Origin of the sequence: Halomonas profundus, assembly GCF_020865425.1 — a bacterium.
Taxonomy (GTDB): Bacteria; Pseudomonadota; Gammaproteobacteria; order Pseudomonadales; family Halomonadaceae; genus Vreelandella; species Vreelandella titanicae.
The window spans coordinates 5,106,119-5,162,786 of record NZ_CP086344.1 but is presented as its reverse complement, the minus strand read 5'-3'; the positions used below and the strand labels follow the sequence as shown (position 1 = coordinate 5,162,786).

The 56,668-nt window shown below is 55.5% G+C and carries 55 protein-coding genes; 34 read left to right on the top strand and 21 right to left on the bottom strand.

All coding sequences use genetic code 11. The annotated features are described in order from the left end of the window. Positions 1–83: 83 nt before the first annotated feature. Complete coding sequence (locus tag LMS44_RS23530) at positions 84–1,274, bottom strand: NAD(P)/FAD-dependent oxidoreductase (RefSeq protein WP_089691100.1); 1,191 nt, start codon at positions 1,272–1,274, stop codon at positions 84–86. Between the two features lie 137 nt (positions 1,275–1,411). Between LMS44_RS23530 and LMS44_RS23525 the strand changes: the two genes are divergently transcribed. The 7 genes from LMS44_RS23525 (at position 1,412) to LMS44_RS23495 (ending at position 7,425) form a co-directional block, all read left to right on the top strand. Next, positions 1,412–1,987 carry a chorismate--pyruvate lyase family protein gene (locus LMS44_RS23525; RefSeq protein WP_167522527.1) on the top strand — a complete coding sequence of 192 codons (576 nt, stop codon included), beginning with the start codon at positions 1,412–1,414 and terminating at the stop codon, positions 1,985–1,987. Positions 1,988–2,022: 35 nt separating this feature from the next. Further along, on the top strand, positions 2,023–2,913 hold the full coding sequence (gene ubiA / locus LMS44_RS23520) for a 4-hydroxybenzoate octaprenyltransferase (RefSeq protein ID WP_009286298.1): 891 nt from the start codon (positions 2,023–2,025) through the stop codon (positions 2,911–2,913). 125 nt (positions 2,914–3,038) lie between these two features. Further along, the gene (phoB, locus tag LMS44_RS23515) at positions 3,039–3,728 is read left to right on the top strand and encodes a phosphate regulon transcriptional regulator PhoB (protein WP_009286297.1); all 690 of its coding nucleotides are present in this window, start codon (positions 3,039–3,041) and stop codon (positions 3,726–3,728) included. 2 nt (positions 3,729–3,730) lie between these two features. Further along, positions 3,731–5,017: a phosphate regulon sensor histidine kinase PhoR gene (gene phoR / locus LMS44_RS23510; protein WP_089691093.1), complete on the top strand. Its 1,287-nt coding sequence runs from the start codon at positions 3,731–3,733 to the stop codon at positions 5,015–5,017. Positions 5,018–5,328: 311 nt separating this feature from the next. Further along, positions 5,329–5,643, top strand: a complete 315-nt coding sequence (locus tag LMS44_RS23505) for a hypothetical protein (RefSeq protein ID WP_022521110.1) — start codon at positions 5,329–5,331, stop codon at positions 5,641–5,643. A gap of 651 nt (positions 5,644–6,294) precedes the next feature. Next, positions 6,295–6,597 carry a hypothetical protein gene (locus LMS44_RS23500; RefSeq protein WP_089691091.1) on the top strand — a complete coding sequence of 101 codons (303 nt, stop codon included), beginning with the start codon at positions 6,295–6,297 and terminating at the stop codon, positions 6,595–6,597. 477 nt (positions 6,598–7,074) lie between these two features. Then, entirely contained in the window at positions 7,075–7,425 is a 351-nt protein-coding gene (locus LMS44_RS23495; RefSeq protein WP_022521112.1) for a hypothetical protein, read from the top strand. 92 nt (positions 7,426–7,517) lie between these two features. Here LMS44_RS23495 and LMS44_RS23490 read toward each other — a convergent pair whose 3' ends face one another. The 7 genes from LMS44_RS23490 to LMS44_RS23460 form a co-directional block, all read right to left on the bottom strand. After that, entirely contained in the window at positions 7,518–8,012 is a 495-nt protein-coding gene (locus LMS44_RS23490) for a copper chaperone PCu(A)C (RefSeq protein WP_230804275.1), read from the bottom strand. Positions 8,013–8,099: 87 nt separating this feature from the next. Next, positions 8,100–8,855, bottom strand: coding sequence for a sulfate transporter CysZ (cysZ, locus tag LMS44_RS23485; RefSeq protein WP_009286295.1), 756 nt, complete (start codon positions 8,853–8,855; stop codon positions 8,100–8,102). Positions 8,856–8,933: 78 nt separating this feature from the next. Continuing rightward, positions 8,934–9,659 (bottom strand): phosphate signaling complex protein PhoU, encoded by a 726-nt coding sequence (phoU, locus tag LMS44_RS23480; protein ID WP_009286294.1) that lies wholly within the window; start codon positions 9,657–9,659, stop codon positions 8,934–8,936. A 31-nt stretch (positions 9,660–9,690) separates the two neighbouring features. Continuing rightward, the gene (gene pstB, locus LMS44_RS23475; RefSeq protein ID WP_009286293.1) at positions 9,691–10,506 is read right to left on the bottom strand and encodes a phosphate ABC transporter ATP-binding protein PstB; all 816 of its coding nucleotides are present in this window, start codon (positions 10,504–10,506) and stop codon (positions 9,691–9,693) included. Further along, positions 10,500–11,924 (bottom strand): phosphate ABC transporter permease PstA, encoded by a 1,425-nt coding sequence (gene pstA / locus LMS44_RS23470; protein WP_041157422.1) that lies wholly within the window; start codon positions 11,922–11,924, stop codon positions 10,500–10,502. Before pstA ends, pstB begins: the two co-directional genes overlap by 7 nt. Continuing rightward, complete coding sequence (locus LMS44_RS23465; RefSeq protein WP_009286291.1) at positions 11,921–13,036, bottom strand: ABC transporter permease subunit; 1,116 nt, start codon at positions 13,034–13,036, stop codon at positions 11,921–11,923. The genes pstA and LMS44_RS23465 overlap by 4 nt, the downstream gene beginning before the upstream one ends. A gap of 134 nt (positions 13,037–13,170) precedes the next feature. Further along, entirely contained in the window at positions 13,171–14,058 is an 888-nt protein-coding gene (locus LMS44_RS23460) for a PstS family phosphate ABC transporter substrate-binding protein (protein ID WP_258955962.1), read from the bottom strand. A gap of 208 nt (positions 14,059–14,266) precedes the next feature. Here LMS44_RS23460 and LMS44_RS23455 point away from each other — a divergent pair, with 208 nt between their 5' ends. Further along, the gene (locus LMS44_RS23455) at positions 14,267–14,683 is read left to right on the top strand and encodes an acyl-CoA thioesterase (protein ID WP_022521117.1); all 417 of its coding nucleotides are present in this window, start codon (positions 14,267–14,269) and stop codon (positions 14,681–14,683) included. Between the two features lie 79 nt (positions 14,684–14,762). On the opposite strand, the gene LMS44_RS23450 is transcribed toward LMS44_RS23455, so the two are convergent. The 3 genes from LMS44_RS23450 to hexR all read right to left on the bottom strand — a co-directional run bounded on the left by LMS44_RS23450 (position 14,763) and on the right by hexR (position 19,119). Then, entirely contained in the window at positions 14,763–15,857 is a 1,095-nt protein-coding gene (locus LMS44_RS23450; RefSeq protein WP_022521118.1) for a TRAP transporter substrate-binding protein, read from the bottom strand. A 131-nt stretch (positions 15,858–15,988) separates the two neighbouring features. Next, positions 15,989–18,187 (bottom strand): DNA helicase II, encoded by a 2,199-nt coding sequence (uvrD, locus tag LMS44_RS23445; protein WP_089691087.1) that lies wholly within the window; start codon positions 18,185–18,187, stop codon positions 15,989–15,991. Between the two features lie 77 nt (positions 18,188–18,264). Further along, positions 18,265–19,119 carry a transcriptional regulator HexR gene (hexR, locus tag LMS44_RS23440; RefSeq protein WP_022521119.1) on the bottom strand — a complete coding sequence of 285 codons (855 nt, stop codon included), beginning with the start codon at positions 19,117–19,119 and terminating at the stop codon, positions 18,265–18,267. Positions 19,120–19,444: 325 nt separating this feature from the next. Between hexR and LMS44_RS23435 the strand changes: the two genes are divergently transcribed. Further along, on the top strand, positions 19,445–19,660 hold the full coding sequence (locus LMS44_RS23435; RefSeq protein WP_022521120.1) for a PA3496 family putative envelope integrity protein: 216 nt from the start codon (positions 19,445–19,447) through the stop codon (positions 19,658–19,660). An 89-nt stretch (positions 19,661–19,749) separates the two neighbouring features. Here LMS44_RS23435 and LMS44_RS23430 read toward each other — a convergent pair whose 3' ends face one another. Further along, positions 19,750–21,093 (bottom strand): sodium-dependent transporter, encoded by a 1,344-nt coding sequence (locus tag LMS44_RS23430; RefSeq protein WP_022521121.1) that lies wholly within the window; start codon positions 21,091–21,093, stop codon positions 19,750–19,752. 155 nt (positions 21,094–21,248) lie between these two features. Beyond that, positions 21,249–22,103 carry a DUF72 domain-containing protein gene (locus tag LMS44_RS23425; RefSeq protein ID WP_027958715.1) on the bottom strand — a complete coding sequence of 285 codons (855 nt, stop codon included), beginning with the start codon at positions 22,101–22,103 and terminating at the stop codon, positions 21,249–21,251. 210 nt (positions 22,104–22,313) lie between these two features. Between LMS44_RS23425 and hglS the strand changes: the two genes are divergently transcribed. Both hglS and aroQ read left to right on the top strand, forming a co-directional pair. Beyond that, the gene (gene hglS / locus LMS44_RS23420; RefSeq protein WP_041157419.1) at positions 22,314–23,675 is read left to right on the top strand and encodes a 2-oxoadipate dioxygenase/decarboxylase HglS; all 1,362 of its coding nucleotides are present in this window, start codon (positions 22,314–22,316) and stop codon (positions 23,673–23,675) included. A gap of 58 nt (positions 23,676–23,733) precedes the next feature. After that, positions 23,734–24,177 carry a type II 3-dehydroquinate dehydratase gene (aroQ, locus tag LMS44_RS23415; RefSeq protein WP_089691085.1) on the top strand — a complete coding sequence of 148 codons (444 nt, stop codon included), beginning with the start codon at positions 23,734–23,736 and terminating at the stop codon, positions 24,175–24,177. On the opposite strand, the gene LMS44_RS23410 is transcribed toward aroQ, so the two are convergent. Next, positions 24,170–24,949, bottom strand: a complete 780-nt coding sequence (locus LMS44_RS23410; RefSeq protein ID WP_009286285.1) for an IclR family transcriptional regulator domain-containing protein — start codon at positions 24,947–24,949, stop codon at positions 24,170–24,172. The genes aroQ and LMS44_RS23410 overlap by 8 nt on opposite strands. A gap of 230 nt (positions 24,950–25,179) precedes the next feature. On the opposite strand from LMS44_RS23410, the gene LMS44_RS23405 reads away from it, so the two are divergent. The 3 genes from LMS44_RS23405 (at position 25,180) to LMS44_RS23395 (ending at position 28,282) form a co-directional block, all read left to right on the top strand. Continuing rightward, positions 25,180–26,166 (top strand): Bug family tripartite tricarboxylate transporter substrate binding protein, encoded by a 987-nt coding sequence (locus LMS44_RS23405; protein WP_009286284.1) that lies wholly within the window; start codon positions 25,180–25,182, stop codon positions 26,164–26,166. Positions 26,167–26,242: 76 nt separating this feature from the next. Continuing rightward, positions 26,243–26,749, top strand: coding sequence for a tripartite tricarboxylate transporter TctB family protein (locus LMS44_RS23400; protein ID WP_039857776.1), 507 nt, complete (start codon positions 26,243–26,245; stop codon positions 26,747–26,749). A 27-nt stretch (positions 26,750–26,776) separates the two neighbouring features. Then, positions 26,777–28,282, top strand: a complete 1,506-nt coding sequence (locus LMS44_RS23395) for a tripartite tricarboxylate transporter permease (RefSeq protein WP_009286283.1) — start codon at positions 26,777–26,779, stop codon at positions 28,280–28,282. A gap of 1 nt (position 28,283) precedes the next feature. Here LMS44_RS23395 and LMS44_RS23390 read toward each other — a convergent pair whose 3' ends face one another. The 7 genes from LMS44_RS23390 to LMS44_RS23360 all read right to left on the bottom strand — a co-directional run bounded on the left by LMS44_RS23390 (position 28,284) and on the right by LMS44_RS23360 (position 35,774). Then, on the bottom strand, positions 28,284–29,027 hold the full coding sequence (locus LMS44_RS23390; protein ID WP_039857773.1) for an SDR family NAD(P)-dependent oxidoreductase: 744 nt from the start codon (positions 29,025–29,027) through the stop codon (positions 28,284–28,286). Between the two features lie 43 nt (positions 29,028–29,070). After that, positions 29,071–30,021, bottom strand: a complete 951-nt coding sequence (locus LMS44_RS23385; RefSeq protein WP_009286282.1) for an AEC family transporter — start codon at positions 30,019–30,021, stop codon at positions 29,071–29,073. 74 nt (positions 30,022–30,095) lie between these two features. Then, a complete protein-coding gene (locus LMS44_RS23380) occupies positions 30,096–30,974 on the bottom strand; it encodes a shikimate dehydrogenase family protein (protein WP_089691082.1) in 879 nt (292 codons plus the stop codon). Further along, positions 30,971–32,857: a bifunctional sugar phosphate isomerase/epimerase/4-hydroxyphenylpyruvate dioxygenase family protein gene (locus tag LMS44_RS23375; RefSeq protein WP_089691081.1), complete on the bottom strand. Its 1,887-nt coding sequence runs from the start codon at positions 32,855–32,857 to the stop codon at positions 30,971–30,973. Before LMS44_RS23375 ends, LMS44_RS23380 begins: the two co-directional genes overlap by 4 nt. Positions 32,858–32,885: 28 nt before the next feature. Further along, a complete protein-coding gene (locus LMS44_RS23370; RefSeq protein ID WP_089691078.1) occupies positions 32,886–34,151 on the bottom strand; it encodes a TRAP transporter large permease in 1,266 nt (421 codons plus the stop codon). Beyond that, positions 34,148–34,645 carry a TRAP transporter small permease gene (locus LMS44_RS23365; RefSeq protein ID WP_089691077.1) on the bottom strand — a complete coding sequence of 166 codons (498 nt, stop codon included), beginning with the start codon at positions 34,643–34,645 and terminating at the stop codon, positions 34,148–34,150. The genes LMS44_RS23370 and LMS44_RS23365 overlap by 4 nt, the downstream gene beginning before the upstream one ends. A gap of 88 nt (positions 34,646–34,733) precedes the next feature. After that, positions 34,734–35,774 (bottom strand): DctP family TRAP transporter solute-binding subunit, encoded by a 1,041-nt coding sequence (locus tag LMS44_RS23360; protein WP_220388301.1) that lies wholly within the window; start codon positions 35,772–35,774, stop codon positions 34,734–34,736. Between the two features lie 168 nt (positions 35,775–35,942). Here LMS44_RS23360 and LMS44_RS23355 point away from each other — a divergent pair, with 168 nt between their 5' ends. From LMS44_RS23355 to LMS44_RS23260, 20 genes are all read left to right on the top strand, one after another. Further along, on the top strand, positions 35,943–36,608 hold the full coding sequence (locus tag LMS44_RS23355; protein ID WP_089691076.1) for a TetR/AcrR family transcriptional regulator: 666 nt from the start codon (positions 35,943–35,945) through the stop codon (positions 36,606–36,608). A gap of 227 nt (positions 36,609–36,835) precedes the next feature. Next, on the top strand, positions 36,836–38,134 hold the full coding sequence (locus tag LMS44_RS23350; protein WP_258955961.1) for a class-II fumarase/aspartase family protein: 1,299 nt from the start codon (positions 36,836–36,838) through the stop codon (positions 38,132–38,134). A gap of 174 nt (positions 38,135–38,308) precedes the next feature. Continuing rightward, on the top strand, positions 38,309–39,142 hold the full coding sequence (locus LMS44_RS23345; protein ID WP_089691073.1) for a CoA transferase subunit A: 834 nt from the start codon (positions 38,309–38,311) through the stop codon (positions 39,140–39,142). Further along, a complete protein-coding gene (locus LMS44_RS23340) occupies positions 39,142–39,915 on the top strand; it encodes a CoA-transferase subunit beta (protein ID WP_089691070.1) in 774 nt (257 codons plus the stop codon). Before LMS44_RS23345 ends, LMS44_RS23340 begins: the two co-directional genes overlap by 1 nt. A gap of 26 nt (positions 39,916–39,941) precedes the next feature. Continuing rightward, positions 39,942–41,144, top strand: coding sequence for a 3-oxoadipyl-CoA thiolase (gene pcaF, locus LMS44_RS23335; RefSeq protein ID WP_089691136.1), 1,203 nt, complete (start codon positions 39,942–39,944; stop codon positions 41,142–41,144). An 11-nt stretch (positions 41,145–41,155) separates the two neighbouring features. Further along, complete coding sequence (locus LMS44_RS23330; RefSeq protein ID WP_089691068.1) at positions 41,156–42,325, top strand: alpha/beta fold hydrolase; 1,170 nt, start codon at positions 41,156–41,158, stop codon at positions 42,323–42,325. Between the two features lie 32 nt (positions 42,326–42,357). Further along, the gene (gene pcaH, locus LMS44_RS23325) at positions 42,358–43,089 is read left to right on the top strand and encodes a protocatechuate 3,4-dioxygenase subunit beta (RefSeq protein WP_089691066.1); all 732 of its coding nucleotides are present in this window, start codon (positions 42,358–42,360) and stop codon (positions 43,087–43,089) included. 11 nt (positions 43,090–43,100) lie between these two features. Next, positions 43,101–43,733, top strand: coding sequence for a protocatechuate 3,4-dioxygenase subunit alpha (pcaG, locus tag LMS44_RS23320; RefSeq protein WP_170834125.1), 633 nt, complete (start codon positions 43,101–43,103; stop codon positions 43,731–43,733). Between the two features lie 525 nt (positions 43,734–44,258). Further along, complete coding sequence (gene ltrA / locus LMS44_RS23315; RefSeq protein ID WP_022521957.1) at positions 44,259–45,647, top strand: group II intron reverse transcriptase/maturase; 1,389 nt, start codon at positions 44,259–44,261, stop codon at positions 45,645–45,647. A gap of 404 nt (positions 45,648–46,051) precedes the next feature. Then, a complete protein-coding gene (locus LMS44_RS23310) occupies positions 46,052–48,016 on the top strand; it encodes a type VI secretion system Vgr family protein (protein WP_089691299.1) in 1,965 nt (654 codons plus the stop codon). A gap of 3 nt (positions 48,017–48,019) precedes the next feature. Then, positions 48,020–49,384 carry a DUF4123 domain-containing protein gene (locus LMS44_RS23305; RefSeq protein ID WP_141224436.1) on the top strand — a complete coding sequence of 455 codons (1,365 nt, stop codon included), beginning with the start codon at positions 48,020–48,022 and terminating at the stop codon, positions 49,382–49,384. Continuing rightward, a complete protein-coding gene (locus tag LMS44_RS23300; RefSeq protein ID WP_089691302.1) occupies positions 49,381–51,297 on the top strand; it encodes a hypothetical protein in 1,917 nt (638 codons plus the stop codon). Before LMS44_RS23305 ends, LMS44_RS23300 begins: the two co-directional genes overlap by 4 nt. Next, positions 51,248–52,342 carry a hypothetical protein gene (locus tag LMS44_RS23295; protein ID WP_141224437.1) on the top strand — a complete coding sequence of 365 codons (1,095 nt, stop codon included), beginning with the start codon at positions 51,248–51,250 and terminating at the stop codon, positions 52,340–52,342. The genes LMS44_RS23300 and LMS44_RS23295 overlap by 50 nt, the downstream gene beginning before the upstream one ends. After that, on the top strand, positions 52,339–52,602 hold the full coding sequence (locus tag LMS44_RS23290) for a PAAR domain-containing protein (protein ID WP_278369736.1): 264 nt from the start codon (positions 52,339–52,341) through the stop codon (positions 52,600–52,602). The genes LMS44_RS23295 and LMS44_RS23290 overlap by 4 nt, the downstream gene beginning before the upstream one ends. 38 nt (positions 52,603–52,640) lie before the next feature. Beyond that, positions 52,641–53,741, top strand: a complete 1,101-nt coding sequence (locus LMS44_RS23285; protein WP_278369737.1) for a hypothetical protein — start codon at positions 52,641–52,643, stop codon at positions 53,739–53,741. Further along, the gene (locus tag LMS44_RS23280) at positions 53,738–54,001 is read left to right on the top strand and encodes a PAAR domain-containing protein (RefSeq protein ID WP_089691308.1); all 264 of its coding nucleotides are present in this window, start codon (positions 53,738–53,740) and stop codon (positions 53,999–54,001) included. Before LMS44_RS23285 ends, LMS44_RS23280 begins: the two co-directional genes overlap by 4 nt. Before the next feature lie 38 nt (positions 54,002–54,039). Then, positions 54,040–55,137 carry a hypothetical protein gene (locus LMS44_RS23275; RefSeq protein WP_141224439.1) on the top strand — a complete coding sequence of 366 codons (1,098 nt, stop codon included), beginning with the start codon at positions 54,040–54,042 and terminating at the stop codon, positions 55,135–55,137. Then, positions 55,134–55,397 carry a PAAR domain-containing protein gene (locus tag LMS44_RS23270; protein ID WP_089691313.1) on the top strand — a complete coding sequence of 88 codons (264 nt, stop codon included), beginning with the start codon at positions 55,134–55,136 and terminating at the stop codon, positions 55,395–55,397. The genes LMS44_RS23275 and LMS44_RS23270 overlap by 4 nt, the downstream gene beginning before the upstream one ends. Positions 55,398–55,413: 16 nt before the next feature. After that, positions 55,414–56,349, top strand: coding sequence for a hypothetical protein (locus LMS44_RS23265; RefSeq protein WP_258955980.1), 936 nt, complete (start codon positions 55,414–55,416; stop codon positions 56,347–56,349). Next, a complete protein-coding gene (locus LMS44_RS23260; protein WP_089691315.1) occupies positions 56,346–56,609 on the top strand; it encodes a PAAR domain-containing protein in 264 nt (87 codons plus the stop codon). The genes LMS44_RS23265 and LMS44_RS23260 overlap by 4 nt, the downstream gene beginning before the upstream one ends. The last annotated feature ends 59 nt before the right edge of the window (positions 56,610–56,668 follow it).

The following is a 56,668-nucleotide window of genomic DNA, read 5'->3' as shown; positions in this document are numbered from 1 at the left end:
ATCAAACATCAAACAAATGCATGTTGTTGGGTGCGTAGCCGATTAGGTTAACTTCTCTAGCCTAGTCGTGAACGCGACGAAAATCAGCCTAGCAGTGCAGGTGCTGCTCTGGAAAGCTCCACTTTCCTTCTCACGCAGCCGCCTGTCAACGCAAAACCAATCAAACGACCGTCTTTATTTTCAGCCAAGGCACTGATATCACCGCCTTCGCCTTCAATTCGCCAGTGCTCAGGCGTGTTCGTTGGCGGGTAGGCCACCACTGGTAGCAGCGGCGTTTTAACCACTACCGGCCAAGCACCGAAGCTAACCGGCGTGGGCGCGCCTGAAAGGGTTGCCGCCAGCGCCTTAACGCTGGCTTGTAGTGGCTGCACGTACATGGCATTAACACCGTCTACGCAGGCTGCATCGCCTAGGGCGTAGATATTGGGGTGCGATGTACGCAACTGGCGGTCAACGACTATACCGCCAGGTGATACGTTTAAACCAGCCGATTCGGCAAGTGCTGTGCGAGGTGCAAGGCCGGTTGCCATCAACACGAGATCGGCGCTGACAGCGTCGCCGTTATCCAGACGTAATACGATATCTTCGCCGCTTTCGGCCGCTATCGAATCAATCGAACGTGCAAGGTGAAGATGGATACCTGCTTCGCTAAAGGCATCGCCTAGGGCGTTCCCTAAGGGCGGTGGCAGCAAGCGAGGAAGTAGGGTTCCTTCTGGGGCAATGAGGCTGACACGATGGCCGCCAGCGTGGAGGTCGTTGGCAAATTCACAGCCGACCAGCCCCGCGCCAACAATCGCCACCCGTGCAGGGCCCTGGCCTAGCGCCGTGTGAAAGCGGCGGTAGTCATCCAGGTCGTTAATGGTAAAGCAGCGTGGGGCTACGCTGGGTTCAATGCTGAAGGGCACCCGTGGTGCAGCGCCAGTGGCCAGTACCAGTGTGTCGTAGCCGAGCACCATGCCGCCTTCGAGCAGAATTGTTTGGTTATCCACATCCAGTGCGGTTACCTGGGTGTGGATAACCATTTGGGCATTTAGCTCTTCGCCCAGGTCAGTAGCGCTGCGCTGGGCTAATTGTTCGGGCACCAGGCCCTTGGCGAAGCCGGTGGAGAGCAACGGCTTGCTGTAATCATCGCCGCTGTCGGCGCTCACCAGCGTTATTGAGCGTTGGTCGCCCAATCGGCGCAACGCCCGGGCAAGGCCAACCCCTGCCATTCCAGTGCCAATAATCACCAGCGCAGAGTGCGAAGAGGTTTTCTGTGTTTGGGTGGCGGGCATGCAGACACCAAAAAAGTTGCTAAATAAGGTTGCGAAAAAAGAAGCGCTAAACCGAGTCGTTAAAAAAGTCGCTGAAACAAAAGCCTTTCAGTGCTCATGTTACACTAGCCAACCCGTTAATTGCCCTGGAGAACTCGGTGACGGCTGCTGCTTTTCGGCAAACTCCTCTATTTTCCCGCTGGCGCCCGATTGATGCGGCGCGCCCGGCGATGAGTGCTTCCTGGTGGCAGTGGGTTGCCTCCACCGACTCGTTAACCGCCCACTTAATGGTCGCAGGTGGCGAGAAGCCGTTTCGAGTACGACTGTTGCGCCAGGGGGTTGGTTGGCCGCGCCAGGATGAGGCTCAGGCGCTGGGCATTGGTGCCAAGCGTTACGCCTGGCTGCGGGAAGTGGCGCTGTGCTTAGATGGAACGCCATGGGTGGTGGCGCGCTCGGTCGCCCCGCTTTCACAGGTAAAGGGCCAACGGCTAGAGTGCCTGGGCGAGCGCTCGCTAGGTAGTTGGCTATTTCGCCAGCCGGGTTTAGTGCGTGGGCCATTGGAAGTAACGACGCATTCCCCCCAGTTTGCTAGCGTCAACGGCATACAGGAAGGCTGTGCCTGGGGAAGGCGCTCTGTTTTTTATCACGGCTGTAAGCACGGCAGTCTGTCGTTATTAGTGCAAGAGTATTTTTTGACGGCGATGGCGGATGATCTTGGCCTGCCTTCGCGCTAGGCTAGCGCCTGCATCTTATTCTTCGTGAGGTAAGCATGGATCGTTCACTGTTGCGGCCGAAGGGATGGGCTCGCGTGGCAGATTTTTTACAGCTGATGCGCTTGAATCGGCCGATAGGCACATGGCTTTTGATGTGGCCGACGCTGTGGGCATTATGGGTGGCTGCGGAAGGTGTACCAGGGCGAAATGTGCTGCTGATTTTTGTGGCCGGCGTTTATGTGATGCGCGCTGCGGGCTGCGTGGTCAATGACTATGCGGATCGCCACTTCGATGGGCATGTGAAACGCACAAAACAACGTCCGCTAGCGACGGGCCGTATCAGCGAAACCGAAGCTCAACTGCTGTTTATCGCCCTGGTGGCCGCTGCGTTTATTCTGGTATTACTGACCAACTGGTTTACGGTGCTGCTCTCGCTGGGCGGGGTGCTGCTGGCGATTATTTATCCGTTTATGAAGCGCTATACCCACTTTCCTCAGGTGGTGCTGGGCGCGGCTTTTTCCTGGGCAATTCCGATGGCTTTTGGCGCCGTGCTCGGCCACGTGCCGCTGGAAGCATGGCTGCTATTCTGCGCTAATGTGTGCTGGACAGTGGCCTACGATACCCAGTACGCCATGGTCGATCGCGACGACGATTTAAAAATTGGCATTAAATCGACGGCCGTGCTGTTTGGAAATGCGGATCGTTTGATTATCGGCTTACTCCAGCTAGCCACCCTGGGGTTGCTGGCTTGGGTAGGCTGGTGGGTTGGTTTAGGTGGTTTCTTCTGGTTAGGGCTAGCGGCAATGGCAGCGACTTTTCTGCATCAGCAGCGCTTAATTCGCGACCAGGAGCGGGATGCCTGCTTCCAGGCGTTTCTCAATAATCACTGGTCGGGACTGCTGATTTTTGCCGGTATCGCGCTAAGTTGGTGGCCTGCGGCTGGCTGATCGCGGCGGTTGTCATGTAATTGTCATCAAGTCATGGTGTTATCGTCACTGACATGTCATTGATCTGTTTATCTTTGAACTGTTTTTCTTTGAACTAGTTTCTTTGAACACCGTGAGGCTCTGGTATGACCGCCAAGACCGTTCTGATTGTCGATGATGAGGCGTCGATTCGCGAGATGATCGCGGTAGCGCTGGAAATGGCTGACTATCGCGTGCTCGAAGCGGATAACGCCCAGGATGCTCATGCCATGGTGGTCGACCACCAACCCGATTTACTGCTGCTGGACTGGATGATGCCCGGCACTAGCGGTATTGAGCTGGCGAGACGCCTAAAACGTGAAGAAACCACCGCTGAAATCCCGATTATTATGCTCACCGCGAAAGGCGAAGAGGATAATAAAATTCAAGGGCTTGAAGCCGGTGCCGATGACTATATCACCAAGCCTTTTTCACCCCGGGAATTGGTGGCACGGCTAAAAGCGGTGCTGCGCCGTGCGACGCCACGTGGCGTTGAAGACCCGATTGAGATTAACGGCCTGCTGCTTGATCCGGTGAGCCACCGGGTAAGTGCCCACGGCAAAGCGCTGGAAATGGGCCCCACCGAGTACCGTTTGCTGCAGTTTTTTATGACTCACCAAGAGCGCGCTTACACACGTAGCCAGCTGCTTGACCAAGTGTGGGGCGGCAATGTTTACGTTGAAGAGCGCACGGTCGATGTGCATATCCGCCGCTTGCGTAAAGCGCTGGGCGACGTGCATCAAAACCTGATCCAAACGGTTCGGGGTACCGGTTACCGTTTCTCTGCACGGGTGTAAATGTGCGTTTATGGAGTCGTGAGCTGTGGCGAATAGCGTGGCTGGCCACGCTGGGCACTTGCTTGGGCTGGCTGTTGGGCTCGGCTGGGCTGGGGCTTGCAGCAGGGCTTGCGGGATGCTTGTTTTACCACTTACGACAGTTACGCGAACTCTATTTGTGGCTCACCCTCCACCCTAACGATGAACCGCCTGCCGCTCGCGGGATGTGGGGCGAGCTATTCGATCGTTTATACCGCTATCAAAAAAGTCAGCGCATCACCCAAAGCCGTCTGCGGGCTACTTTGGCACGTATTCAAGAGTCGTCTGAAGCAATGCGTGATAGCGTGGTCATGCTTGATCGCCACGGTGATTTGGAGTGGTGGAACAGCGCCGCCACCGCCATGCTGGGGCTACAAACCGTCCATGATCGTGGTCAACACATTACCAACCTGCTGCGCGACCCGGGCTTTATCAGCTATTTTAATTCGCGTAACTACAGTGAGCCGTTAACGCTCACCTCACCGATTGATGAACGGCGAATCCTGCAGTATCAAATTACCCTCTACGGTGACGACGAACGCTTAGTGATGGCTCGCGATATCACCCGCTTGCATCGTCTTGAGCAGATGCGGCGCGACTTTGTCGCCAACGTTTCCCATGAGTTACGTACGCCGCTGACCGTTCTCTCCGGCTATTTGGAAACCTACAGTGATATCTCCGACCAGCTTCCGCCGCGCTTGGGACGTAGTATTCAGCAAATGCAGGAACAGACCCAGCGGATGCAGAATCTGGTTAACGATTTATTGCTGCTCTCGCGTTTGGAAATTGACCAGGGCGGCCAAGATCATCATCCACTGTCACTCGAGCCTTTACTGCAAAGCGTTTGTGATGATGCGCTGGCCCTATCGCATCAACGTCATACCATCACCGTCGCCCTTGAGAGCGATGCCCGACTGTTAGGCAGTGAACAGGAGATTCGCAGCGCCGTCTCTAACCTTGCCTTTAATGCGGTTCGCTACACGCCTGCTGGCAGCCAAATCACCCTGCGCTGGAAAGCTAGCGCTACTGGTGGCGGCTATATCGATGTGGAAGATAACGGTGAAGGGATTGATCCCGTTCATATTCCCCGACTAACAGAACGCTTTTACCGTGTTGATAAGGGGCGCAGCACTGCGACTGGCGGCACAGGTTTAGGCTTGGCGATCGTTAAGCACGTGCTGTTGCGCCACGATGCGCAACTACAAATTGAGTCCCTTCCCGGCAAGGGTGCGTTGTTTCGCTGCACCTTCCCCCCCTCGCGTCTTGTTTAATTTAGCAAGTCATCCCATTGCATAATATTTGTAGCAATGTGCAATATTGGCATGCAAGGTTGGCAAAGCTTTACCCATGTGCCATTTTTACACAGCTTAAAGCGTTGTGTCGTGACTCAGTCGATGCCTTTTTGGCATAACTTATTTTTAATTAAGAGACTGATTTTGTTGTTTTTATTTATATGCTTAAGTTTTTTGGCATGCCTTCTGCAGAGTACAGATTGAAGGAAGATGACCGCAGGAATTGCTGGCTTCTCAGTAAGCCTTTCTTTCTTCATTAAGCGGTACTAAACAGCGATCGGAGGTAGGATATGACGTCCAAGGATTTTCTCAAGAAAGCTGGCATTTTAGGTGTATCTTTTGGTCTGATGGCAAGCCCATTAGCTTTTGCACAAACCGATGAAAATTCGGCGATTGACGAAAACCAAGGTATTACCGCTGACGAGCAACCGATGGATTCCCAAGGTACCGGTAGTTCAACTGGCAGTGATACAACAGACATGACTGACGATTTAACCCATGACGAAGGTGATGGTGCCAGCGACATGGATCCGCAATCAAGCAGTCACTCAGACGATGCTGAGTATGACAAGGATGAGCTTGTAGAAGAAAATGGCGGTAGCTAATTATCAATGACCTTTTAGATATCATTAAAAGCTTTTTCAGAGAATGAATAAGCGATTAACAGGATGTTACAAAAGCAAGAATGCTTTTAAGATTCACGGATGAATCAGTAGGCAATCAGAACACTAGTCAGGGTTAATTCCAAGGTTGGAGCCCCGCACAAGGAGTGGAAGCTAGCGTTAGTTATTACCTATAGCCAATTCTGATATCGGGCCCCGCAATGCGGGGCCTAATTTTTGCTGCCTACTTTTTATCTCGCTTATCCCCCCGCTACTTTCTCCCCTATCTTTTCCGCCGATCTTTCTTTGCGCCTCTCTATCCAATGCCATGTCTTGTTTTTTATGAATTGATGCCGTAGCGCTTTGTTGGCATCGAGCCTTTTATTTTGCTGAGTGTGTCATAAAGGCACAGACAGTTTTGCGCATGTGTCATTAGTGCACATGTAATTAGCGTGCTTTTGTTTTTAGCGGTGTATAATTGTGCGCAATGTATTTATTTTAAATTATTGATTTATATGGTTATTTTATTTTTATAAGAGAGTTGGCATTACATATGCTTTCTAGAGGTAGTGAAGCTAGCCGCAGTGAGATCTGGCCAGAGAGCCCTTCTCACTTCACTTCAGCGGTATCAAACGGTTACCAGGAGTAAATAGTATGTTTAACGATTTTGTTAAAAAAGCAGCCGTCGTAGGTCTCTCTTTTGGTTTGCTGGCAAGCCCGCTTGCCTTTGCCCATATGTCCATCGAAGCCAATCAAGACTTCACGGTTGATGACGAGCCCATCCAGGCGCAGTCTCATCACACATCCGGCCAAGCAGATTTTAGCCCATCTGATCTAATGTACGACGAAGGCGACCGTCCTAATGTCATTAAGGCAGATTCTCATCGCACTAGTAGTCAAGTGGACTACACCGCTAAAGATTTGACCCAAGACGTAGGTGATGGAAACGTTTGGTAACAAAAATTTGCAATTCTGAAGAAATATATTACGATTAACACGTGAGCTAAACACGCGAAAGCGTGTCACACCGATACGGATGCATATCGATTCAAGGAATGAATCAAACGACAATCAGAGCGTTGGTCAGGGTTAAATTCCAAGGTTGGAGCAGCCCCGCAAAAGGAAAGGAAGCTAGCGCTAGTCATTGTCAAAGTCTTGTGTCCTTAGACCCTGCTGATGCGGGGTCTGATTTTTTGTGGCATCCAACACCTCTCCCACACTATTCTTGTTTTAGTTTAAGGTACGGCTTTCTAGCGGAGCCTAATTTCATTGCGTCGCTATTTATACACTGCCCATCATCAGCCTGCCGGTGGGTTATGTCTCAGGCATCCGGTCTCACAATCATTTTGACCGTAAAGGGTGAGCTAACTTTTTTGACGCCTAATATGCAACGCAAAGCGTAATAGCCGTTCTAATCATCGATGAACGGAATCCATGGATAATGAGGAGAACATCTTGCTGTTAAAAGAAATGAGCCAAAAAGTCGCCATAGTAGGTATTGCTTTTGGTTTGGTCGCGAGCCCCATGGCGATGGCGCACTCATCTATTGAACTGAACCAAGACCGCACCGCTGGTCAGGATGTCATTAACAAACCTGAGTCGCATGCAGCTTCCAAACCATCTCATGTCTCTGCGGGCGACTTGAACCGTGACGAAGCTGATAGCTTGGACTTTTCGCCTTCCAGTAGCCGTCCTTCTACGGCTGAAAAAGGGCCTACTTCTCGCCAAGAGGGTTACACTCCTGGAGAACTCAACCGGGATGAAGGTGATAGCACCGACTGGTAAATAATAGGATAAGTGTAACTGCTAATGTAAGCGTTACTCGCTAAAAACCCCGCTTCGGTGGGGTTTTTGCTATGTGTTAAAAGCCAACGACATCAGTGGTGATGCCCATCAGCAGCTTCGCTACCGTCTTGGGCGCTCTGTATCCAGACCTCGATGTCTACGTCACCTTGTTCAGCGAAGGTGAGCGTGAGGGGAAACCGCTCACCCTCCTTCAGCGGCTCGGTTAAGCCAATCAGCATTAAGTGAAAGCCGCCACCAGGGCGCATGGTATAAGTCTCCCCTGCCTCGACACGAATCTCGTCCACATGCCGCATCTGCATCATATCGCCGTCCATTTGCATATCGTGCAGCTCAACGTTGCTGCTCGCAGGACTGCTCGCGCCAACCAGAGTGACGGGGCCTGAAACGGCGGTGATATCAAGGTAGGCGGCACCGTTTACCGCACCCGGTGGGGTTGGGGTAGCGAAGGGGTGCGCAATGCGAAGAGTCTCTGTTTTTACGTCGTGGGCTAACGCCATAGATGTCATCGAAATAGACATAGCGCCAATCAAGAGTACGCCACCCAGCCAAGCCATCGGTTTTATCATGCGGTGATTCCTTTGTTGTTGATTGAGCCCAGGATAGACGAACAAAACATAAAGGTAGCAAAGTGACGTAGCCTGGGTAATAGGCGCCTACTGCGGTGTAATGCCACGTGCATCGCCACGTTTGTCGCTACGTACGTCTCTATAATGGTCATCCCACAGCAGTACGGCACCCGCAACGGCGCCGGGAATCAAAAACAGGTTGGCCAGCGGAATCCAGGTAATTAAGGTCACTAACCCCCCAAAGGTGAGGCTTTGCCACCAGCGCTTAGAGAGCCGTTGGCGCATATCGGCAAACGTTACTTTGTTGTTATCCATTGGGTAGTCTAGATAAGTGATTGCCATCACCCAGGCAGAAAACAGTGCCCAGAGTAGCGGAGCAACTATATTGACGCCTGGAATCCAGCTAAGCACAAATAGGCCTGCGGCACGAGGCAGAATATAGGCGAGCTTAACAAACTCGCGTCCCACAGCATCGATGGCTGTTTTGGTCAGGTTTCGGTCATCAATGGGTTCGCGGCCAGTGGCTTGGATTTCAACTTTGGCGGCTAAAAAGCCGTAAAAAGGGGCTGCAATCAAGCTGGTAACCAGCGTGAAGGTAAAAAACACCACCACCAACAGGCTAATCACAAACAGGGGCCAGATAAGCCAGGATAACCAGTCAAGCCAAGCGGGTACCATGCCCATCCAATGGGCGAGCCAGCCATCAAAACGGTTGAGCACAAAGCTGAACATGCTCACGTAGACAATCAGGTTGACCAGAATAGGCAGAAAAACATAGCGGCGCATACCCGGTTGATACACACAGCGTGTACCTCGGCTAAGCGCAGTGACAGCATCCAGCATTTAGGTGAGCTCCTCGTGATTCCAACGTCCAGGCTGCGTGGCAGCCTGGACGTATTGCAGGAGGAAAGCCCCATCAGGTCAAGACTTTTTTGGCACCTGTGGTTCCAGTTCATCGGTGTCGCTATGGCGAATATCCAAACCTTTGACGAGATAGACCACGTACTCAGCAAGGTTATCGGCGTGGTCGCCTACCCGCTCTAGCGCGCGCAGTACCCACATGATGCTGAGTACTGACGTAATAGAGCGTGAGTCTTCCATCATAAAGGTCATTAATGAGCGCATAGCGCTGCTGTACTCGTCATCCACCAGTTCGTCTTCGCGTACGACCTGCATAGCCAGGTCGGTATCAAAGCGGGCAAAGGCGGTGAGCGCATCGCGCAGCATTTTACGTACGTGCTCGCTAATGTGACGCACCTCCACCAGGCCACGAATGGTGCTAGAACTTTCGCTCAGGAGCAGGGCGTTGCGGGCGATTTTACTGGCTTCATCACCAATGCGCTCTAAGTCTGAGGTGGCGCGGATGACGGCCAGCACCAGACGCAAATCGGAAGCAGCAGGCTGGCGGCGCGCCAGTACGCGGGTGCATTCGTCGTCGATTTGCAGCTGCAGGTCGTTGACTTGGCGGTCATTGTCACGCACCTGCTCGGCTAATCGGGTGTCTCCTTCCAGTAGGGCAAAGACAGCGTCCTGCACTTGTTTTTCCACCAGACCGCCCATGGCCATCAGGTGGGTTTTCAGCTCTTCCAGCTCCTGGTTGAACTGGCGAGAGATATGCTGGCTGTGAGAGTCGCTAGTAATATCCATGGAGCACTCCTGACGGTTCAGTTGCTAAGGCCTAGGTGATACGGCCGGTGATGTAGTTTTCAGTGCGTTGCAAACGGGGGTTGGTGAAGACCTGATCGGTAGGGCCGTATTCAACCAGCTCCCCTTGATGCAAAAAGGCGGTGTAATCCGATACGCGCGCCGCTTGTTGCATATTGTGGGTGACCAGGATCAGCGTCAGCTCCGACTTGAGGTTACGGATCAACTCCTCAATTTTGAGGGTTGAAATTGGGTCTAGAGCTGATGCTGGCTCATCAAGCAGCAGCACGTCGGGCTGTACTGCTAAGGTACGGGCGATCACCAGACGCTGCTGCTGGCCACCGGAAAGCTGCCAAGCGGAACGGTGTAGGCGGTCTTTCACTTCATCCCACAGAGCGGCGGAAGTTAGCGCCCACTCAATAATGTCGTCCCTTTTGCGCTTGGGCATGCGCTGTTGCAGTCGTAGCCCAAAGGCCACGTTTTCATAGATCGACATGGGGAAGGGGTTGGGCGTTTGAAACACCATCCCGACACGCCGCCGCAGCTCAGTCACATTCATTTGCGGGTCATGAATATCCTGCCCTTCCAGTGTGATTTGGCCGCTGTGGGTGACTGACTCATTAAGATCGTGCAAACGGTTAATTGCCCGTAACAACGTCGACTTACCGCAACCTGACGGGCCGATAAAGGCCGTTACACGATGCCGGGGAACACTGAGGGTTAACTCGCGCAATGCCTCTTTCCCCGCGTAGGCGAGGCTAAAGTGATCGATACTCAGGCAGCTGTGCTCGGACGAAAAGTGCGCCACTGGTGCCTGAGAGGTATTGGCTGAATGTAATGACGCTAGCATTCGTTTCCCCGTTGACGCCTAAGATAATGACGCAGAAATATGGCAGTTAGGTTAAGCACCAGCACAATTAACACTAAAAGTAGCGCTGTGGCGTAAACCAGCGGTATGGCAGCCTGCACATCTTCGCCGTGAAAGGCGGTATCAAATAAATGATAGCCAAGGTGCATGAACTTGCGCTCTAAATGTAGGTAAGGAAACTCACCATCGATGGGCATTTGAGGCGCCAGCTTAGCGACGCCAACCAGCATTAGCGGTGCCACTTCGCCGGCCGCGCGAGCTACTGCTAGAATGATACCTGTCAGCATGGCAGGGGCTGCCATGGGCAGTACAATGCGGGTGAGCATCTCTAAGCGCGTAGCGCCGAGCGCCACGGCGCCTTCCCGCTGCGCCTCGGGAATCCGCGCTAACCCCTCTTCTGTTGCCACAATCACCACCGGTAGGGTCAGCAGTGCCAGGGTGAGCGACGCCCATAACAGGCCGCCGGTGCCAAAGGTGGGCGAAGGTAGGGTATCGCTGAAAAACCACTCATCCAGCGAGCCGCCAATGCCGTAAACAAACACTCCCAAACCAAATACGCCATACACAATCGACGGAACGCCCGCCAGGTTGCGCACACCAATACGTACCAGCCGGGTCAGCCGCCCCTGGTGAGCGATTTCATTGAGATAAATAGCGGCCAGCACCCCAAACGGGGTCACCATCACCGACATTAAAATCACCATCAGCACCGTGCCAAATATCGCGGGCCAGACGCCACCGTCGGTATTGGCGGCCCGTGGGCCCTCACTCAGAAACCGCCAAACCGCATCCCCCCAGGCGAGCGTTTTCTGCCACACGCTCATGGCATTGGGAGCCTGAGCGTTCGCCACGCTGGCCAGCGGTTGGCGCAGGGTTTGGCCGTCCACGGTGGTAAGCAGCAGTTGGCTATTCTGGCGTTGGCTGGCGGGAAGTGCCAATAAAGCGTTTAATCGCTGCCAGGCAGCGTCTCCCTCCCAGCGTTGATCATGCTGCTCAATGGCCACCAAGCGGCCAATAAAGTCACCCCAGGGGCTGCGATCAAGACGAATCAAATCGTCTGGCTGGGCGCGCTCGGCAATTTCATCAATCGCCACCCAGCGCCAGCGAACGCCCTCTATATCCTGGTTGCCGGTAAAGTAGAGGCGTTCATCCCCAGCTCGCTGAGGTAGCGCGACTTCGCGCACAGCTTGACCAGCAAAGGTTTCACCCGAGTCAAGGGTGACCTCTTCCAGCGTAGCGGGCCAAAAGTGCCCTAGCCCGCGTACCAGCAGTAGCGCGAGTAAGGCGCCCAGCATCAGCAGGGAGAGCGCTACGCTGGCTGCGCAAAGCCAGGGCCATACATCATTTACCCGGCTAAAGCGCCGGCGGCGAGAGGCGGTGTGGGTCGCAGAGTTCATCATGTGCCCCCCATCTGGCGGAAGCGGCGGCGTAAACGCTGGCGGACGACCTCGGCAAGGGTGTTGACCAGAAACGTGAAGATAAACAGCACCAGTGCAGCCAAGATCAGCAGATGGTAGGTTTGGCCACCGGGTGACGCTTCAGGCAGCTCAATGGCGATAGCCGCGGCCATGGAGCGCATGCCTTCAAAGGGGCTGGCGCTAAACAGAGCCGTATTACCGCTGGCCATAAGCACTATCATGGTTTCGCCCACCGCCCGGCCCGCACCGATCATTATCGCCGAGAAGATACCTGGGCCCGCTGCCACCAGCGCCACTTTCCATAGCGCCTGCCAGCGGCTGGCCCCCATCGCCTGGGCGCCCTCGATTAAGCTAGCAGGCACATCGGCGAGCGCGTCTTCTGCCAGTGAATATATGCTGGGAATAACGGCAAAGCCCATGGCAATGCCGACAATCAGTGCGTTACGGGTGGCGTAATCCATGCCATAGCGCTGGTCGAGTAGCTGGCGTAAATCACCGCCTAACCACTGCTGCTCCATCCAGGGCGCGAGCCATAGTGCTATCGCCACCATTACAGCGAGCCAGGGAACGAGCCAGAGGCCCGCCCAGGAGAGCGGTAAGCGGCGGCGTAGGCGTGTTTTGGCCCACTGCCAGAGTAAGCCGGCAAGCGCTGCGCTAAGCGGCAGCCAAATGATCAGCACCAAAGCGCTGGCGAGATGGCGTTCTACCCAAGGTGCCAAAATAAGGCCGGCAATAAAGCCCACCACCACACCGGGGATCGCCTCCATCATTTCGAGCGCGGGCTTGATCCGCGAGCGCAGGCGCGCTGACATAAACAGCGCGGAGTAGATGGCGGCCCCCAAGGCCACGGGAATGGCGAACAGCAGTGCGGCTAGGGCGGCTTTGAGCGTGCCCCACGCCAGGGGAGAAAGCTTAGCCAGCGCTAAGGTATCGCCAATCGCCAGCAGCGGCAGGGTTTCCCACACCAAAAAGACACCGATAGCCAGAATTGCCAGCAGCACGCCTATGCCGCCAGCGGTGATTAAACCGGTGGCCATGCGGTCTTGCAGTAGCCTAAGTGGCTGTCGAGAAGAGGTTAACCGAGGTAGGGTCATGTGGATATCATGGCAAAACCGAGGTGATCATAGCGCTGACCAATAGGTAGTGAAAAACCAGAATGTGGTGAAAAACAGTGCATAGACAGGATCCCTACCCTAAGACAATTATGTGTCAGTTAGATGACAGTGATTTACCACCTCTGTTGTGCACTAAGGACACTGGAGGTTAATGGTACAAAGCCGGATGCGCGCGCAATCTGCTGGCCCTCATCGGACATAATCAACTTGAGCAGTGCCTGCTCGGCGGGGGGTAAGTTCTCCCCCGGCGGTAGGTTCACATAGAGGTAAAGATAGCGCGACAGCGGGTAGTCACCGCTCTGTATCGCCGCTTCATCGGGCGGTATCGCAATGCCATCATCGTTATACAGGCTCAATGCATGCACGGCTGGGGTGAGGTGGTTAAACCCCGCATAGCCCATCGCATTGGCAGATTCGCCAACGGCCGCGACCACCGCCGATGAGCCGGGGTGTTCACTAATGTCGTCACGAAAAAGACCGCCACATAACGCCCGCTGTTGAAATAGCCCATGGGTACCCGAGGCAAGGTTACGCCCATGCAGCGCAATGCTACCAAATGACCAGTCACGGGTTGCCGATAGCTGCTCCCAGCGCCTGATCGGCGTTTCGCCACCGCAGGCCAGCGAGGTTGAGAAGATCGCATCAACCTGCTGGCGGGTCAGAGCGCGCAAGGGGTTATGGCGGTGTACGACTACAATCAGTGCGTCACGGGCGACTTTTAATTCCAGCGGTGGATAGCCATAGCGCTCAATAAAGTTATCACGCTCTTCGCTGGTCATCGGACGAGACATCGGGCCTAGCCGGGTGGTGCCAGCCATCAGCGCCGTGGGCGCACTGGCTGAACCACTTGCTTGAAACTGCAGCTTCACGTCAGGATAGCGGGTGGTGAGGGTTTCACCCCAGCGCAGCATTAGCCCTGCCATAGTGTCGGAGCCCACCGCGCCCAAGGTGCCGCTAATAACTGTTGGCTGCTGCCCCCAGGTCAGGGGCGTTATCAGCATCAGTATAAACGCCACTCCGCTCAATACGGTGCGACGGACGGCGGAAGTTAACCTCCGATTAATGAAAAGAGTCGTCAAACGAGTATTCAAACGAGCGTCCTCTTATGGTTAACTAAATTCATTCCTTTGTGTTGCGATGCAGCAACACCTATAAATAACGTGCCACGCTGCAACGTTTACAACAATAAACTGACTAAGCGACTAACTCATGACTCTTCTGGAAACCGATTTGGACGACGTACCCGCCCCTCAAGGCCAACTAACGTTAAAATTACTGGCTTCCCGCCAAGATACCAATTTTTATGGTGATATACCCGGTGGATGGCTGGTCAATCAAATGGATCAAGCGGCTGAGCTGGCGGCAGGCCGTGAAGCGGGGGGGCGTACGGCGACTGTCGCGATTGAAGCCATGGACTTTTTAAGCCCGGTGCGCGTTGGCTCAATGGTCAGCGTTTACACCCAGGTGCAAGAAATTGGTCATAGCTCGATCAAGATTGATGTGGAGGTTTGGGTGCGCCCTCCCCATGGGCAACGCATAGAGGAGCGCCAAAAAGTTACCGAGGCGCGCTTTGTGATGGTTGCGCTGGACGATAATGGGCGCATCCGAGCAGTACATAGCGACTAGCTCACTTCAACTTGAAATAGCAAAAGGGCGCTTAGGGCGCCCTTTTGTCGTGCTTGTCATTTACTTGTCTAGCGGCTCATTAACCGTCGACGTTATCGCGGTTCTTGAGGTAGGCGTATTCACCCACATCGCTGAACGGGCGCAGCAGCTTCTGGAAAGCCGAATAAGACTCGTAAACACGGCGAGACTCTTCGTCGCTGTCGACCTGGCGCTGGATGGCTTCCAGTGAAGAGGTGTGAAGCGCTGCCATTACGTCGTCAGGGAAAGTACGTAGCTGAACGCCATGCTCATCGACCAGAGTTTCCAGTGCTTGCGCGTTGCGGAAGGCAAATTCGCTGATCATGGCCAGGTTAGACGCCCGCGCCGCTTCGCGGATCACGTCCTGCAGGTCTTCTGGCAGGGAGTTCCAGGCATCCAGGTTGATCGTCCCTTCCAGTACCGCAGAGGGCTCGTTCCACGCCGAGGTGTAGTAGTAGTCAGCCACCTGATGCAGGCCGAATGCCATATCGTTATACGGCCCCACCCAGTCAGCGGCATCCAGCGCGCCGGTTTGCAGCGAGGTGAAAATTTCTGAGCCTGGCATAGTAACCGTACTGACGCCGATGCCGTTCATCGCCTCACCCGCCAGGCCCGGCAGGCGAAGTTTCAGCCCCTGCATGTCGTCGAGTGAGTTGATCTCTTTCTTGAACCAGCCCGCCATCTGCGTGCCGGTATTGCCCACGGCAAACGGCTTCAGATTGTGATTGGCGTAGATCTCATCCCAAAGCTCCTGACCGCCGCCGTGGTACAACCAGGCGTTCATTTCGGTAGTCGTCATACCGAAGGGTACAGCGGTAAAGAACTGTGAGGCAGCGACTTTGCCACGCCAGTAGTAAGAGGCAGAGTGGCCCATTTCAGCGGTACCAGCTGCTACCGCATCGAATACTTCCAGGGCAGGTACCAGTTCACCCGCGCCGTGGACGCGGATCTGCATGCGGCCGTTGGAAAGCTGTTCTACCCGGCGGGCGAAATCATTCGCACCAGTACCCAGGGCAGGGAAGTTTTTTGGCCACGAGGTGACCATGTCCCAGGTGAAGGTTTCTTGAGCGCGAGCACTTGAGGTGGTTACGAAGGGGGCGGCAACGGCCCCGGCGACGCCAAGGCTGGCAGTTTTGAGGAAGTGACGGCGTTGCATGGTGAGCAAAACTCCGGAGATTATAGGATTTTTTTGTCAGCGCGCACAAAGGCGCAATGTCCGTTCGCCAGTATGCGCTAAGCGGGTTTTAATCGGCAAGCCATTGCACTCAACGCCACGCGCGTAGCGGCTTAAAGCGGCGTTAGCTTAGCAAAACCAAGCACTAGCCATTTGACCCCTTCGCCTTCAAAGCTGACCTGTACCCGGGCGCGGGCACCTTCGCCTTCCGCGTTAAGAATAATCCCTTCGCCGAACACCGGGTGCTCAACCCCTTGGCCAACGTGCAGGCTGGGTATGTCGCCGTCGCTTGCGATGCTTTGCTGGGCAAAGGAAGTACGTGACGCGGTAACTGGGCGGGAAATATGCCCGCGCAGACGGACTTCTTCGAGTAGGTGCGGCGGTAGTTCTCGCAAAAAACGCGACGGGCGTGGAAACACTTCTTTGCCGTGCAGGCGGCGGGTTTCGGCGTGTGTGAGGTAGAGCTTCTGCATAGCGCGGGTGACGCCGACGTAACAGAGCCGGCGCTCCTCTTCGAGCCTACCCGGCTCTTCCAGGGACATCTTGTGCGGAAACAGACCCTCCTCGACACCGGCAATAAAGACGACGGGAAACTCCAGGCCTTTGGCGGAGTGCAGCGTCATCAGCTGTACGCTGTCCTCAAACTCTTCGGCTTCATGGTCGCCTGCATTGAGAGCGGCCTCTGAGAGAAACGCTTCCAGCGCCGCCATGCCTTCGCCCGCTTCAGGTGCTTCAAAGACATCGCCTTGGGTAAAGGCACGGGCAGCGTTGACCAGCTCTTCCAGGTTCTCGACCCGCGCTTGGCCTTTCTCGCCGCGCTCACTTTTGTGATGCTCTATCAGGCCCGTGTGTATCGTGACGTGATCGATAATTTCATGCAGCGCCATGCCAGAGGCATCGTTATCGAGCTGCTCGATCAGGTTGGCGAAGGTTTGCACGGCATTGGCCGCGCGGCCTTTCAAGGTGCCGTCGTTAATCGCATCGTGGAGCGCTTGCCAGAGAGGGATACTTTGTTCCCGAGCGCGCAGGCGGACAATTTCCACCGTGCGTGTGCCGATGCCGCGGGTGGGTACGTTAATCACCCGCTCCAGCGAGGCATCGTCGTCGCGGTTGAGCATCAGGCGAAGGTAGGCCAGGGCATTCTTGATTTCCAGGCGCTCGTAGAAGCGGTGGCCGCCGTAAATACGGTAGGGCATGCCTTGGCGAATCAGCGTCTCTTCCAGCAGCCGCGACTGAGCATTTGAGCGGTAGAGAATCGCGATATCGCGGCGGTTAAAGCCTTCGTCGACCTTCTCCTTGATGGTATCGACGATATAGCGGGCTTCTTCCAGGTCGTTAAACCCAGCGTAAATTGAGATCGGCTCGCCTTCGATGCCGTCAGTCCAGAGGTTTTTACCCATCCGCTCGCTGTTGTGGCTGATCAGCGTATTGGCGGCTTCCAGGATGGCGCTGGTGGAGCGATAGTTCTGTTCAAGCCGTACGGTGTGGGTTTGCGGAAACTCTTGCTCAAAGCGGCTGATATTCTCCACCTTGGCACCGCGCCAGCCGTAGATCGACTGGTCGTCATCACCCACCGCCGTCATCGGCGTCTTCATGCCGGTGAGCAGTTTTAGCCAAGCGTATTGCAGGGTATTGGTATCTTGGAACTCATCTACCAGTACATGACCAAAGCGCTCCTGGTAGTGGTTTAACAGCGCCGGGTTGTCGCGTAGTAGCTCCAGGCTTCGCAGCAGCAGTTCACCGAAATCGACCAGGCCGCCGCGCTCGCAGGTAAGTTGGTAGCGCTCGTAGAGCTCGACCATCTGGCCCATGTAGGCATCGCCATCCACATTGACTTGGTGTGGGCGCAGTCCCTCCTCTTTGCAGCCGGAGATAAAGTGCTGCACTTGGCGGGGTGGGAAGCGTTCGTCGTCGATGGAGTAATCTTTCAACAGCCGTTTGACCAGGCGTAGCTGATCGTCAGAATCGATAATCTGAAAGTGTTGCGGCAGCTTGGCGTCCTGCCAATGGGTGCGCAGCAGGCGGTGGGCGATGGAGTGAAAGGTGCCTACCCACACATGGCGCATCGAGATGCTCAGCAGTGCCTCAAGGCGGGTGCGCATCTCTTTGGCGGCTTTATTGGTAAAGGTCACTGCCAGCAGGGCATAAGGGGACAGCCCTTCGGCCTGCATCAGCCAGGCGATGCGATGCACCAGCACGCGGGTTTTACCGGAGCCTGCGCCTGCGAGCACCAACAGATTACCTTGAGGGGCGCTCACTGCTTCGCGCTGGGCGGAGTTGAGCTGATCGAGAATCGCCGTGACGTCGTCCATAGTAGCCGCTGCCGGATCAAAAAATAGGCGGCTAGTCTAGCACAGCCAGCGAACTGGCTGTGTATACAGGTTAACGATTAGGATTCTTCAGGAAAGCGCAGCGTATTTAGGCTCTTTTTAACCGCTTTGAGCTGTTCGGCGAGTTTCGGCCCGCGGGTTTTGGCCACACCCACGGCGAGTACATCGATCAGCACCAGATGGGCAATGCGCGAGCTAAGCGGGGTGTAAATCTCGGTGTCTTCATGAACATCGATATACAGCGGCAGGCTGACCTCTTCGGCGAGTGGCGAGCCGCTGGGGCACAGGCCAATGACTGTTGCACCCGCCTCGCGAGCCAGGCGTACGCTGGCGACTAGCGCTTTGGTACGGCCGGTTTGTGAAATTGCCACCACCACATCGCCATCGTTCAAGGTCACTGCCGACATATTCTGCATATGCGGGTCGGCGTAGGCAGAAGTGGAGATCTGCAGGCGAAAAAACTTGTGCTGGGCATCAAAGGCCACTGCACCGGAAGCCCCAAAGCCATAGAACTCGACCCGGTTGGCCATCGCCAGGGCGTTTACCGCACGGCCCAGGGCATCGTTATCCAGCCGGTCACGAACCGAGAGCAGTGTACCCACGGTCGAATCGAAGATGCTGTGGGAAAATTCAGCGACCGAGTCGCTGTCGTTCATGGAGAATTGCGCGAACTGACTGCCGCTGGCCAGCATTTGCGCCAGCTGTAGCTTGAAATCCTGAAAGCCATTGCACCCCAGCGCACGACAAAAGCGCACCACGGTAGGTTCGCTAACGGTGGCTTCGGTGGCCAGATCCACAATGCGCATGTGGATGACCTCTTCGGGGTTGCGCAGTACAAAACGCGCCACTTTTTGCTCGGAGCGTCGAAAGTGCTCCATGCGGCGTCTCATTTCATCGAACAGGGCGCGACTCACGTTCAGCTCCTTGGGTGCTCAACCAACAGGTAGTCAACAGTACGCCAATATACAGTCGTTTTAAACGACCGTTTCTGCCTATCTGCTCACTGTGATGCTTCGTATTGCTTCAATGCGATAAGGACAGTATGCCTCAATGAGCCCATAGGGCCACAAACTATTAGGCAGCGATCCAACAGCGTTTAAGGTCGTTAGTCAGTTTTTTTAAGATTGGTCATCATTTTGTCAAGTAGGTTATAGTAATAATTGAAGTGCCGCACTGCATCATCACAGTCGTCACGGATGCAGGTGGACGAAGGCATATTCATCTGGAGGAACGTCGATTATGAGAAACGTCGAACGAATCACCTCGGTTAAAAGCGAATTGCTCGACATCTTTATGAGTATGGAAGTCGATGAGCATGCCCAGCGCCAGCGCAGCGCTGCCCAACGCAGCTTAAGAGCGCGGCGGGGTATTGAGCTTCATCGTGAGTTTCAAAAGTTATCGCGGGATATCGCCCCCTTGCCCGATGAAGATCGGCAAGAGAGCGAATTGCACTAAGTTTTAGGATGCCAAGAGGTTAGGGGCGCAACTATTATCTGCGCAGAACCACGCTGCCCTGCCGGCTAGCAGGGCCTTGGCGGCTCAGCTTAGATTAGCCCTGTTACGAACACGGCAACAACGCCAGCGGGCGCTACATAGCGCGCGATAATGTTCCATACGCTCTTGCCGGTCGCTGAAAGACCCAGTTCGTCTTCCACGCTGCTGCGCTCCAGGCACCAAGCGGTGAATAGAATCGCACCCAGCCCCGTCAGCGGCAGCATTATTTTGCTGGTCAGCGTATCCAGCAGGTCAAACACGCCCAGTCCAAACAGCAGCGGTTCGCTCCACACGTTAAATGACAGCAGCGCTGCAATACCCAGTAACCAAGCACCCACACCGGCCACAACGGTAGCCATGACGCGGCCTAGCGGCGTGCGCTCTTCAATGAATTCCACCACGGGCTCAAGCAGTGAAATGGCCGATGTTAATGCCGCAAACGTCAGCAGCAGAAAGAACATCAAACCTAAAAGTAAACCACCATCAATATTGCCAAAGGCCAGTGGTAGGGTGACGAAAATCAGCCCTGGGCCCGAAGCGACATCCAGATTATTAGCAAACACGATCGGGAAGATAGCTAAACCCGCGCCTAAAGCGATGACGGTATCCATGATGATGACCGTGCGGGCGGTTTGCAGCAGATCGATCTCTTTGTCCAAATAAGAGCCGTAAGCCATCATGATGCCCATACCCAGTGAGAGGGTGAAGAAGGCGTGGCCCAAGGCGGCTAGCACGGTTTCTGCTGTGAGCTTGCTCCAGTCCGGGTTGAACATATACGTCAACGCCTCGCCAAAGTGGCCGGTTGTCATGCCATAACCGATCAGCACGACCAGCAGTAGTGCGAGGACTGGCATCAGAATGCGTACAGCGCCTTCAAGGCCTTTGGTAACGCCGCGGGCGACAATCCCAATGACCAGCAGCATAAACACGGAGTGGCCCAGCAGCAGCAACCCAGGGTTACTCAACATGCCATTAAATAGCGCGCCAATGCCATCGGCATCTTGACCGCTAAAAGCACCGCTCACCGAGTTGACGGTGTAGTAGAGCGACCAGCCGCCAATCACGCTGTAAAACGACAAAATCAAGAAGGCCCCGACAATGCCGCTAATGCCCACGATGGCCCAGGCTTTGGGCTTTTTCGCCGTGCGCGCCAGTTCTGACATGGTGCTGGCGGGGTTCTTCTGGCCGCGCCGCCCCAATAGCCACTCAGAGACAAGAATGGGCAAGCCGATCAGCGCGATACAGAGCAAATACACAAATACGAAAGCAGCGCCGCCGCTTTCACCCACCATATACGGAAATTTCCAGATATTCCCTAGACCCACCGCCGAACCAGCGGCGGCCAGCACAAAGGTCATTCGCGATGACCACTGCGCATGCGCAAGCTTCGCCATACATCACCCATTAAGTCGATTGTTGTGTAAGTCACTGCGTGTTGAACACGCTAGTTTTCGGAAAATTGCGTCATTGCCAGCGTGCTTTTCCGAAAGTAAGCGCAATTTATCTGATCGACCGCAAGCATGCCAGTTAGCTGGCCTAAAAAGGTGGGTTAAAACAGTTGGCTTTGCTTTTCACCCGCAAAGGGGCCAAGAGCGGGTAATGGCGTCACTTCTCCTAGTGCGTTATAGAGTAAACGGGCCATGTGGGGAGACTCGCGGTTATCCGCAGTATGCACAAATAAGAAAGGGGTTTTCCCCTGACTTATCCACAGCTTTAGGCGGGCTTTCCAGGCGGTGAAGTAGTCACTATTAATCGTTTTGTCAATATGGCCAATAAAGCGAATGACAGGAAAATTTGCCGTGGAAAGCACGTGTAGCGGGAGTTTCGGCTTTTCTTGCTGGGCGTGGGCCAAGCCCAAATGGTCATTTGCCGGGGTTGAGAAGAGCGGGCGCACGTCGAGCATCACGCGGTTGGCCGAATAAGTTATCAACAGGCGGTTAAGGGCAATTTCGGCGGCCCCTTTGTGGAAAAACTCAGGATGGCGAACCTCGACCGCGCAAGGCAAATGGGTAGGCCAAGCGGCAAGTAGCGCTTCAAGCTGGGGAAGCTCTTGGGGGCCGAAATCTCGTGGTAGTTGCACCATGGTGGGGCCAAGGCGGTCGTGCAGAGGTTCTAGCGCCGCTAAAAATGCCCAGGCCTCCTCTAACCGCGTTAGCCGTTGATCGTGGGTTACGCTGGCCGGTAATTTAAAACAAAAGCGAAAGTGGGATGGTGCCTGGCGCGCCCAGGCAGCAATGGTGTCCGGCTTTGGGGTACCGCTATAAAAGGTAGTGTTGCCCTCAACGCTGGAAAACACCGCCGCGTAATCGCTTAGCAGCTCAGTTTTGGCGTGGCGTGGATAAAGGTTGCCCAGCCAGTCTTGATTGGCCCACATAGGCAAGCCTAGATAAAGAGGAAGCGTCATGGGTGCCAGCCTACATCGACAAGATCAAGCGCTAATGTAACAGGTTAAGAGCCTTGCCCGTTAAGCGTGAATGGCGGCTTTTATATAACCTTTGTATGGCTTATATGTATAGCAAGGCGCGGAAAAAGTGAAATTGTTAAGGCGCCGATAGCGCTACTATGTAGGTATAGCCCTTTATTGGCAGTAGCCGTTTACAAACAGGATAGCGCCATGTGTTCAGCTTACGTTAGCAGTGATGAAATCCGCGACCAGTTTTCCCAAGCGATGTCGGCAATGTATCAGCAGGAGGTGCCGCAATACGGCACCTTGCTGTCACTGGTTGAGGCAGTCAACCAGGAGGTGCTAGCCGCTAACCCAGGGCTAAATAACGCATTGCAAAATAGCGATGAGCTGGCGCGTATCAACGTTGAACGCCACGGCGCTATTCGAGTGGGGAGTCCAGGCGAGCTTGCTATGCTGCGGCGAATGTTTGCGGTCATGGGGATGGAGCCAGTGGGGTATTACGACTTATCGACCGCAGGCGTGCCGGTACATTCCACCGCGTTTCGGCCGGTCGCGGATAGTGCGCTCAAGCGTAACCCCTTTCGTGTCTTTACCTCGCTGTTGCGCCTTGAACTAATTGAAAAGTTCGAGCTAAGAGAACAGGCGAGTGAAATTTTAAGTGCCCGCGATATCTTCACTGCCAAAGTGAAAGCGCTTATCAAGCGTTTTGAGCAGCAGGGTGGCCTAAGCGCCGATGATGCCAAGCAGTTTGTTCAGGAAGCGTTGGAAACGTTCCGCTGGCACGACAACGCCACGGTCGACTTGGCCACCTATGAGCGTTTGCATGCCGAACACCGCTTAATTGCCGATGTGGTCTGCTTCCGCGGCCCGCACATTAACCACCTAACGCCGCGCACGTTAGACATTGATGAAGTGCAGCGGCGCATGCCCAGCGTTGGCATCGACCCTAAAGCGACTATTGAAGGCCCACCACGCCGGGATTGCCCAATCCTTCTACGTCAAACCAGCTTCAAAGCACTGGAGGAGACGATTGCTTTCGCGGACGCTGCTGAAGGTAAACACACCGCCCGCTTTGGTGAAATCGAACAGCGCGGTATCGCATTAACGCGCAAAGGACGCGAGCTATACGACCGCCTGCTAGCAGCTACCAAAGAGAACTCGCCCACAGCAGCCAATAATGACGCCCATCAAGCGCATTTATCTGACGTGTTTAAAGAGTTTCCCGATACGTATGAAACGCTGCGTCGTGAAGGATTAGCGTTTTTCCACTACCAGGCGGTTCAAGGTGTATCTGTGCAAGGGCCGATCTCAGTTGAGCAGGTGGATAGCTTGATCGAGCAAGGCGCTCTGAGAGTTACCCCCATGATTTATGAAGACTTCTTACCCGTGAGTGCGGCCGGTATTTTTCAATCCAACCTGGGGGGAAGCAGTCATGACCATTACGCCAGTAGCGCAAGCCAGCAGGCGTTTGAGCAGGCCCTGGGGAGAGCCGTCATCGATGAAATCGAGCTGTATGCCCAGCGCCAGGAAGCATCGCTTGAACAGGCGCTGGCGCAGTTGGCGGTTTAAGTGATAAAACAGGTAGCTACGTCAATTTACCCACTAACGCTGAAGGTTGAAGAGAGTTATGAGTCAAGGAAAGGTATTGGTATTACATGGCCCCAACTTAAATTTGCTGGGTAGCCGTCAGCCAGAAATATATGGGTACGAGACGTTAGACGACGTGAATAACATCTTGCGGGAGAAAGCAGTGATGGCCGACTGGGACATCACATGCCTGCAGAGCAACCATGAAGGCGAACTGATTGACGCCATTCACGCCGCACGCCTGGATAGCACCCAAGCGATTATTATCAATCCCGCTGCCTACACGCATACCTCAGTGGCCATTCTTGATGCGCTCAATGCTTTTGATGGCAAAGTAATTGAGGTGCATTTATCCAATGTTCACAAGCGCGAAGCCTTTCGCCATCACTCCTACGTCTCGCTGCGCGCCGATGGCGTCATTGCTGGCCTCGGGGTTCAAGGCTATCGAGCTGCGCTAGAGGCAGTGATGGTAGAGGCTAATTAATATGCGCCCTTACTTGAGCCACTTTATTTTGTAAAACAGGTAAGTACACATTAATCAACGTATCAAGATCGACCCGGGCAGCGTTAGTGCTGATATTGATTGCGCCCATTAAATGCTGCTTGGCGTCATAGACAGGAACGGCAATGGAGCGCAAGCCGGAGTCAAGCTCTTGATCAGAAATTGCATAGCCCTGCTGCCGCGCTTTTATTATCTGGTTTCGTAGCTCACTCACATCTGTCACCGTTTTATCGGTGTAAGACTCTAGAGCAACCGACGAAAGAAAGTGATCAAGGTCGGTATCGCTGAGTTGAGCGAGCAACATGCGCCCCATGGAGGTATGAGCTGCTGGCAGTCGAGTGCCCACTGAAAGCGTAATCGCCATCAAGCGATGCTTTGCTGCCGAGCGCGCTACGTAGATAACATCATTGCCATCGAGCACACCAAGCGAGGAGGACTCACCGGTTTCAGCGGTAATGTCTTCGAGATGTTGCTGAATAACATCTCGGTAATTATTAGCCGATAAAAAGGCATAGCCGAGCTGAAGCACGCGGGGTGCCAATTCAAAGTAACGTTGCTGTTTTCGCACGTACCCCAGTGCATGCAGAGTGAGCAAGAAGCGCCTAGCCTTTGCTCTATTCATTCCCGTGCGCGCGGCGACTTCGCTTAGTGTCATACGCGGGTGCTCATGATCGAATGCCTGGATAACTTCCAGGCCACTAGCAAGCGCCGTTACAAAGTCGCGATTGTCTTCACTCAGCATTTCTTCCTGCATTTTTACTATCCATTGTCCTAAAATCTGAGATAAAAGATTAGCGTAAAAAAGTTCGCAGTGCGAACGTGCCTCACTCTTCCAGCCAACTATCTCGCCTCTTACTACTAAAGTTGTGTTTTTTAAAGGGTTAGCAACAACGTAATCTCAAGCTAGATATTACGAATACGTGTACGTCTTACGAACAATAGTTAAGTATAAGCAATCGCTTAGCAACGCACAGGAAGATAACAATGAATAAACTCCTTAGCGCAACATGTCTGGCTGCCTTCGGTAGCGCTCTGGCGTTGGGCCTTGCGGTTTCCTCCGCCAGTGCCAATGAGTGGCCCACCGACGATATTCGTCTTGTCGTCCCTTACGCCCCAGGTGGCACTACGGATGTGCTATCCCGCCGCGTCGCGGATCTTCTTCAGCAAGAGCTGGATGCTAACGTGGTTGTGGAAAACCGCCCTGGCGCGGGTTCTACAGTGGGCACCGGTCGTCTCGCCCGCGGTGGGCGTGATGCTGATCACACGATTCTGATGGCATCACCCGGCCACACGATCGGCGCAGCTATTTATCCCGATCTTAGCTACGACCCCGTCGAAGATTTTGTCTTCCTGCAGAACATGATCGATATCCCCAATGTCATGGTGGTGCCTGCCGATAGTCCTTATGAAAGTGTCGTCGAGTTCGTTGAAGCCGCAAAGGAAGAGAACATGACCTTCAGCCACAGTGGCGTGGGCAGTTCCATCCATATGTCCGGTGAGCTCTTCAAGACGTTGACGGAGACCAATATGACGGCAGTGCCTTTTGCTGGCAGTGGTGCGGCGCTTCCTGCGCTATTGGGCGGCGATGTCGATGTCTCCTTTGAGAACATGCCGACCGTCCTGTCGCATATTCGCTCGGGTGACTTGCGCGCTCTGGCGGTTACCTCCGCTGAGCGGTCAGAGTATTTGCCTGATGTACCCACGCTATCGGAAGTGGGCGAGTATAACCTCGACCAGTTCGTCACAACGGCATGGTTTGGCTTAGTGGCACACAGTTCTTTCCCTGAAGAAGCGCAAAGCGTTATGCGGGATGCCCTTGCTAAGGTGATGGAACGTGAAGAGTTTTTGGACTTTGCTGATCAGCTGGGCGCTGAACCGGGTCAGGTGTCTGGCGAAGAGTTCAAGCAGTTCATTGCTGATGAAGTCGAACGTTGGCAGGGCGTTGCACAGCAGGCCGGTATTAGCCAGTAACTAGCTACTCTTCCGTTATAACAGAGAGGCGAGGGCCGCTACCCTCGCCTCTCTTGTTCCCCAGGAGAAGGCCGCGATGACACCCTCGGGTTCCAAGCGCAGAGTAAAAATAAAAGATACCAGCGACCTCATCAGCGGCATCGTATTGCTGGGGTTTGCCATAGTGCTGGTCTTTTATCTGGTACCCAACTATATAAACGAACCGCCGATCCTACAAAACCCAATGATGTCGCCGCGATGGCTGCCGACGATTATCGGCTGGCTGATCCTGCTGTTTTCGGTTCTGCTTATTCTTCAGGCCTTCATTGTGGAACAGAGAGCCGAGGAGGATGAGCGGGCGATTGAGAAAGGCTCTACGCGGCGTTTCGTGCTAATGGTGTTGTCACTGGTGATATATGTTGCCTTGTTTGAGGCGATGGGCGCCGTGTTCTGCGGTATTTTGGCAACACTCGTTCTTTTCGTAGCACACCCGGTTCGCACCTGGTGGGTATATAGCCTGGCATTTCTGTTTCCTATTATTGTGACGCTCTTATTTGTAGAAGTAATGAACGTGCCACTACCGATAATGCCGCTCGGTTTCTGATTCGCTACTTATTTTTCTGGGTGTCCTATGGAAAACTTTTCGGAAGTGGTTGGCATATTCTTTAGCCTGGATAACTTTCTGGCCATCGCCGTAGGTGTGGTGATCGGCGTGGTGGTGGGATCCATCCCTGGTTTAACCGCCACCATGGCGGTGGCCTTGGCACTCCCTTTTACCTTCTCCATGCAGCCAGTTGCCGCTATCCTGCTGTTGGTAGGCATCTATAAGGGTGGGATGTACGGTGGCTCGATTACTGCCATTCTAATCAGAACGCCGGGTTCGCCCGCTTCGGCCTGTACCTTGCTAGACGGCTATCCGATGGCTCAGCAGGGGCATGCAAAAAAAGCGCTAAAGGCTGCGCTTTACTCATCGGTCATTGCCGATTTTATCTCCAACATAGCGTTGATCTTTTTTGCCGCCTACTTGGCCAAAATTGCACTGAACTTCGGGGCTCCCGAATTTTTCTGGCTGATCTGTTTTTCTCTTACCATTATCATCTCGCTAGCCAGCGGCTCTATGATCAAGGGTTTGATGGCAGCGCTGCTAGGTATTTTGTTATCCATGGTAGGGCTGGATGAGGTCTTCGGTTCACAGCGGCTTACCTTCGATAACTACAACTTGATGGACAGCATCTCTTTTATCCCTCTATTGATTGGCCTCTTTGCTATTCCAGAGATTATCGAGTTTTATCGTAAGAAAGCGATCCCGCATATTAAAGCGAAGGCAAGTGGTGCCGGTTTGGCCTTCTCTGAGCTCAAGCGTTGTATGAAAAGTATTGTGCGCGGCAGCTTAATTGGCGTGATTATTGGCGCCATCCCCGGCACCGGGGCGACGGCGGCAGCGTTCATCTCCTACAGCGATGCCCGACGGCGCTCTCCTAACAGAGCAAATTTCGGCAAGGGCGAGGTAGAAGGGGTGGCAGCGGCTGAGGCCGGTAACAATGGCGTTGCCGGGGCGACGCTAATTCCGCTGTTATCGCTCGGTATTCCAGGGGATGTCATCACCGCCATCATCCTGGGGGCTTTTATGGTGCATGGGTTAACGCCTGGCCCGCTTATGTTCCAGGAAAATCTGTCGCTGATCTATGCACTGTTCCTGGGGATTATGTGCAGCTCGGTCATCCTGTTGGTGGTGGGTAACGTTGCCATTAAGTACTTCTCGTTAATTGCTGATATCCCCAAATCAATTCTCTTTCCTATCGTCTTGATGTTCTGTGTTTACGGCGCCTATGCGGTCAATAACGCCACGTTTGACGTGTGGCTGATGCTGGCTTTTGGGGTATTGGGATATATCTTCAATCGTGCCGCCATACCGGCGGCGCCGTTTCTGATTGGCTTCATTCTGGGGCCGATGTTCGAAGACAACCTGCGTCGTTCTCTGCTTATCGGCTCCAATGACCTGTCGATCTTCGTGCGTGGACCGATTACCTGGGCCTTCATTGCGCTGACGGTGGGATCCATCGGCCTGGCGGTTTATCGCTTTGCCGCATCCCGACGTGGCGCGCGGGATAGCACTGACGAGTCACGCCAAAACTGATTTAACCGACCGTCACTCCGCCGCAGACAAACAGCGTCTGGCCGGTAATGAAGCTGCTACGCTCGTCGCAGAAGAAACTTACCGCCTGGGCGACATCCTCGGGCTGGCCCATTCGGCCTAGCGGAATGTTATCGATGATACGTCGGGCGCGCTCAGAGTCGGGCGGGTTGTTCTGCCAGAAGGCGCTGGTGGCGATAGGCCCAGGGGCGACGCAGTTAACGGTAATGCCGTGCTCTGCCAGTTCCAGTGCCCAGGTGCGGGCCATGGATTGCAGCGCGCCTTTGGTGGCGCTGTAGATTGTTCGTGCTTCCTTGCCGAGTACCACACGGCTGGCATTCATGACGATACGCCCCGCTCCCTGTGCCTTCATGGCAGGTAGCATGGCTTGGGTGCAGATCAGCGCTGAGCGCACGTTCAGCTGCATTAATTTATCGAAGTCTTCAAGCGTTGCTTCTTCAAGCAGCGCAGGGGCAACAATACCCACGTTGTTGATTAGGCGGGTCACCGTATAGCGCTTGGCGATGTCTACCATCATCTGGCGTGTAGCGTCGGCGTCTGCAAGGTCGACCTGATAGGCGTCTGCTTGCAAAGAGGCCGCTTCTGGTTCAACGATATCCACTACGATAACGCGATAGCCGTCCTGCTGAAGACGCAGTGAGATGGCTTGGCCGATGTTTCTTGCGCCGCCGGTAACCAAGGCGTAGAGCGGTTGAGAATAGTTGTTTTGATCAGAGGGTTGGCCCATTTTTATTGTCCTTATGTAAGGTAAGCCGTTGGTGTATCAGGATTTAAAACGTTAGTAATCCTAACAGTGACATTAATCCGATGATGAGGCTAAGGGTGAAAAAGGAAGCGATCGTCGCTACCAGCATTGCCGCAGCGCTAACGCCACCTAAACCATAGCGCTGGCCAAACAGGGGGTAAATACTGATCATCGGCGCGGCAGCAAACAGCAAGGCACCGGCCATATAAAGCGGATCAATGCCAGGAACAAAAGAGAAGGCGATGAAGATGAGCAGGGGGTGAATAAGCAGTTTGCCGATGACAATTTGAGCTACGTCGCTCGCCATACCTTTAACCTGCAAGCCAAACAGCGCGCCGCCGATCACAAACAGCGCCGCAGGGCCTGCCGCTTCGGCCAGCATATCGATGGCTTTAAACAGCGGCGCGGGAATATTGATGCCGGAAACGGCCAGGCAAATGCCGATCAGTAAGCCTAATAATACGGGGTTTTTGATGAGACTAAGGGCTGTCTGCTTAACTGTTTTCCATACGCTAGCACCTTGGTGGTTACCCATTTCGGCCAGAATCAGGGCTGCGGGAAGAACCAGCAGGTTTTCAACGAGCATATTGAGCGCTAACAGCACCGCCGCAGGCGAGCCGATGACCATGGCGGCCACAGGATAACCCACAAAGCCGCTATTGGCGGCCGACATGCCGAGTGCCTGCATGGCGCTGGCGTTCAGTGGTTGGCGCTGTAGTTTTAAGCAGAGCAGTAACCCCGCACCGAAAACGGCGATAGAGCCCAGGCCGTACGCCACCAGATAGTTGAGCTTGAAAACCTCTTCCAGAGGCTGCTGGGTGAGCGCGCGGATCACCAGCGCGGGCAGCGCGCAGTAGAGCACAAAGACGCCCACTCCCTGCATCTGTTCGCGCTGGATAATGCCACTCCATCTCGCTATATACCCTAAGCCAATGAGTAGGAATATGGGCGTCGTAATCCCAAGTATAGCGAGCATAGCGGCCTCTTAGCGCATGAAGGCAAATATTTAAGTTCGAATAACGAATAATTGTACGCTATTTCTCTGGCGCTTCATGGCATGGAGTGAGTAGAAGGCGTAACAAGTTGCTCTATGTAGTGCGTACGTAGCGGTATCACCTGCGGATCGATCTGTTCAGGAGCGATACGGTCTGCGGTGAAAAAGCGAAACGCATCCACGCCCTGGAACACAAACAGGTCAACACCCGACAGTGTTTTGGCGCCCGCCTGGTGGGCGGCCTTTAGCAGCTCGGTGTGGGCGGGGATGTAAACCGCATCAAACACCCAGTGCTGAGCACCCAGCCCGGCGGTATCGATGGGGCAGCCGGGGTGATTGATATGGCCAATAGGTGAGCAGTTAACCACGCCCTGCCAATGAGGAAGTTCTCGCTGCGCCTGCTCTGGCGTGATGCACGCCGCTTTAATCCCCATGGCGTTAAGATCACGACTGAGGTTCTCAGCCCGGGTGCTGTCATGTTCAAGAATGTGTATGCAACTAACAGAAAGCTCCCCCAGCGCACACGCCACCGCACGGCCCACGCCACCGGCGCCGATCAGTAGAACCTCACCAGCGGGCTGGCTACCGAATGAGTGGCGGTAGGCGCTGATAAAACCGGTGTAATCGGTGTTTTCAGCGCGCAGCCCCTCAGCGTCAAACAGTAGAGTGTTGGCGGTGCCTACCCGCCGTACGCCTTCACCGCGGATATCGGCGAGCTGTGCGGCTTTTTCCTTGAAGGGGAACGTAACATTGGTGCCCCGGTACCCCTCGTCACGCAGCCTTCGTATCGCGCTGGAAAAATCAAAATCCGTCGCTCCCCGGCTATCGACTAAATCGTAGCGTACCGGCTCGCCCAACGACGCACCCAGGCGCTCGTGCAAATCGGGAGATTGCGATTTAGCAATGCCTTCGCCTACCAGTCCAAGTTTGATCATGTTTGGCTCTCTCCCGAGTCGTGGTTTGGCGTTTCTTGGGCAATACCATCAATTTCCGCTTCCAAGCGCTGCTGCGCGGTGACGCGCACAAAGGCATTCGGCGCGCCCAGCCCTTGGTAACCTTCCCGCTGCACCAACTCAAAGAAGAACGCCTGGCGGCCGGGCTGGGTATACAGCTGATGGAAGTCACCGTCGCTGTCCTGATCAAAGAGGATGTGGTGTTCTTGCATCCATTGCAGGGTTTGCGCCGGTAGGTCGAAGCGCGCGGCCAGGTCGCGGTAGTAGTTACCGGGAATCGGCAGTACCGGTATACCCGCCTGCTGCAGTGCTGCGCTGGTATCGCGCATGGCGTTAGTGCGCAGGGCAACATGATGAACCCCCGAGCCGCCGTATTGGCGTACAAAGCGGTTGCTGGCGGTGTCCGGCGAGGCGCTGGCGTTAAGCGCCAGGCGAAAGCGGCCATTGTAGTTCTGCAGCACCTGGCTCTGGATCAGTCCGCGTGGGTCGGTGACATCGAAAGAGGGCGTTGGCGCCAGCTGGAAAATAGCGCGGTACTGCAGCATCAACGAGAGGTAGTCGTGGTAGGAGAGTGCCACGCTGATGTGGTCGATATCCACCAATGCACCTTGGGGAACCGGCTGTACATCCACAGGGAACTCGCGATCCCAGGTGCGGCTTAGCTGGGAGTCATCAATAATGTAGGAGAGGCTGCCATCCACATTGCGCAGCGCGCTCATGCGGTGGCTGGCGCCCACTTCTTCAGGCTCGACAATAGCGTAGCCAAGTTTGTCTGCACGTTTAAACGCCTCATAGGCATTTGCCACGCGCAGGCCAATCGCCGTTACTGCGGTGGCATCGCGTCCTGGCGTGCGGCCGGTAAAGCTCGATTCGGCATTGAGCACCAGATTGACGTCACCTGCCGCCCAGCGCTCGGCGTTAAGCGTGTGGTGTCGCCCTACGCAGGCCATACCCAGCGCGGTAAGCAGCTCGCGCAGCGAGGCTAAATCGTCAGGCTCAACGGCGATTTCCAAAAAGGCGACCGACTCGATCGGCTGCGGCGCGGGAATGCCGCTGTCGCCCTGCATGCTGCGCAGCAGGTTGTAGGAGCGCAGCCCGTCCCGGGCCGTCTGGTCGCTGTGGCCCATGCGGAAAACATCGTTAAAGATCTCGTGGGAGAGCGGGCCGTCGTAGCGGGTCTCCTCCAGCATGGCCATGAATTTGTCCATCTGCAGCTCGCCCTGGCCGGGGAAGCAGCGGTAGTGGCGGCTCCATGACAGGTGATCCATAGAGAGGCGTGGCGCATCGGCGGTCTGTACTAGAAAGATGCGATCCCCTGGAATGCGGCCAATGGTGCCAAGCTCCGTCTGGCGGGAGAAGATATGGAAGGTATCCAGCACCAGGCCGACATTGGGGTGGGCGGCGCGGCGCACCACTTCCCAGCTGTCCCGGTAGTCGTGAATATGGCGGCCCCAGGCCAGTGCTTCATAGGCCACACGCAGGTGTCGCCGCGCGGCACGCTCGCCCAGCTCATAGTAGTCATCGGCGGCACGGCTCAAACCCGGTAGCGAATCAGGGTGGACGGTACTGCACGCCATCAGCAGATCTGTACCCAGTTCCTCCATCAGGTCGAACTTGTGCTCGGCTCGGTCAAAGGCCCGCAACCGGGCGCGCCCCTGCAGCCCTTCAAAATCACGAAACGGCTGCAGCGTGACCAGCTTTAAGCCCCGCGAGCGAATCAGCTCGCCCGCTTCACGCGGCGTGCCGGCGAAGGCGGTCAAGTCATTTTCAAACAGCTCAAGCCCCTCAAAGCCGGCCTGAGCGATGGCGTCTACCTTCTCTTCCAGCGAGCCGCTTAGGCAAACCGTGGCAATGGATGAGTACATGGCATCACGCTCCTTGCATTGAGAAATATCAGTAACCCGCCAGCCGCGGCAGGAAGGTGACCAGCGCGGGGACGAAGGTAATCAGCAGCAGGATCAAAAACTGCACGCCCAGCATCGGCAGAATGCGGCGGATAATCGGCCCCATACCCACACCGGAAACGGAGTCGGCGACAAACAGGCAGAGCCCCATGGGCGGTGTGATCAGCCCCATCATCAGGTTGAATATCACCACGATGCCGAAATGCAGTGGGTCGATACCCAACGCCATGGCGATGGGATGGAGGATAGGCACGAGCACCAAGATGGCCGCTATACCCTCTAAAAACAGTCCCACCACCAGCAGGAGTAGAATCACGGCGATCAGGAAGGTCCACTGGGTATCGATGCTCATCAGTGCCCACTCGGTGAGCATGTTGGGCACGCGCTCGAACGTTAACACCCAGTTGGCCGCAGCCACTGCGCCCATGATGACCATAATCACCGCGCTGTCGCGCATGGCGCGGGCGAAAATAGCGGGCAGGTTCACCAGTTTGATATTGCGGTAGAGCACCACGCCCAGAAGCAGCGCGTAGACCACGGCAAAGGCCGCCGCCTCTGTCGGGGTAACGATACCGGCAAGAATCGCCCCGACCACGAATACCGGCATGAGGGCGGGCAGCAAACCATGCAGAAGGGCATGGCGGCGTGACTGTTTTTTGGTTTTTGTCGCGCCAAGGTCACCGGCGAAAAAGTAGACGTAGATGGAGAGCCCCAGCGCCAGCAAAAAGCCCGGCACAATACCGGCTAAAAACAGCCCCGGTACCGAGACACCCGACACCGTCAGTGCGTAGATAATCACCGGAATACTGGGTGGAATAATCGGGCCAATCACCGAAGAGGCAGCGGTGAGCGCAGCGGCAAAATCGCGTGGATAGCCCTCTTTCTCCATCGACGGTATAAACACCCGTCCAAGCGCGGAGGTATCGGCAATCGCTGAACCGGAAAGACCGGCAAAAATCACCGAGGCCCAGATATTCACGTGCGCTAACCCGGCTTTCAGGCGGCCGACAATGGCGGTGGCCAGGTTAATAATTCGGTGGGTAATACCCGCTTCGTTCATCAGCTCGCCGGCCAGAATGAACAGCGGGATCGCCAGTAGTGGAAAAGACTCCATGCCGCCGAAAAACTGCTGGGAGACGATACGGATGTGATAGGGCAAATCGCCGGTGCTCATCAGCACCGTCAGCGAACCGAGGATGGCAAAGGCAAACGGCACGCCAAGTAGCACAAGGGCTAAAAGCAGTATAAAAATCATGAGGAGACCTCCTCACTGGTGTGCTGGCTCAAACGCTGAGCGCCCATCACCAGCGCAGAGAGGCTGAGCAGCCCGCCGCCAATTAGCATGGAAGCTTGAAACAGCCACATAGGCATGCCGGTGCTTGATGAGGTGCGGCCACCCCGTGCGGAGATAAACTCAACGGCTGATACCATCAAGCCAATGCCCACCACGAGCACCACCAAGTCGACGGCCACGGCCTGCCAGCGCACCCAGTGCGGCGGCAGTAGACGACGAATAAGGTCAAAGCCGATGTGCTTGTCCTGCAGGTATGCCCAGGACATGCCAAACATCAGGCCGTAAATCATCAAATAGATGGCGGTGTCTTCTCCCCAGGTAATGGAGCCGCCAAAGGTGTAGCGCGCAAAGGCATTGCCTGCGACCAACAGAAAAATCAGCACCATGGCAAGTCCTGCCAAGCTGCCATTGAACAGGATCAGACCTCGGTGTAAGCGGGCGAGGAGAGGAGACATAAGAGCACCTTCAATCGATAGTCAGGCACGCAGGGTCGCGAGTGGGCCATCTAAGGCCCACTCGCAAAGCGCTTTGTTCAGGCGGGGTTTAGAAGCGTGCGGACGCCTCTTCCACTGCGGAAGAGAGACGCTCGATCCACTCTGCATCATCGCCAAGCACTTCGGTCAGGTACGCCTGAACCGGCGGCTGGGCGGCTTCGCGGAAGGCCTCCATCTGTTCAGCGGTAGGCTGGGTGATCTCCATGCCCTCGGCTGCCAGTTTGGTGATCCCCTCGGCTGAGTTGAACTGCTGGATGGCACGGCCGGTGGTGCCAGCGACCACGGCGGCGCGCTTCACCGCGGCTTGTTCCTCTTCGCTAAGCGACTGGAATATCTCATCGTTAATCAACAGGTGATCGACACCGTAAACGTGGCGATCCAGGGTCAAGTAATCCTGAAACTCATAGAAGTTGTTGCCGTAGATCACCGAAATGGGGTTCTCCTGGCCATCGACGACGCCGGTAGCAAGCGCTGTCGGTACTTCACCCCAGGCGATACCCTGAGGCTCACCACCCAAAGCGCTAACCATCTCCAGGTAGAGCGGAATGGTTTGCACGCGGAACTTCAGCCCCTGCATATCCTCAGGCGAATTGATCGGGCGCACGGAGTTGGTGAAGTGGCGGAAGCCCGTTTCGCCGTAAGCCAGCGTGCGTAGGCCGGTCTGTTGCAAGCAGTGCTCGGCCAGTGCGGTACCAAATTCGCCGTCCATTACCTGCCACGCTACTGGCGCTGACGGAAAGGTGTACGGGATATCCGTCACAGCAACCGCCGGGCAGAAATTGGCGTAGGCGCCGGAGACCATCGCAATGCTGATGGTGCCATCCTGGGCGCCTTCAATCAGCTCGGTTTCACCACCTAGCGCTCCAGCGGGGTAGACCTCCACGGTAAGATCAGTTTCGGCTTCCACCAGGTTTTTAAACACCTGACCCGCTGCGCCTTTTTTCGAAGTAGTCCAGTCATCTGGGTCAACGTGGGCGAAGCGAAGCGTTTGGGCGGAAGCATTTGCTGCGGCAATGAGGGTGGCGGCAGCGACGGCTGCCGTCAGCGTGCGCTTCATGGATATTTGTTTTACTGAAAACACTGGAGACATTGTTGTTGTCCTCTTATCGGGCCGTTGTCATGGGGTTTGAAAAAGCCATAAACGATGGCGTGCTTGGCCTTTTCATCCTGTCGTAATCAACAATGTACGAAATGGTACGTTCAGTCAAGCTGTGGCATACTAGACAAAAGACGACCACGACAATAAAAGGCACGCTCTATGACAGCCCCTTCGACCAAGACCAGCCCCCCTGCCACTCGGCGACGGCGCAAAAATGACCCCGAATCCGTGCGCGCCGATATTCTTGCGGTGGCTACCCGGGAATTCTCAGAAAAAGGCCTCTCTGGAGCCCGGATCGATGAGATCGCCGAGAAAACCCGCGCCTCCAAGCGGATGATTTACTACTACTTTAATGATAAAGAGACGCTCTACCTGCACACCCTGGAAGCCGCCTACCAGAAAGTGCGCCTGCAGGAGGCTGAGCTGGATCTTGACCACCTGGCCCCACTTGAGGCGCTTAGTCGGCTGGTGCGGTTTACCTTTTGTCATCACGCCAAAAACCCTGACTTTATTCGCCTGGTAATGATCGAAAATATTCACCATGGCCGCTTTTTGGCGCAGTCAGCGTTGATTCAATCACTCAATGCTGGGGTGATTGATGTGCTCACCAACGTTTATAGCCGCGGTGTCGAGGAGGGGTGTTTTCGCGAAGGCCTGGATCCTCGGGAACTGCACTGGCTGATTAGCGCGCTGTCTTTTTTCAATGTCTCAAACCAGCACACTTTTTCGCGGATTTTTGATTGGCACCAAGCCGCGCCTGAGAATCAGCAAAAATTAGAGGAGCATGTTACCGACATGGTGCTGCGTTACGTGTGCCCTGACTAGCCACGCCTTAATTGCGTGCAAAAGACCGCTCATGTGGATCCGCAAGCGTACCTTTCGAAGTAAGGTGACGTTTGTGAGTTCACACCTACCTAGTTAACGTATAGTTCGAATAGCGAACATGTGTACAAATTTTGTCTTGAGCCCTGCTTATAAGCTATTTTTGAGCTCTGGACAGCGTTAACAGGAAGCCTACCGCCATGCCCTCTGCATTTTTAAAGCACCCTTTCATGAGTCAGCGCGCTGTCGCTGAGTGTGACGACGACGCTATGGTGCGTGCCATGCTGGTCTTTGAGTTGGCTCTGGCCGAGGTTCAGGAAGCCAGCGGAGCCGTACCTGGTGGTGTTAGCCAGCAAATGCGAGAGCAGCTTGAGCACGCCCACTTGTCTGTTGCTGAGATCGCCGAGGGTATCGCCAGCGGTGGCAATGTAGCGATTCCCTTCGTTAAACAGAGCCGTGCGCTGCTCGCCGATGAGCACAAACGCTACTGGCACCAGGGCGCGACCAGCCAGGACGTGGTCGACTCCGCGCTGATGCTGCTGCTTAAGCCACGCTTGGCGGCGCTAGATGAGTTGCTATTGCGCTGCCGTTCGGCGGCGTTAGCACTTATGAATACTCATATCGATACGCCCATGGTGGGGCGCACCCTGATGCAGCAGGCGCTGCCGATCACCTTTGGAGTCAAGGTGGCTCACTGGGCGATTGGCCTGGAGCAGGCGCGCCGCCGTTTAAGCGCTGTTGAGCTACCCGTGCAGTTTGGTGGTGCGGTAGGCGTGCACTCGGGTTGGGACAACCTCGGGCTTGAGTGGATGGATGCGCTTGCCGAGCGTTTAGGCTTGGCGGTACCGGTATTGCCCTGGCATACCGACCGCTACCCGATTCATGCCCTTGGCACTGCGCTGGATGCGGTCGCCGGGGCTGCTGAAAAACTCGCTCTGGATGTGTCGCTGCTGACACAAACCGAAGTCGGCGAAGTGGCCGAGCCCTCGGCGCCGGGGATGGGCGAGTCTTCCTCTATGCCCCATAAGCGTAACCCGGTGCGCTGCGCGCTAATTCGCGGTGCAGCGCGACAAGTGCATGGCCACACCAGTGTATTGATCAACGCCGCCGCCCAGCCGCTGGAGCGTGGACTGGGCGAGTGGCATGCGGAGTGGGCACCGCTCATGGAAGGCGTTTTATTGGTGGAAGGCGCGTTGGAGCAAGTGGCCGTGCTGTTGGAAGGGCTTGAGGTCTACCCCGACAACATGTGGCGCAATCTGGCAGCCACCGGCGGCGGCATTATGGCCGAACCAGTCGCACGTTTGCTGGCGCCTAAACTAGGCGTTGAGAGAGCCAAAGCGATTAGCGCGGAAGCGGCAGAAACCGCACGCCGGGAATCCCGATCTTATGCTGATGTACTTGCCGACCATCCTGAGGTGAAAGGGGACTTTGATGTCGAGGCGTTGCGTAATGCCTGTGACCCTGCTTTATACCTTGGTAGCAGCGCAGTCCAGGTGATGCGTGCCAAAAAATGGCTGGAAGCGCGTTAAGTCTATTTAAAAACAAAACGTTATGTTCAGCTTTGGAGTAGATAGTGGGTTCGGCAAGGGAGTTTGGTGGTCGCCGATGGGTTTGACCCCATTAGCGTTCAGCAGTAGATTGTTCGTATAGAGGATCTATGTTCGCTTAACGAACATCCTGCTAACCGTTAAGAGGCACCCATCATGGCCGAGTTTCTCAGCTTGCATGACGCGGTAGCGCGCTACGTCCAGGACGGCGCCACCGTGGCCATGGAAGGCTTTACCCACCTGATTCCGTTTGCCGCCGGTCACGAAGTGATCCGCCAGAAGAAGCGCGACCTGACGCTGATCCGCATGACCCCGGATATCATCTACGACCAGATGATTGGTGCGGGCTGTGCCAAAAAAGTCATCTTCTCCTGGGGCGGTAACCCCGGCGTGGGTTCACTGCACCGCTTGCGTGATGCGGTTGAGAAAGGCTGGCCGCGCAAGATCGAGATACTTGAGCACAGCCACGCCGCCATGGCCTGCGCGTTTGAAGCGGGTGCAGCCGGTCTTCCGCTGGCAGTTTTTCGCGGCTATATCGGTAGCGAACTGCCCAGCGTGAACGATCAAATCAAATTCATCGAGTGCCCGTTTACCGGTGAGCGCCTGGCCGCTGTACCCTCAGTGCGCCCGGATGTCTCGATCATTCACGCCCAGCGGGCGGATCGTCAGGGTAACGTTCTGGTAGAAGGTATCGTGGGCGTACAGAAAGAGGCGGTACTGGCGGCCAAACACAGTATCGTCACGGTGGAGGAGATCGTCGATGACCTCAACGCCCACCCGAACGCCTGTGTGATTCCCAGCTGGGCCATCAGCGCCATTGCGGTGGCCGAGAAAGGCGCGCTGCCTTCCTACACTCATGGCTATTACGGCCGCAGCAACCGCTTTTATAAAGAGTGGGATGCCATCGCCCGCGATCGCGACACCTTTACCCAGTGGCTCGACGACAACGTCTTTAACGCTGTCCAAAATCATGCAGGGGAGAACAGCTAATGAGTCTCGAATATACCTCTTCTGAAATGATGTCGGTGACCGCTGCGCGGGCGCTGGAAAATGGCATGACCTGCTTTGTAGGTATCGGGTTGCCCTCAGAAGCCGCCAACCTGGCACGGCTGACCCACGCACCGGATGTGGTGCTGATTTATGAGTCCGGCACGCTGCAAACCAAGCCCGATATTCTGCCGCTCTCCATCGGTGACGGTGAGCTGTGCGAATCGGCGCTGACCACCGTAGCGGTGCCGGAGATGTTTCGTTACTGGCTGCAGGGCGGCAAAGTCGACGTGGGCTTTTTAGGCACCGCGCAAATCGACCGCTTTGCTAACCTGAATACCACGCTGATCGGCGATTACAAAGCGCCCAAGGTTCGCCTGCCAGGCGGCGGCGGTGCGCCGGAAATTGCCACCAACGCCGGTGAAGTGTTTATCACCCTGAAACACTCCAAGCGTGCCTTTGTGAAAGATGTCGACTTTGTCACCACCCTAGGCTTTGGCCGCGACGGCAAAGGCCGCGATAACGTACCTAATATCGGCAAAGGCCCCACCCGGGTAATCACCGACCTGTGCGTGATGAAGCCCGACCCGGAAAGCAAAGAGCTGGTAGTGGTGTCACTGCATCCTGGTGTCAGCCGCGAAGACGTGATTGAGGCGACCGGCTGGGAGATTCGCTTTGCCGAACAGCTTGAGAGCACACCAGAGCCCAGCGAAAACGAGCTGACGATTTTACGTGAGCTGAAAGCGCGCACTGAGCGGGCCCACGCGGACGCATAAAGGAGCTATTTATGAGCGATGTTGTGATGCAAGACGTCTTTCTATGTCATCCCCGCCGCACCGCCGTGGGACGCTTTGGTGGAACCCTGGCCAGCGTGCGCCCGGATGATTTCGCCGCGACGATTTTTAAAGCCGTACTGGCAGAAGCGCCGGATCTCGACCCTGCTGCCATTGAAGAAGTCTTTATGGGCTGCGCCAATCAGGCCGGTGAAGATAACCGCAATGTGGCACGGATGTCGTCGCTGCTGGCAGGCATTCCTACCTCCGTGCCCGGCACGACCATGAACCGCCTGTGTGGCTCGGGTATGGACGCAGTGGGTACGGCGTTTCGTGCCATTAAAGCCGGTGAGATGGCGCTGGCGCTGGCGGGTGGTGTGGAGTCCATGTCACGTGCACCCTACGTGATGGGCAAGGCCGACAGCGCCTTCGCCCGCGGGCAAAAGATTGAAGACACCACCATTGGCTGGCGCTTGGTCAACCCGCTGATGAAGAAAACCTACGGCATTGATTCCATGCCGGAAACGGCAGAAAACGTCGCCGAGCAGTTCGCTATCTCTCGTCAAGACCAGGACGCCTTTGCCCTACGCTCCCAGCAGAAAGCCGCTGCCGCTCAAAAGGCGGGGCGTTTTGCACAGGAGATCACTGCCATTGAGATTCCCCGCCGTAAGCAGGAACCGCTGATCTTTGACCAGGATGAGCACCTGCGGGAAACCACCCTGGAAAAACTGGCCGGTTTACCCACTCCTTTCCGGGAGGGCGGCAGCGTTACCGCAGGCAATGCCTCTGGCGTCAACGACGGCGCGGCAGCCATGCTGGTGGCCAGTGAGGCGGCAGTTAAGCAGCATGGCCTAACGCCGATGGCAAAAATTATCGGCATGGCCACCGCTGGCGTTGAGCCACGTATTATGGGCTATGGCCCGGTACCGGCGGTGCAGAAACTGCTCAAGCGCACCGGCATCTCGATGGATGAGATTGATGTATTTGAGTTCAACGAAGCGTTTGCCGCCCAGGCGCTGGCCTGTATGCGCGACTTGGGCCTTAAAGACGATGACCCCCGCGTGAACCCCAACGGCGGCGCGATTGCCCTTGGCCACCCGCTAGGCATGTCCGGTGCGCGTCTGTTAATGACCGCTGCCCATGAGCTGCAAAACAGCGGCAAGCGCTACGCGCTATGTACCATGTGCGTGGGTGTAGGCCAGGGCATTGCCACCCTGATTGAACGCGTTTAACGGAGACCGTCATGGCATTTCATACCATTAACGGCCGCAGTGTGGCTTACCGCCTGCTCGGCGCAGAAGTGAACCCGCTGGTCGTACTGGCGCACCCTTTGGGCATGAGCCAGGCAGTATGGGATGACGTGATTCCCGCACTGCTGCCCCGCTATCGGGTGCTGACCTGGGATCTCCCCGGCCACGGTGCCAGTCAAGCGGTCAGCGGTGCACAAATCACCCCTGCTGACCTAGCGGCGGAGGCATTGGCGCTGGTAGAACTTGCGGGCGCGCAGCGCTTTCACTTTGCCGGTACCTCCATTGGTGGTGTGGTGGGCCAGCAACTGATCGCCGAGCATAGTGATCGCCTGTTCTCCGCTACGCTGACCAACACCGGCGCAGTGATCGGCAACCCAGATCTCTGGAATACCCGTGCAGGGCGAGTGCGCCAGGAAGGCTTGGCGGCCATGTCTGAAGAGATTGTACCGCGCTGGTTTGCCCCAGCAGCCTTTGAGGCAAGCCCCGCGCTGAAAGCGGGCTGGTGCACACAGATGGGCCGTGGCGACGATGAGTCCTACGCCCAACTGTGTGAAATGCTTGGCCGCGATACCTTTACTGGCAAACTCTCAGGTAAGAGAACTAAGTTGCAGCTATTTGGCGGCAGTGAAGATATGGCCACGCCGCCCGCCACGTTGGAAGCCCTGTCTGCGGAACTCGACGGCGCACCGTTGGAGATATTTGACGGTGTGGGTCACGTGCCTTCGGTAGAAGCCCCGGCGCAATTTGCTGAAAAACTACTCGCCGTATTGGCGACTGATTTAGGCGACGTGGCCAATCACGGCGTGGCTTATACCACTGGCTTGGAGACTCGCAAACAGGTATTAGGCGAGGAGCACGTAGCGCGCTCCACCGCTAACGCCAACAGCCTGGATGCGCCCTTTCAGCAGATGATTACCCGCTTAGCCTGGGGCGAGCTGTGGAGCAATGATGATCTCACGCGGCGTGAGCGCAGCATGATCACCACCGGCATTCTCGCCGCCCTCGGCCGGGAAGAGCTAACGCTGCATTTGAAAACCGCCAAGCGTATTGGACTGTCTGAGGCCGAGCTGCGTCAGGTGCTGATGCACGTAGCGATTTACGGCGGCGTACCAGCGGCCAATCACGCCTTTGCCCTCGCCAAAGAGCTGGGTTGGGGCGAGTAGCGAATCAACATAATTGATAAGAGGTAAGGGCGATGACCCACGATAACAAACGCTTTGTGGCCCGTGACCGTAACTGGCATCCGCCCGCCTATGCGCCGGGCTATAAAACCTCCGTGGCGCGTTCACCACAGCAGGCGCTGGTGAGTATGCAGCAGCCCACCGCATCTGAGCTGACGGGCCCGGATTTTAGCCACCTGCGCATGGGGCCCCACGATAATGATCTTCTGCTGAACTTCCGCCAGGATCCCAACCAGGGCGGGCTACCCCAGGGTGAGCGCATCATCATGTTTGGCCGTGTGGTCGATCAGTTTGGCAAGCCCGTGCCGCACACGCTGGTGGAAATGTGGCAGGCTAATGCAGGCGGTCGCTACCGTCACAAAAACGATAAGTATCTAGCACCGTTAGATCCTAACTTCGGCGGCGTTGGGCGCTGCTTGACCGATGAGCAGGGCTTTTACCGTTTCCGCACCATCAAGCCCGGCCCCTACCCGTGGCCCAACGACATGAATAGCTGGCGCCCTGCGCATATTCACGTCTCAGTCACCGGGCCTTCAATTTCTACCCGGTTAATCACTCAGATGTACTTTGAAGGCGACCCGCTGATCCCGCTTTGCCCAATCGTGCATACACTGAAAGACCCTCTTGCGGTTGAGACCATGATTGGGCGGCTGGATATGGCCCATAGTAAGCCGATGGACTTCCTTGCCTATCGTTTTGATGTGGTGGTGCGCGGCGAGCTGCAGACCTATTTTGAGAATCAATAAGGGGATACCTCATGAATCAGCCTAATAGCCAGCCGACCAGCGACCTGATGCTAAGGGAAACCGCCTCGCAAACTGCTGGCCCCTACGTGCATATTGGTCTTGCTCTCGCTGCGGCAGGCAACCCGGTGCGCGATGAAGAGATCTGGAACGAGATGGCTAAGCCTGACGCCGAGGGTGAGCATATCGAAGTCGTCGGAATTGTCATCGACGGCAACGGCGATCTGGTGCGCGATGCCTTTATTGAGGCGTGGCAGGCCGATGCTAACGGTGACTACCAAGCCGATTACGACCTTAGCAAACCGTTCAATAGCTTTGGCCGCACCGCGACGACGTTTGATCACGGCAGCGAGTGGTCGTTGACCACCATTAAGCCCGGCGCGGTGAAGCACCCCAGCGGCCAGCCAATGGCGCCGCACATTAACCTCACGCTGTTTGCCCGCGGGGTGAATATTCACCTGCAAACACGGCTCTACTTCGATGATGAAGCTGAAGCGAACGCCCAGTGCCCGGTGCTCACGCGTATCGAATCACCGGCACGCCGCCAGACCCTGATCGCCAAGCGCGAAGAGGTGGAGGGTAAGGTGCGTTATCGCTTTGATATCCGCCTGCAGGGCGAAGGCGAGACGGTGTTTTTTGATTTTTGAGTAGCTATTCTCGCCCCTGCAAAAAAAGCGCTGTGACGTTGTCATGGCGCTTTTTTGTGTGGTGCGCCAGGCATGGCGCGCAGCGCCTTGACCGGCGCTGTTCCTGGGGGTGGTGCTTCAGGATGACTTGGGGGTGAAAGTCCCCTGCACGCCCGGCAAGGGGAAGTGCTAGCCGACGGCAAGGGTGTCCCTCGCGAGGGGGAATCTGAAGGCAGCCCGAGGCAAAACGCTGGCCTGACGAACAGGAAGCGGATACGAGGCGTCATGGCGGGGTAAGGTGGCTACACTCACCAAAGCCCGATACTTGCACGGAACGCCATGATGTAAATCCGACAGGCATAAGCGGGAAGGTCGCGCGTCTTACCCTGGGAGGTCTGGTGGTCTGCCACGGTGCTACCGTCGTCGAGAGGCGACGGGAGGGATCACCAGACGTCAGCCGAGGCCATAGTAAGTGCCGGTTCACCACGGCACCAAGGGCCGAACATGAAGAACCGCGAGTAGGCGATAACGTCTCGAGGATCGATCATGAAGACAGACCATGACGCTAATACCGTCACTCACCCAGAGGGGCAGGGGCAGTACCCCGAGTCCCAGCCGGTGAGCGTCGAGACCAGCCCGGCGTCGTTATCGTGGACGAAAGCGGAGCCAACCTCGCTCATGGAACGGGTCGTTGACCCGGAAAACATGGAGCGAGCTTACCGTCGGGTGGTGGCCAACAAAGGCGCACCGGGTGTCGATGGCATGACGGTGCATCAACTGGCTGACCACCTGAAGCAGTACTGGCCAACGCTGCGCGAGCGGCTGTTGGCCGATCAGTACCACCCCAGCCCGATCCGAGCAACCACGATCCCTAAGCCCAAGGGTGGGACGCGGCAGCTCGGTATTCCCACGGTTACCGACCGCCTAATCCAGCAAGCGCTGTCCCAGGTACTGATGCCGATCTTCGACCCGGGCTTCTCCGAGTCGAGTTACGGCTACCGCCCCAAGCGGAGCGCCAAGCAGGCCGTCTCGGCCATGAAGGCCCACGTCACCGCCGGTCACCGCTGGGTGGTCGATCTTGACCTGGAAGCCTTCTTCGACCGAGTGAATCACGACCTGCTGATGGCACGGGTCGCGCGGCGCGTTGACGACAAGCGTGTACTGCGTCTGATCCGTCGCTATCTGGAGGCGGGTATGTTCCAGCATGGCTTGCCCACGCCGAGGCGGCGGGGGACACCCCAAGGCGGGCCCCTCAGCCCGCTACTGGCGAACATCCTGCTGGACGACATGGACAAGGCGTTGGAACGCCGAGGCCACCGCTTCTGCCGCTACGCCGACGATGTACAAATCTATGTACGGAGCCGACGAGCAGGCGAGCGGGTCATGGGCAGCTTGAGTGAGTATCTCGAGAGCTCACTTCGGCTGACGGTCAATCGCCGTAAAAGTGCGGTGGATCGGCCATGGCTACGCGGATATCTGGGCTACAGCCTCACTCGGCACAAGCAGTCGAAACTGACGCTCGCCAAGACAAGCCTGACACGCATGATGCAGCGTGTCCGTGAGATCCTGAAACGTGGCAGGGGGCGTAACATCCAACGGGTAATCGAAGGGTTGAGGCCAGTCCTACGAGGATGGGCTAACTACTTCAATCTTGTTGATGTGAAACGCCCCTTGGAAGCACTGGATCAATGGATACGGCGGCGCTTACGCGGCCTGATCTGGCGACAATGGAAACGCCCATCGACTCGGCGTCGGAAGCTGCGAGGGCTAGGCCTAGACGGGCACCGCGCCTGGAAATCGGCGGGGAACGGTCGAGGCCCCTGGTGGAATGCCGGGGCTTCGCACATGAATCAGGCCCTGCCGAGGAAATGGTTTTATGACCAGGGACTGATCTCGGTACTGGATACGGTAAGATGGCTTAAACGTTCTGCATGAACCGCCGTGGTACGGAACCGTATGCCCGGTGGTGTGAGAGGACAGGGGAGGCGACTCCCCTTCCTACTCGATTCTGAGGTGGTATCTACCTACGCATCAAGAGCTCGGTGGTTTGTACCAGTATCCTGAACAGCAGCCTGATGATTAAACGGCACTGGAAGGAAATTTTTGTGTAAGCCATTTCGGAAAATTTTGTAAGAGATCTCTTACAAATATGGTTCCGGCAATATGCATTTGTTTTCCAAACAATTGATTTTGTTTGATTGTTGCTGGTTTTGTATGTTCTAAAACGCTGAGCAGTGCTCAGATCATCCCTGCTGTGTATCTGCCAGCTGTTGCGCCCTCACGGTATCTCGCTACGCTAGCACCACTCATTCGTAATCGACGATCCAAGGAGGGAGGCGATGGCAAACGGCAACGGTTTATCCTTTACGCTGACACTGCCCGGCGTAGACGATGTCGCCGTGGTGGACTTTACTCACCGTGAGGCCCTTTCCGCCCCCTTTGAGCTAACGCTCAACTTTGCCAGCCGCAATGGTCAACTCAATGCCGCCGAGCTACTGGATCGTGACGCCACGCTAACCGTTTGGCACAGCGGAGAAGCGCTGCGTCAAATCCATGGCATTGTTAGCGAATTTTCCCAGGGCGATCGCGGTCATCGCCGCACCTTCTACTCCTTAGTGCTACGTCCCGCTCTTTGGCGTCTTTCGCTGCGGCACAACTCGCGCATTTTCCAACAAGTCACGCCCATCGCGATTATCACCACCCTCTGCCAGGAACGCGGCCTGGGTGATGTCACCTTTGACGTGACCCGTGAACTGGCCGAGCGTGAGTACTGTGTGCAGTACCGGGAGAGCGATCTCGCCTTTATCGAGCGCCTTGCCGCTGAAGAGGGGCTGTTCTATTACCACACCTTCGAGGCAGGTGCCCACCGGCTGGTCTTTAGCGACGATCCTAAAATGCTCAGCACGCTCGGTGAACGCACCTACCACAGCCGTGCCGGGGGAACACCGCCTACCCGCCATGTGCGCAAACTGCGCCAGACGGCGCGAGTGGCCAGTTCCTCTGCCATGCTCAAGGACTACACCTTCAAGAACCCCGGCTATGCACAGTTGCATGAGCATCAGGGCCGCGATATTGAGCAGCACGGTCAGCGCACCGACTATGAACACTACGACTACCCAGGGCGCTATAAGCGGGACGCCTCCGGCAAGCCGTTTACCCGCACACGGCTTGAATACCTGCGCCGCGAAGCCATCACCGCGCACGCCGAGAGTGACCTACCCGAGCTCGCCCCAGGGGCGCGCTTTACCCTCACCGACCACGACGCCGATGCCCTTAACCGCGACTGGCAGCTTATCGAGGTCACCCATTACGGCGAACAGCCCCAGGCGCTGGAAGAGGACAGCATTTCCAGTAGCGATAATGGCGGGATGACCCGCTACCACAACACTCTGGTGCTGGGGCCTGGTGACACGGCCTGGCGGGCAACCCCTAATCCCAAGCCGCGGGTGGACGGCCCCCAGGTGGCGTTTGTGGTGGGGCCGCCAGGGGAAGAGATTTACTGTGACGAGCATGGCCGGGTCAAGGTGCAGTTTCCCTGGGATCGCTACGCGGAGCCTAATGAAAAGGCTAGTTGCTGGGTGCGGGTATCACAAGGCTGGGCGGGGGCGGGCTACGGGAGCATCGCCATTCCCCGGATAGGGCATGAGGTCACGGTTGCATTCCTTGAAGGCGATCCTGATCAGCCGCTGATCACCGGGCGTACCTACCATGCCGTTAATACGCCACCGTATCTCCTCCCGGAGCACAAAACCCGCACCACGATTAAAACCCAGACCCACCAAGGCGAAGGCTTCAACGAGCTGTGCTTTGAAGACAAGGCCGGGGAAGAGTTTATCTACATGCATGCCCAGAAGAATATGGAGCTGCATGTCCTCAACTCCCGCCAGAAGCGGGTCGAATTCGACGACACCGCCACCATTGGCAATAACTCCCATCTGGCCGTCGCCAAGGATCGTGTCGAAACCATCGACGGCAATCGTGATATCACCGTTCGCACTAACCACACCGAACAGGTGGACGGTGATCGCGGGCTAACGGTAGGCGGCAGTTACCAGACCCACGCCAATGGCGATATCACTTTCAAAGCCGATGGCGAGCTGATCCTCGATGCCAGCAAGATCACCCTGGTTGCCGGCGGCGCCGCGCTGGTGGTCGGCGGTGGCAGCGTGGATGTCACCCCGGTACTCAATGTTGGCTCTGCATCGCCCAGCGCGGCCGCGCTGCCCAGCATTCCCGCCGTGTTGGAAGCCGCCGCAGGGGAGGGCAGTCCATTTGTCTCCCACTGCCCGCTCGAAGAGGAATAACCCATGGCCATGGCCGACTACTGGCTCGCCCGCTGCCATGTGATGGCCTACTCCCCCAGTGCCCGGCGCTGGGAAGAGGCCGCTGATGAAGCTGTCACCGTGGCCGCGGTGCTGGCCGAAGACGCTGATCAGGTCAGGGCGCTGCTACAGCAGCAGTGCCACGATGACGGCCTGGGATTAATACGCCTGGATGCCATTGAAACCCTACTTCAGCGCTGCCGCCGCGAAGGTATCGCCCACGGGCTAGTGGAACTGGCCCACACCACCTCATCGCAACACCCGGTGGCGTATGGCGAGATGTTGCCCCTGTTGCCGGAACCCGCGCCTGAACCTGAACCGGCAGCGATCCATCCACCGGTGAACTACCAAGAGACGCGCTGGCAAGCGCTGTTTGGCCCCCGTCAGCCGCCCCTGTGGGCCGTGATTGACGGGGTTAACTGCCGCGAGGCCATGGCCCGCCTTAGCCAAGCCGAGGCCCAAAGCGCCTGCCTGTATGCCTCAACGGATAGTGCCACTCAAGCCAATGCTCCCTGGCTGGTGCGCCTGGAAGCCGACAGCGACGTACGCCAATGGCTGGAAGACCTGCCCCAGGATCAACACTGGGGGATATTGCTGCAATCCAACGCCACCCTAAAGCAACTGCGCAGCCACCTGCGCAAGTTCACCATGCTCTGGACGCCCGCCAACGACCAGGCCCCGGTCTACTTCCGCTTCTACGACCCCCGGGTGGCGCTGGATATGAGCCAAGCCCTGGAACCCTGGAAGCTGGCGGCTTTTATGGCGCCACTCGAAACGGTGATAGTGCCTGCCTCGCCTTTAATGGTGTTTCCCGCTGAGCTTGAATTAACCCCCGTGATTGAGCTCGACGCCGATGCCAGCGAGGTGCAGGGAAGGCTAGTGCGCATTGCCCTCAGCGACGATGCCCGCGCCGCCAACGGCCAAGGGCGCCAGTTTGCGATAGGGGGGACGGAGTATCAGCACTTTGGGGAACTGGTGGAGCAGCGGGCGCAAGGAGCCCTGGCGCTTTCGCTCAAGCCTGCCTACCCCCAGGCCACTGTGGATGAGCTGCTAGCCAGTGTTCAAACGGCCGCACAGCTAGGGCAGCGCTATGGGCTTGCCACTAAGAAGCAGATCAAACTGCTTGCCAAGTGCGTAATGGAACTGGGCGATACGTTTCCTAACGGATATGCCGAGGCCCAGCGGATCCTCAGCAGTCCGACAACCGCCGCTTGGCGAAAACGTGACCAACTGAAAGCCTGGCTACCCAAAGGGCGCATCAGACGCACACTTTTGGCACCGAATCGCGATGAGGAAGGTGATATGCAACACGATAATTTTCGGCCCATCGTTAGCGAGGAGCGGTTATGAGCTACCAGCCGGGCTTTGAAGAGATGGTGTACCTGTTAGAAACGCAGCCGGAGGCCTTCGAGAGGCCAGGCTCCGTCTTGCGTTCGCTTCACAGTGCACTCCAAAACAGGGAGCCGGTGGATGAAGAGGGCACGGCTCGTCGCCTTTACCAGGAGTACCGAGAAAGCGGAGCCGAACCGCTGACCGAAACTCCTATTCCATCGGCTAGCAGTGATTCAGCAGAGGAAGGTGGGCCAGATACAGCGTTCGCTGAGACCTGTGTGAAGTGTACCCAGGACGATGGATGCTGCCTTAAGGCTGGGAGCGTCAGTGACAAGGAGGATAGTTCACGCAAGGTTGAATGGCCCGCTGTTGATGACGCAATGACCTTGCTCGTGGTCGCAAGACCCCAAGAGAATGCAGCCTCAGGCCCGCTAACGGCCAATGTGGAAGTCGTATGGGAAGGCGAAACAAGCTGTCAAAACGGTCGTACTGACGATGTTCCCTGCATCGGGGCCTGTATCAATGCCTGTGGTGCTGTTGGATTCGACAGTGGGATACAGAAGCTCACCGAGCAGCAGGTTGATGTTCCTATCACTTACGACCAAACGACGCGATTGGCGGGAAGCCTTAACGATTTTATTCCCTTCGATATCACGCTGGGCTTTGTGGCCTTTGAAGCAGTACTTGGCGGCCGCTTATTGAATGGTCATGGCGGGCAGGCCAACTTCCTCCCCATGCAATGTTTGCCGGGCAAAGATATTAGCCACTCCCTTAAGGTCATTCCTTATCCCTACATGAAGCTAGAAGGCGACGTTACCCTAGCGGTAGAAACCGTCATTATGACCAGTGAAGTGTCGGCGAGAGTGTCAGCAACGGGTACGCTTTCGGGTCAGTACGGTCGGCATACACTGGATTGGTCAAGCAGTGCCGAAGCCGCGGGTGGCGAGCCTAAGGGTATCCCACGCCAAAACGATGCGCCTGGTCTAATCGGCATTATGGTCGAGACAATACAGAAGATTGACCGCTACTTTTCCATGGGGAGTCCCAGTGACACGGTGGCGTACGATCGCTCTTCCATTGGTTCTGGCGTCATCATTAGCAAATCGCTGTCGTTTAAGTCCTCCGGGTTTGAGCTAGTGCCGGTGCCAAGCAGCCCAGATCTGCAGCTTAATATCGGCAGTCTGGAGTCAGTTCTCAGCCTGGGAGTGACAGGTAGAATTGACTTGATCGAAGTGATCGCATCAATTGCGTTAACCCCTGCTGGCGCCAATCGGATTCAGGATGCGCGCGCTCGAATAAAAGCAGGCGAGAAAGTGAACGCAACCATAGAAGGCTATCTGGAGCTGAGTGCAACAGGGTCGTTGCAGCATACCTTGGGCAAGGATGGTGTAGTTTCCTACCGCATACCGGCCTCCGGTGAGGGCATGGAGTTTAACGCTCGTGATGTGACAAGCGATTTCAGAGGAACATTGCAAATTCTCGGCTTAGCAGAAATAAAGCTCCATGTAGAAGGCAGTGTTTTCATGGTCAGAGCACAAGCGGGTGTGCGCGGCTCTATCCATACCTCCTGGATGTGGGAGGTACAGAACAATGCCGACGGCCAGCGGATGAAGCGCTATACCTTTGAAGGCGTTAAGGTCACCGGGGAGGCTTATGCTGAGGTTTCGGTGAATGGGGAGCGCGGTGGTGATGGTAACTGGGGCGGTGCTAGAGCAGAAGGTAGCCTTGACTTAGTGAAGGGAGAAGAGAGTGAAAATCTTTTCGATCAGGTCTCCTCTTCGATTGATGCGTCCAATACGAATGCATCCAAGATGTCCAATTCAGCGCGAGAGAATGCATCAGATACAGATAAAATAGCCGAGTTTGAAGGAGATGAGGGTGATGGAAAGACAATTTGGCCTAAGGAAGAAGGTACGTGGGTACCTTTCTAAAAGTTTACGGAGTTGGGGGCTTTTTTTATGCTTATTGATGTTTCAGGAGCTAGCCATGGCGCAGCCAATTGATCGCCAGTACTGGGTAAATATTCACACTCAAGGTGCCGCGTGGACGTTAAGAATTAATGACTTATATGTACAGGCTCATCGCACGACGGAGCAGTACTCCATCTCGTATCCCATTAGCGTTAATTTAAAAGAAGGCGCCAATACGGTTTCCTTTATTTATGCGCCGCTGCTTGAGGACGAAGCAGGCAATTTATTACAGGATGCTGAAACGGGCGAGTTAATGCAGGGGCCTAAAGACAATTTCTTTGTCAACGTCACTATTGAGGCTATTAACACCCGTACTCAAGAAAAGGAGGGGATTCATACGTTGCAGCTACGCTACGATATGGAGACGGGCGAGTTGATAGATTTCCCCAAAAACCCTGCCAACGTTATCGGCGAGACGACACATCAGAGCGAACACTTGCGTACTCGCGGGGAGTTTCAAGTGAGCTCTCCAGCGCAATTGCTAAACGGCAGCGGTCAATCGCTCGAAGCCGAGCGGGTAGATATGAGTTTCCGTTTGCTGGATACCATTCCCGATTTTCACTGGGTGAATGATGCGACCCCGCTGCGAGACACCCCACGGCTACGCTACGAATTACGCCAAGCCTATGAGCGTTTGCACCGCCTATTTGAAGAGGGTAAGACTGACGCTATTTTGCGCGAATTTGAGCCGGTTTGGGATCGGGCTGGTTTGCTGATGGCCGGAGGAAAGAGCGCCAGGGATTACATTGAATCACTGCCTGTCGGCTCACAACTAGTTGGATTGCATCAGGAGCCAAATGGCCCACGTTTACAACCTTTGGACATTGCGGATGATCCAGCAGACGATAGTTTAGAGTTTATGGGAGATGGGCGCCTTGTTCGTATTTTACCTAGCCCGATTTATTGGTCTTATCCAAGTCAGCCAGATAAAGAAGAAACTGCCATCCCGATGCTGTTTTATCGTACATCAGCAGGCGAGTGGCGTATTGCGGCGGTTGCTTCATGAAACCCGTTGCCCGCAAAGGCGACCTTCACCGCTGCCCCATACCCGGCCACGGCACCACGGAAATTATCACTGGTTCGCCCTCTCAAGTAGAGGGCCAGCCCGTGGCGCGGGTGGGTGACAAAACCGGCTGCGGCGCCACCATTATTGAAGGCTCAAGCCACTCTAACCATGATGGTAAGCCCACCGCCTACCTGGGCTGCAAAACGGATCACGGCGGCGAGATTATTACGGCGGCGAGCAGTGCCAAGGTGCAACCGTAGCGCTTATGCGAAACGATGAAGTTACAAGGAGAGATGTCTTGAAAGGAGTCGTTAGTCGGTTAGTGATAGGCACATCATTTGGCAAACATAGCGCTTTGGTTCTCGCTTGGCTCACCAGCGTTTGCTTGGTCAGCCTATCGCTCAGTGCCATGGCACAGCCAATTGACCGCCAGTACTGGGTGAATATTCACACCCAAGGTGCCGCGTGGACGTTAAGAATTAATGACTTATATGTACAGTCTCATAGCTCAACTGAGTACTACTCCATTTCATATCCCATTAGCGTGAATTTAAAAGAAGGCACCAATACGGTTTCCTTTATTTATGCGCCGCTGCTTGAAGACGAAGCAGGCAATTTATTGCAGGATGCTGAAACGGGCGAGTTAATGCAGGGGCCTAAAGAAAATTTCTTTGTCAACGTCACCATTGAGGCTATTAACACACAGACCCAAGCGAAGGAGGGGATTCATACGTTGCAGCTACGCTACGATATGGAGACGGGCGAGTTGATAGATTTCCCCAAAAACCCTGCCAACGTTATCGGCGAGACGACACACCAGAGCGAGCACTTGCGTACTAGGGGGGAGTTTCAGTTGAGCTCACCGGATCGCCTTGTGGTTGGTAATGGGGAAAGCATAGAGGCTGAACGGGTCGATATGAACTTCCGTTTGCTGGATACCATTCCCGATTTTCACTGGGTGAATGATGCCACGCCGCTACGAGACACCCCACGGCTACGCCACGAGTTACGCCAAGCCTATGAGCGTCTGCATCGCCTATATGAGGAAGGTAATACTGATGCCATTTTGCGTGAAGGTGAACCCGTTTGGGATCGCGCAGGGTTACTGATGGCGGGAGGCAAAAATGCCCGAGAATATATAGCTTCTCTTCCTTTCGCATCACAAACAATAGGTATTCGCCAAGAACCTGATGGGCCTCAGCTAGAACCATTGCGTCTTGCCAACGACCCCGCTGGCGATAGCTTAGAGTTTATGGGCGACGGGCGCTTAGTACGCATTTTACCCAGCCCGCTTCGTTGGTCAGATCCCAACCATCCTAATCAGAAAAGCGATGTGGTTCCTGTTGTTTTTTATCGTACAGAATCAGGCGAATGGCGTATCGCGACGGTGGCATCATGAAACCCATCGCCCGCAAAGGCGACCTGCATCGCTGTCCCATCCACGGCCATGGCACCACCGAAATTGTCACCGGTTCGCCCTCTCAGGTAGAGGGCCAGCCCGTGGCGCGGGTGGGGGATAAAACCGGCTGCGGCGCCACCATTATCGAAGTCTCAAGCCACTCTAACCATGATGGTAAGCCCACCGCCTACCTGGGCTGTAAAACCGATCATGGTGGCGAGATTATTACGGCGTCGAGTAGTGCCAAGGTTCAGCCGTAGCGCTTATGCGGAACGATGGAGTTACCAGGAGAGATGTCTTGAAAGGAGTCGTTAGTCGGTTAGTGATAGGCACATCATTTGGCAAACATAGCGCTTTAGTTCTCGTGGGGCTCGCCATCGCTTGCTTGCTTAGCCTATCGCCCAACGCCATGGCGCAGCCTATTGAACGTCAATACTGGGTTAATATTCACACCGAAGGCGCAGCGTGGGTCTTGCGTATTAATGATTTAAATGTACAGTCGCATAGCTTTATCGAACAATACTCTATTTCATATCCGATTAGTACTAGTCTGAAAGAAGGTCAAAACACGGTGTCATTTATTTTTGCGCCACTTATTGAAGATGACACAGGGTATCTCGCAAAGGATGAACAAACAGGCGAATACGCTCAGGCACCTAAAGAAGACTTCTGGGTTGATATCTCGATTGAAGCCATTAATAAACGTACTCAAGAAAAGGAGCGTATCAATACTCTGCAATTACGCTATGACATGGAGGCAGGAGAGCTTGTAGCCTCTCCTCAGACCCCTGTCAATATGAGTGGTGAAGCGGTGCACCAAACTGAACATCTACGCACAAGAGGGGAGTTTGTAGTAAGTTCGCCGAGCCAACTCCTATCTACTAATGGCCAAAGCGTAGAGGCTGAGCGAGTGGATATGAACTTTCGCGTTCTGGATACTATCCCCAATTTCCATTGGGTTGAGGATGCTACGCCACTAGAAGATACGCCGCGACTACGGCACGAGCTACGTCAAGCCTATCAGAATTTATATCGTTTGTTTGAGGAGGGCGATAGCGATCTAATTTTACGAGAAGGCGAGGCGATGTGGGATCGAGCAGGGCTATTGGTGGCCGGTGGGAAGAATGCAAGAGAATATATCTCTTCGCTTCCGGTAGGGTCGCAGCTTGTTGGGCTTAGTAATGAGCCTAGTGGGCTACAATTACTCCCTCTCCTGCTGGCAGATGACCCCGCTGACGACAGCCTGGAATTTATGGGAGATGGGCGTTTAGTACGTATTTTACCTACCCCAATTCGTTGGTCATATTCGGATGATTCTGAGCGAAGCCACAAATTACCCGTCGTGTTTTATCGCACAGCATCAGGTGAGTGGCGTCTCGCAACGGTTGCTTCATGAAGCCAATCGCTCGCAAAGGCGACTTGCACAGTTGCCCCATTCCCGGCCACGGCACCACGGAAATTGTCTCCGGTTCGCCCTCTCAAGTAGAGGGCCAGCCCGTGGCGCGGGTGGGCGACAAGACCGGCTGCGGCGCCACCATTATCGAAGGCTCCAGCCACTCTAACCATGATGGTAGGCCCACGGCTTACCTCGGCTGTAAAACCGATCATAGTGGCGAGATTATTACCGCATCGAGCAGTGCCAAGGTGGAACCTTGAAGGTTCGTGTCAGTTTATGGAGTTGTTGAAGGCTTATAACAGCATGAAGAAATGGATAGCTCACTGTTGGCTTGTTGCACTGGCGCTGATCAGTGCGCCAGTCATGGCACAGGAAACCGAATATCAGTTTGGTGTTCGGTGGAGCGTAAATGGAATCCCTAGCTCGTTACGCATTCATAACATCATGTTGAATTTTTCAGGGACACCGAGCCATTTCGATACACGGCTGCCCATTTCCCAGTATATTAAAAATGGTAAGAATACAATTAATTTAAATTCGTGGCCATTTGAATATGAACCCGATAGTGAGTTGAAGGTTTCATTGCTTTACTGGCAGCCCGGTAAAAATCCTAATACCGAAGCCAGCACTGCCTTTGAAGTAGTTATGATGCCTGGAGAAGATAATGCTGAGCCTGAAGTTGTCTTTCTAGACCCAGGAGCGCCGTTGCAGCCGCTGCAGAATGATATTCGCTTTAGCCGCTATGAAGAATACGACACACTGGAAGTCAATTTTAACAACCGTCAGCCGATGCCCACTTGGTGCTGGGAGGAAGGCGACGTATTAAGAGACAGTAATGCTACACGTGATAGCCTAGCCCGTGAATATCGCCGACTATATGCCCTATTTGAAGCACAAGATAACGATGCGCTAATGGATGCCTCGAAAACCATGATTGAAGAGCTTGCTTTAGCTTCAGGAGAATCCGAAGCCTACGTGCGCCAGCGAGCAAGTTTCACCATGTTCTTTGATAATCCTAACCTTTTCCAGCTTGATCCTTTTCCAGAAGAGCCGATGACATTGAATTTGGGAGCGGATAATCGTGTGGCCTGGCTTACCCGTGAGGGGGTAGCGGCGCCGATTCGATTTGGGCATGCAGGAAGTGATGAACAAGTCTCAAACGTAAGACTCTACTTTATTCAACGCGATGGTCTGTGGGAAATCTGCCGATGAAACCCGTTGCCCGCAAAGGCGACCTTCACCGCTGTCCCCTTTCCGGCCACGGCACCACGGAAATTGTCTCCGGTTCGCCCTCTAACGTAGAGGGCCAGCCCGGAGCGCGGGTGGGTGATAAAACCGGCTGCGGCGCCACCATTATCGAAGGTTCCAGCCACTCCAACCACGATGGTAAGCCCACGGCTTACCTGGGCTGTAAAACCGATCATGGTGGCGAGATTATTACCGCATCGAGCAGTGCCAAGGTTCAGCCGTAGCGCTTATGCGGAATGACAGTTGTGGAAGGAGTCAGGCATTGAACGGAGTCGTTGGACGG

Coding starts and splice junctions, on each gene's coding strand:
- LMS44_RS23530 (WP_089691100.1), bottom strand. CDS start 1,274: ATGCCCGCCACCCAAACACAGAAAACCTCTTCGCACTCTGCGCTGGTG.
- ubiA (WP_009286298.1), top strand. CDS start 2,023: ATGGATCGTTCACTGTTGCGGCCGAAGGGATGGGCTCGCGTGGCAGAT.
- phoB (WP_009286297.1), top strand. CDS start 3,039: ATGACCGCCAAGACCGTTCTGATTGTCGATGATGAGGCGTCGATTCGC.
- LMS44_RS23505 (WP_022521110.1), top strand. CDS start 5,329: ATGACGTCCAAGGATTTTCTCAAGAAAGCTGGCATTTTAGGTGTATCT.
- LMS44_RS23500 (WP_089691091.1), top strand. CDS start 6,295: ATGTTTAACGATTTTGTTAAAAAAGCAGCCGTCGTAGGTCTCTCTTTT.
- LMS44_RS23495 (WP_022521112.1), top strand. CDS start 7,075: ATGGATAATGAGGAGAACATCTTGCTGTTAAAAGAAATGAGCCAAAAA.
- LMS44_RS23490 (WP_230804275.1), bottom strand. CDS start 8,012: ATGATAAAACCGATGGCTTGGCTGGGTGGCGTACTCTTGATTGGCGCT.
- cysZ (WP_009286295.1), bottom strand. CDS start 8,855: ATGCTGGATGCTGTCACTGCGCTTAGCCGAGGTACACGCTGTGTGTAT.
- phoU (WP_009286294.1), bottom strand. CDS start 9,659: ATGGATATTACTAGCGACTCTCACAGCCAGCATATCTCTCGCCAGTTC.
- pstB (WP_009286293.1), bottom strand. CDS start 10,506: ATGCTAGCGTCATTACATTCAGCCAATACCTCTCAGGCACCAGTGGCG.
- pstA (WP_041157422.1), bottom strand. CDS start 11,924: ATGATGAACTCTGCGACCCACACCGCCTCTCGCCGCCGGCGCTTTAGC.
- LMS44_RS23465 (WP_009286291.1), bottom strand. CDS start 13,036: ATGACCCTACCTCGGTTAACCTCTTCTCGACAGCCACTTAGGCTACTG.
- LMS44_RS23460 (WP_258955962.1), bottom strand. CDS start 14,058: ATGCTGATAACGCCCCTGACCTGGGGGCAGCAGCCAACAGTTATTAGC.
- LMS44_RS23455 (WP_022521117.1), top strand. CDS start 14,267: ATGACTCTTCTGGAAACCGATTTGGACGACGTACCCGCCCCTCAAGGC.
- LMS44_RS23450 (WP_022521118.1), bottom strand. CDS start 15,857: ATGCAACGCCGTCACTTCCTCAAAACTGCCAGCCTTGGCGTCGCCGGG.
- uvrD (WP_089691087.1), bottom strand. CDS start 18,187: ATGGACGACGTCACGGCGATTCTCGATCAGCTCAACTCCGCCCAGCGC.
- LMS44_RS23435 (WP_022521120.1), top strand. CDS start 19,445: ATGAGAAACGTCGAACGAATCACCTCGGTTAAAAGCGAATTGCTCGAC.
- LMS44_RS23430 (WP_022521121.1), bottom strand. CDS start 21,093: ATGGCGAAGCTTGCGCATGCGCAGTGGTCATCGCGAATGACCTTTGTG.
- LMS44_RS23425 (WP_027958715.1), bottom strand. CDS start 22,103: ATGACGCTTCCTCTTTATCTAGGCTTGCCTATGTGGGCCAATCAAGAC.
- hglS (WP_041157419.1), top strand. CDS start 22,314: ATGTGTTCAGCTTACGTTAGCAGTGATGAAATCCGCGACCAGTTTTCC.
- aroQ (WP_089691085.1), top strand. CDS start 23,734: ATGAGTCAAGGAAAGGTATTGGTATTACATGGCCCCAACTTAAATTTG.
- LMS44_RS23410 (WP_009286285.1), bottom strand. CDS start 24,949: ATGCAGGAAGAAATGCTGAGTGAAGACAATCGCGACTTTGTAACGGCG.
- LMS44_RS23405 (WP_009286284.1), top strand. CDS start 25,180: ATGAATAAACTCCTTAGCGCAACATGTCTGGCTGCCTTCGGTAGCGCT.
- LMS44_RS23400 (WP_039857776.1), top strand. CDS start 26,243: ATGACACCCTCGGGTTCCAAGCGCAGAGTAAAAATAAAAGATACCAGC.
- LMS44_RS23395 (WP_009286283.1), top strand. CDS start 26,777: ATGGAAAACTTTTCGGAAGTGGTTGGCATATTCTTTAGCCTGGATAAC.
- LMS44_RS23390 (WP_039857773.1), bottom strand. CDS start 29,027: ATGGGCCAACCCTCTGATCAAAACAACTATTCTCAACCGCTCTACGCC.
- LMS44_RS23385 (WP_009286282.1), bottom strand. CDS start 30,021: ATGCTCGCTATACTTGGGATTACGACGCCCATATTCCTACTCATTGGC.
- LMS44_RS23380 (WP_089691082.1), bottom strand. CDS start 30,974: ATGATCAAACTTGGACTGGTAGGCGAAGGCATTGCTAAATCGCAATCT.
- LMS44_RS23375 (WP_089691081.1), bottom strand. CDS start 32,857: ATGTACTCATCCATTGCCACGGTTTGCCTAAGCGGCTCGCTGGAAGAG.
- LMS44_RS23370 (WP_089691078.1), bottom strand. CDS start 34,151: ATGATTTTTATACTGCTTTTAGCCCTTGTGCTACTTGGCGTGCCGTTT.
- LMS44_RS23365 (WP_089691077.1), bottom strand. CDS start 34,645: ATGTCTCCTCTCCTCGCCCGCTTACACCGAGGTCTGATCCTGTTCAAT.
- LMS44_RS23360 (WP_220388301.1), bottom strand. CDS start 35,774: ATGTCTCCAGTGTTTTCAGTAAAACAAATATCCATGAAGCGCACGCTG.
- LMS44_RS23355 (WP_089691076.1), top strand. CDS start 35,943: ATGACAGCCCCTTCGACCAAGACCAGCCCCCCTGCCACTCGGCGACGG.
- LMS44_RS23350 (WP_258955961.1), top strand. CDS start 36,836: ATGAGTCAGCGCGCTGTCGCTGAGTGTGACGACGACGCTATGGTGCGT.
- LMS44_RS23345 (WP_089691073.1), top strand. CDS start 38,309: ATGGCCGAGTTTCTCAGCTTGCATGACGCGGTAGCGCGCTACGTCCAG.
- LMS44_RS23340 (WP_089691070.1), top strand. CDS start 39,142: ATGAGTCTCGAATATACCTCTTCTGAAATGATGTCGGTGACCGCTGCG.
- pcaF (WP_089691136.1), top strand. CDS start 39,942: ATGCAAGACGTCTTTCTATGTCATCCCCGCCGCACCGCCGTGGGACGC.
- LMS44_RS23330 (WP_089691068.1), top strand. CDS start 41,156: ATGGCATTTCATACCATTAACGGCCGCAGTGTGGCTTACCGCCTGCTC.
- pcaH (WP_089691066.1), top strand. CDS start 42,358: ATGACCCACGATAACAAACGCTTTGTGGCCCGTGACCGTAACTGGCAT.
- pcaG (WP_170834125.1), top strand. CDS start 43,101: ATGAATCAGCCTAATAGCCAGCCGACCAGCGACCTGATGCTAAGGGAA.
- ltrA (WP_022521957.1), top strand. CDS start 44,259: ATGAAGACAGACCATGACGCTAATACCGTCACTCACCCAGAGGGGCAG.
- LMS44_RS23310 (WP_089691299.1), top strand. CDS start 46,052: ATGGCAAACGGCAACGGTTTATCCTTTACGCTGACACTGCCCGGCGTA.
- LMS44_RS23305 (WP_141224436.1), top strand. CDS start 48,020: ATGGCCATGGCCGACTACTGGCTCGCCCGCTGCCATGTGATGGCCTAC.
- LMS44_RS23300 (WP_089691302.1), top strand. CDS start 49,381: ATGAGCTACCAGCCGGGCTTTGAAGAGATGGTGTACCTGTTAGAAACG.
- LMS44_RS23295 (WP_141224437.1), top strand. CDS start 51,248: ATGGAAAGACAATTTGGCCTAAGGAAGAAGGTACGTGGGTACCTTTCT.
- LMS44_RS23290 (WP_278369736.1), top strand. CDS start 52,339: ATGAAACCCGTTGCCCGCAAAGGCGACCTTCACCGCTGCCCCATACCC.
- LMS44_RS23280 (WP_089691308.1), top strand. CDS start 53,738: ATGAAACCCATCGCCCGCAAAGGCGACCTGCATCGCTGTCCCATCCAC.
- LMS44_RS23270 (WP_089691313.1), top strand. CDS start 55,134: ATGAAGCCAATCGCTCGCAAAGGCGACTTGCACAGTTGCCCCATTCCC.
- LMS44_RS23265 (WP_258955980.1), top strand. CDS start 55,414: ATGGAGTTGTTGAAGGCTTATAACAGCATGAAGAAATGGATAGCTCAC.
- LMS44_RS23260 (WP_089691315.1), top strand. CDS start 56,346: ATGAAACCCGTTGCCCGCAAAGGCGACCTTCACCGCTGTCCCCTTTCC.